Annotated in this window: 37 protein-coding genes and 1 riboswitch (1 of these 38 only partly in view); of the genes, 14 read left to right on the forward strand and 23 right to left on the reverse strand. The window is 45.8% G+C overall.

Annotated features, from left to right (window positions below; genetic code table 11):
• The 3 genes from IV64_RS04720 to IV64_RS04730 all read left to right on the forward strand — a co-directional run.
• Positions 1-1,257: the 3' portion of an ABC transporter ATP-binding protein gene (locus tag IV64_RS04720; protein ID WP_057705993.1), read on the forward strand. It extends 531 nt beyond the left edge of the window; only the last 1,257 of its 1,788 coding nucleotides appear in the window; the start codon falls outside the window, past its left edge; it ends in the stop codon at positions 1,255-1,257.
• Positions 1,258-1,514: 257 nt separating this feature from the next.
• Entirely contained in the window at positions 1,515-2,570 is a 1,056-nt protein-coding gene (locus IV64_RS04725; RefSeq protein ID WP_057705994.1) for a GntR family transcriptional regulator, read from the forward strand.
• Positions 2,571-2,599: 29 nt separating this feature from the next.
• Positions 2,600-3,457 (forward strand): helix-turn-helix domain-containing protein, encoded by an 858-nt coding sequence (locus IV64_RS04730; protein WP_057705995.1) that lies wholly within the window; start codon positions 2,600-2,602, stop codon positions 3,455-3,457.
• A gap of 111 nt (positions 3,458-3,568) precedes the next feature.
• Here the strand turns inward: IV64_RS04730 and IV64_RS14855 are convergent, their stop codons facing one another.
• The 5 genes from IV64_RS14855 to IV64_RS04750 form a co-directional block, all read right to left on the reverse strand.
• Positions 3,569-3,748, reverse strand: a complete 180-nt coding sequence (locus IV64_RS14855) for an LPXTG cell wall anchor domain-containing protein (RefSeq protein ID WP_083491575.1) — start codon at positions 3,746-3,748, stop codon at positions 3,569-3,571.
• Positions 3,749-3,765: 17 nt separating this feature from the next.
• The gene (locus IV64_RS04735) at positions 3,766-6,129 is read right to left on the reverse strand and encodes a hypothetical protein (protein WP_057705996.1); all 2,364 of its coding nucleotides are present in this window, start codon (positions 6,127-6,129) and stop codon (positions 3,766-3,768) included.
• 510 nt (positions 6,130-6,639) lie between these two features.
• A complete protein-coding gene (locus IV64_RS04740; RefSeq protein WP_057705997.1) occupies positions 6,640-9,180 on the reverse strand; it encodes an AAA family ATPase in 2,541 nt (846 codons plus the stop codon).
• Positions 9,181-9,287: 107 nt separating this feature from the next.
• Positions 9,288-10,061, reverse strand: a complete 774-nt coding sequence (locus IV64_RS04745) for an ABC transporter permease (RefSeq protein WP_057705998.1) — start codon at positions 10,059-10,061, stop codon at positions 9,288-9,290.
• A gap of 16 nt (positions 10,062-10,077) precedes the next feature.
• Positions 10,078-11,013, reverse strand: a complete 936-nt coding sequence (locus IV64_RS04750) for an ATP-binding cassette domain-containing protein (protein WP_057705999.1) — start codon at positions 11,011-11,013, stop codon at positions 10,078-10,080.
• 151 nt (positions 11,014-11,164) lie between these two features.
• Between IV64_RS04750 and IV64_RS04755 the strand changes: the two genes are divergently transcribed.
• A complete protein-coding gene (locus IV64_RS04755; protein ID WP_057706000.1) occupies positions 11,165-11,683 on the forward strand; it encodes a MarR family winged helix-turn-helix transcriptional regulator in 519 nt (172 codons plus the stop codon).
• 402 nt (positions 11,684-12,085) lie between these two features.
• Here IV64_RS04755 and IV64_RS04760 read toward each other — a convergent pair whose 3' ends face one another.
• The 3 genes from IV64_RS04760 to IV64_RS04770 form a co-directional block, all read right to left on the reverse strand.
• On the reverse strand, positions 12,086-13,207 hold the full coding sequence (locus IV64_RS04760; RefSeq protein ID WP_237757314.1) for a cation diffusion facilitator family transporter: 1,122 nt from the start codon (positions 13,205-13,207) through the stop codon (positions 12,086-12,088).
• Between the two features lie 156 nt (positions 13,208-13,363).
• Positions 13,364-13,750, reverse strand: a complete 387-nt coding sequence (locus tag IV64_RS04765) for a DUF2255 family protein (protein WP_057706001.1) — start codon at positions 13,748-13,750, stop codon at positions 13,364-13,366.
• Positions 13,751-13,764: 14 nt separating this feature from the next.
• Positions 13,765-14,508, reverse strand: a complete 744-nt coding sequence (locus tag IV64_RS04770; protein WP_057706002.1) for an SDR family oxidoreductase — start codon at positions 14,506-14,508, stop codon at positions 13,765-13,767.
• A gap of 142 nt (positions 14,509-14,650) precedes the next feature.
• Between IV64_RS04770 and IV64_RS04775 the strand changes: the two genes are divergently transcribed.
• A complete protein-coding gene (locus IV64_RS04775) occupies positions 14,651-15,538 on the forward strand; it encodes a LysR family transcriptional regulator (protein WP_057706003.1) in 888 nt (295 codons plus the stop codon).
• A 52-nt stretch (positions 15,539-15,590) separates the two neighbouring features.
• Here IV64_RS04775 and IV64_RS04780 read toward each other — a convergent pair whose 3' ends face one another.
• Positions 15,591-16,451 carry an aldo/keto reductase gene (locus tag IV64_RS04780; RefSeq protein WP_057706004.1) on the reverse strand — a complete coding sequence of 287 codons (861 nt, stop codon included), beginning with the start codon at positions 16,449-16,451 and terminating at the stop codon, positions 15,591-15,593.
• A 4-nt stretch (positions 16,452-16,455) separates the two neighbouring features.
• Positions 16,456-17,325: an aldo/keto reductase gene (locus IV64_RS04785; protein WP_057706005.1), complete on the reverse strand. Its 870-nt coding sequence runs from the start codon at positions 17,323-17,325 to the stop codon at positions 16,456-16,458.
• A gap of 116 nt (positions 17,326-17,441) precedes the next feature.
• On the opposite strand from IV64_RS04785, the gene IV64_RS04790 reads away from it, so the two are divergent.
• The 3 genes from IV64_RS04790 (at position 17,442) to IV64_RS04800 (ending at position 19,121) form a co-directional block, all read left to right on the forward strand.
• Positions 17,442-18,179 (forward strand): LysR family transcriptional regulator, encoded by a 738-nt coding sequence (locus IV64_RS04790; RefSeq protein ID WP_338033739.1) that lies wholly within the window; start codon positions 17,442-17,444, stop codon positions 18,177-18,179.
• A gap of 262 nt (positions 18,180-18,441) precedes the next feature.
• The gene (locus IV64_RS04795; protein ID WP_057706006.1) at positions 18,442-18,912 is read left to right on the forward strand and encodes a DUF2975 domain-containing protein; all 471 of its coding nucleotides are present in this window, start codon (positions 18,442-18,444) and stop codon (positions 18,910-18,912) included.
• Entirely contained in the window at positions 18,909-19,121 is a 213-nt protein-coding gene (locus IV64_RS04800) for a helix-turn-helix domain-containing protein (protein ID WP_057706007.1), read from the forward strand. The genes IV64_RS04795 and IV64_RS04800 overlap by 4 nt, the downstream gene beginning before the upstream one ends.
• Before the next feature lie 130 nt (positions 19,122-19,251).
• Here the strand turns inward: IV64_RS04800 and ribH are convergent, their stop codons facing one another.
• From ribH to IV64_RS04850, 10 genes are all read right to left on the reverse strand, one after another.
• Positions 19,252-19,719, reverse strand: coding sequence for a 6,7-dimethyl-8-ribityllumazine synthase (gene ribH, locus IV64_RS04805; protein ID WP_057706008.1), 468 nt, complete (start codon positions 19,717-19,719; stop codon positions 19,252-19,254).
• A 15-nt stretch (positions 19,720-19,734) separates the two neighbouring features.
• The gene (gene ribA, locus IV64_RS04810) at positions 19,735-20,943 is read right to left on the reverse strand and encodes a GTP cyclohydrolase II (RefSeq protein ID WP_057706009.1); all 1,209 of its coding nucleotides are present in this window, start codon (positions 20,941-20,943) and stop codon (positions 19,735-19,737) included.
• Between the two features lie 5 nt (positions 20,944-20,948).
• Positions 20,949-21,548 (reverse strand): riboflavin synthase, encoded by a 600-nt coding sequence (locus IV64_RS04815; RefSeq protein ID WP_057706010.1) that lies wholly within the window; start codon positions 21,546-21,548, stop codon positions 20,949-20,951.
• Positions 21,548-22,618 (reverse strand): bifunctional diaminohydroxyphosphoribosylaminopyrimidine deaminase/5-amino-6-(5-phosphoribosylamino)uracil reductase RibD, encoded by a 1,071-nt coding sequence (gene ribD / locus IV64_RS04820; RefSeq protein WP_057706011.1) that lies wholly within the window; start codon positions 22,616-22,618, stop codon positions 21,548-21,550. Before ribD ends, IV64_RS04815 begins: the two co-directional genes overlap by 1 nt.
• Positions 22,619-22,769: 151 nt before the next feature.
• Positions 22,770-22,907, reverse strand: a riboswitch (FMN riboswitch).
• Positions 22,908-23,169: 262 nt separating this feature from the next.
• Complete coding sequence (locus IV64_RS04825) at positions 23,170-24,603, reverse strand: vinyl phenol reductase (protein WP_057706012.1); 1,434 nt, start codon at positions 24,601-24,603, stop codon at positions 23,170-23,172.
• A gap of 16 nt (positions 24,604-24,619) precedes the next feature.
• A complete protein-coding gene (locus tag IV64_RS04830) occupies positions 24,620-25,354 on the reverse strand; it encodes an SDR family NAD(P)-dependent oxidoreductase (RefSeq protein ID WP_057706013.1) in 735 nt (244 codons plus the stop codon).
• Between the two features lie 3 nt (positions 25,355-25,357).
• Complete coding sequence (locus IV64_RS04835) at positions 25,358-26,851, reverse strand: FAD-dependent oxidoreductase (RefSeq protein ID WP_057706014.1); 1,494 nt, start codon at positions 26,849-26,851, stop codon at positions 25,358-25,360.
• 99 nt (positions 26,852-26,950) lie between these two features.
• Positions 26,951-27,823, reverse strand: coding sequence for a LysR family transcriptional regulator (locus tag IV64_RS04840; RefSeq protein ID WP_057706015.1), 873 nt, complete (start codon positions 27,821-27,823; stop codon positions 26,951-26,953).
• A 135-nt stretch (positions 27,824-27,958) separates the two neighbouring features.
• Entirely contained in the window at positions 27,959-29,149 is a 1,191-nt protein-coding gene (locus IV64_RS04845; RefSeq protein WP_057706016.1) for an MFS transporter, read from the reverse strand.
• An 18-nt stretch (positions 29,150-29,167) separates the two neighbouring features.
• The gene (locus tag IV64_RS04850; RefSeq protein ID WP_057706017.1) at positions 29,168-30,679 is read right to left on the reverse strand and encodes an FAD-dependent oxidoreductase; all 1,512 of its coding nucleotides are present in this window, start codon (positions 30,677-30,679) and stop codon (positions 29,168-29,170) included.
• Positions 30,680-30,801: 122 nt separating this feature from the next.
• Between IV64_RS04850 and IV64_RS04855 the strand changes: the two genes are divergently transcribed.
• The 3 genes from IV64_RS04855 to IV64_RS04865 all read left to right on the forward strand — a co-directional run bounded on the left by IV64_RS04855 (position 30,802) and on the right by IV64_RS04865 (position 34,447).
• Positions 30,802-31,701, forward strand: coding sequence for a helix-turn-helix domain-containing protein (locus tag IV64_RS04855; RefSeq protein WP_057706018.1), 900 nt, complete (start codon positions 30,802-30,804; stop codon positions 31,699-31,701).
• Positions 31,702-31,970: 269 nt separating this feature from the next.
• On the forward strand, positions 31,971-32,525 hold the full coding sequence (locus IV64_RS04860) for a TetR-like C-terminal domain-containing protein (RefSeq protein WP_057706019.1): 555 nt from the start codon (positions 31,971-31,973) through the stop codon (positions 32,523-32,525).
• A 122-nt stretch (positions 32,526-32,647) separates the two neighbouring features.
• Complete coding sequence (locus tag IV64_RS04865) at positions 32,648-34,447, forward strand: oleate hydratase (protein WP_057706020.1); 1,800 nt, start codon at positions 32,648-32,650, stop codon at positions 34,445-34,447.
• Between the two features lie 767 nt (positions 34,448-35,214).
• Here IV64_RS04865 and IV64_RS04870 read toward each other — a convergent pair.
• The gene (locus IV64_RS04870; protein WP_057706021.1) at positions 35,215-35,793 is read right to left on the reverse strand and encodes a TetR/AcrR family transcriptional regulator; all 579 of its coding nucleotides are present in this window, start codon (positions 35,791-35,793) and stop codon (positions 35,215-35,217) included.
• A gap of 125 nt (positions 35,794-35,918) precedes the next feature.
• On the opposite strand from IV64_RS04870, the gene IV64_RS04875 reads away from it, so the two are divergent.
• Together IV64_RS04875 and IV64_RS04880 are read left to right on the forward strand one after the other, a co-directional pair.
• On the forward strand, positions 35,919-37,751 hold the full coding sequence (locus tag IV64_RS04875) for an FAD-dependent oxidoreductase (RefSeq protein ID WP_057706022.1): 1,833 nt from the start codon (positions 35,919-35,921) through the stop codon (positions 37,749-37,751).
• Positions 37,752-38,026: 275 nt separating this feature from the next.
• Positions 38,027-38,311, forward strand: coding sequence for a hypothetical protein (locus IV64_RS04880; RefSeq protein ID WP_057706023.1), 285 nt, complete (start codon positions 38,027-38,029; stop codon positions 38,309-38,311).
• Between the two features lie 310 nt (positions 38,312-38,621).
• On the opposite strand, the gene IV64_RS04885 is transcribed toward IV64_RS04880, so the two are convergent.
• Complete coding sequence (locus IV64_RS04885) at positions 38,622-38,807, reverse strand: hypothetical protein (RefSeq protein WP_057706024.1); 186 nt, start codon at positions 38,805-38,807, stop codon at positions 38,622-38,624.
• A 188-nt stretch (positions 38,808-38,995) separates the two neighbouring features.
• A complete protein-coding gene (locus tag IV64_RS04890) occupies positions 38,996-39,619 on the reverse strand; it encodes a restriction endonuclease (protein WP_057706025.1) in 624 nt (207 codons plus the stop codon).
• Between the two features lie 461 nt (positions 39,620-40,080).
• Here IV64_RS04890 and IV64_RS04895 point away from each other — a divergent pair.
• Positions 40,081-40,418 (forward strand): hypothetical protein (locus tag IV64_RS04895; RefSeq protein WP_191982887.1); only part of this gene is annotated, 338 nt, incomplete at its 3' end.

The raw sequence follows: 40,418 nt of genomic DNA on the forward strand, positions 1-40,418 counted from the left end.
TTAGATAGCCTGGTGCTCATCCCATTTTTACTGTTGTGGGCCTACTACGTTCAAAAAAGACAGCGGACCGCTTTTCGAGCCCTCAGTAACAAGCAGTCTAACCTGAATGCCTACATTCACGAAAGCATTGCTGGCATCAAGGTTACCCAAGGATTTGCACAGGAAGAACACGCCGTCAACACCTTCGATTCCGTGGTCAACGATAATCGGGACGCCTACATGCGCGCGGTCAAAATCCAATACGCGTTGAGCCCCGGAGTGCAAAACATCTCAACCATGACAACGGCGCTAATTTACTTCATCGGTATCCAACAACTAGGCGTAGTTGTCAGCACCGGGACCCTAATTGCCTTTCTTGGCTACATTAATAACTTCTGGAATCCGGTCATTAACATCGGTAACTTCTACAACTCACTAGTTACCGCCACGACTTACTTGGAACGCATTTTTGAAACGATGGACGAACAACCGACCGTTACCGATGCACCCGACGCCTTTGCGTTACCGCCAATTAAGGGAGACGTCCGTTTTAATCAAGTCAGCTTCCGCTATGATGAGGATGGCCCGTTAAACCTCGACAACGTTTCGTTTCACGCCAAGGTCGGCCAAACTATCGCCCTCGTTGGACCAACGGGCGCCGGCAAGTCGACAATTATCAACCTTTTATCGCGATTCTACAACGTTAATAGCGGTCAAATTACGATTGATAACGTTGATCTCAGCCAGGTCACTTTAGAATCGTTGCGGACCCAAATGGGCGTCATGCAACAGGATACCTTTATCTTTTCCGGAACCATCATGGACAATATTCGCTACGGCCGCCTCGACGCCACCGACGCAGAAGTCGTCGCCGCGGCAAAGCTCGCCCGGGCCGACACCTTCATTCGGACTTTGAAAGCTGGCTACCAAACGGAGGTCCAAGAACGTGGTGACAGCATATCGGCTGGACAACGCCAACTATTAGCGTTTGCCCGCGTCCTCTTAGCAGATCCCCGAATTCTGATCCTAGACGAAGCCACCGCAGCCATCGATACGAAAACTGAAGCCCAGTTACAGGCCGGTTTAAACGAACTGCTTAAAGGCCGAACGAGTTTCATCGTCGCCCACCGGTTATCCACCATTCAACAGGCCGACCAAATTTTAGTCATTAATAACGGCCACATCGTTGAAGCCGGGCGCCACGCTGATTTAATCGCGAAACGCGGCGAATACTACGAGCTCTACGATTCCCAGTACCGGATGTTACAGGCTGAATAATAATGATAAGCGTGGAATCAACGGCAACGTAAGCTGCCATTGATTCCACGTTTTGACTATCATCAATTATCAAAATGACCAATAGCTATCAGTGCTTGTCCGTGACCTTCATTTTTTGACATAAAAACCTTTAATTTATAGACATCCTGGTATGTTTTTGCACTTGAAATATACCATGTAAGCGGTTAGAATCAAACCATTAAAGCGTAATGACCACAAAAAGTTATTGGGCCGACTATACCAACTGGAGGATTCTTATGGCTAAATACGAAATACTTTATCAGCGATTGCGAATGGCAATTTTACGTGGCGAGTACGCACCTAACGACCGCTTGCCAAGTGAAAACGCCGTGGCCATTAAATACGGTGTCAGCCGCATTACCTCCAAACGGGCCCTAAATGACTTGGCCGCCGCTGACCTCGTTTATCGTGTCCGGGGTGGTGGGACGTACGTTAAGCCCCATAAAAGTACCACGCAGCGACAAATTCTGTTGGTACTTCCCTTTCCGAAAACGACCGCTTTTGGTGACTATCAAAGCGGAATTCGCGCAACCCTTAAAGACACCACTTGGGAATTGAAATTAATGGCCAATGAGGATTTTCTAAAGCTCGACATGAGTACGTTGGCCCAAAGTTACGCCGGGATTATTTATTATCCTCAAAACTTAGCAACCGAAATGCCCGTTCTAATGGGACTCCACGCACAACGGCTGCCCTTAGTAGTGCTCGACAAGCGGCCGTCCGCACTAGCCGTTCCCAGTGTCGTCAGCGATAACGTCGCCGGCGGGAGTCGTGCCTGTGACCACTTACAAGCACTAGGCCATCAGCGAATCGCCTTTCTACCCGCAACGCCCTTTTGGCAAACCTTTACGGGCACGGTCAGCGACCGCTTCATGGGCTACTTCAACGAACTGACCCTTAACAAAGTGGACCCAACCTTGCCACTCCGCTGGGCGCAAGCGCTCCAAGCCTGTAGTGATGCCGGGCAACTCCAAGCCTACATCCACGCACAGGGCATCACCGCGCTTATTGCTGAAAATGACGTCATTGCTTTACGCGCCATGCACCAACTCCAAGAACTCAATCCAAAAATCATGCAGCACTTAGCGTTAATTGGATTTGACAATCTGCCGGCCGCTGAAAAAAACAAGCCGGCCCTCACCACGGTCGTGCAAGACTTTGCCAACCTCGGTGCAAAAGCCGTTGAAGCTTTACTGGACCAAATTAACAATCCTGACCATACGTTTAACGAGCAAACCGTTGTGAATATCAAGTTAGTGGTCCGCGCATCGACGACGGACGTGCTGCTTTAGACCAGTCAACTTTTCGGAGGTCTTTTTTCATGGATGGACAACAACTACAACAGCTTTATCCACAAGCCACCGTGCAATCAGCACCTAGTGACCAGACCAACGTGATTAGCGTCGCGCTGACCGCCAATAAATTTTTATGGATCGACACGACCAACCTTAACCAACGCGAGCTGGTTCTCTTAGCGCTATTAACGACCAAACAAACGGCACCCACAACGGACGCCTGGTCAGCGTTTTTAACTTGCGAGTCGGCCACGGCCCCGCAAGCAACGGCTAAGTGCTTTCAATTATTGCATTTCCAGGTCCGGTTTACCGATGACAGTCAGCACCATTCGCAGTGGTTAACGGCCCTTGCCGGACTGTTTGACGGTGTGATCCATTCAGCCTTCACTTCGAAAAATGCCGGTTACCTCCTATTAAGCAATCCGATTGGTGCTTCGTCACAACCAGACTTATCAAGCTTATTGGACTTATTAGATAACGACTTTTACACGAATACCCACCTGTTCATCGGCAGTCGCCAACCCGCCGTCACGAACTTACCGGCCGCCTACGCGTTTGAGCAGCAACTCTTTCACCAGACCCATAAACAAGCGGTCGGTAAGTTAAGCAGTAGCTTACTGCCCTACCTAGCCACGACTCACCGCCAGGCACTGAACGGTTTGACCCCCGATTTGTTAGCCGATGCGGATAACCGGCAACTGATTGCCGCCCTCTACCAAACGCAGGGTAACGTTCGGCAAGCCGCGGCCCACTTGTTTTTACACCGCAACACGCTACTCTACCGTATCGATAAATTGGAACGTTGCAGTGGCTTCAACTTGAAAGACATGGACGACCTCGTTTACTGTTACTTACTGACGTTGGCGCAACCGAATCAGACATAGTGTACTAGTGTTAAGATTTTAGACGTCACAAGTATTCCGGCCACGGGGCTTCTTTTTAACCATTTAGCGCACTCAATTGTAAATTCGTCACACAAAAAAACGTGTCCACAATTATGCAGGCACGTTTCTATTTTGCGCTGATTTATTTAGTTGCGGCGCATTCGCCAAGCAATGGCAACTCCCTGCTAGTAACAAGGCGCCTAGTCCTGCTACCCACGACATATTCGTTTCATTAGTCTGTGGTAGTTTCGCATACTTTTTAAAGCACATTATCAATATTGATTGGATCATTAATACTAAATACTACGCTATCGTTGCCGCTTAAATCCAAATAGCGAAATAGTGGTCAATAATAACGCTAGCACACCTGCAAATATACCCTGATTGCCGGTGTTTTTTTCATTAGTTTGTGGCAACGTCGCACCTTGAATCGAACTATTCGACTGATGGATTGACATGACCACCGTGCCGCCAATATTAGGCCGGTATGACCCAATATTCACCCGCTCGTACTTGTATTGAAGCTTCGCTGGCGTCAAGACCCGTAACGTTCTAGTCGGCTTGCCACTTGGTAGCACCATGCTCTTCTCAGGCCGAGTTACTTGCCCGTTAGTCTCTGGTTGGCGCTTACTATTAACACTGACTGGTCGCGTTGAAGTGATGGTCACCGAATGACTACCGTTGCTGGAAACACTAGTTGGCTGTGTTGGAAACGTTATTGGCTTATCAGCAACACCAATTGGCTTGGTTGCGACCGTAACCACCGGGTGCTTTCCGTTGGCGTCCCCAACGCTTGGTTGCGTTGGGGACGTCACTACCTTGTCAGGAACATCAACCGGCTTGGTGGGAGTCGTGACCACCAATTGACTACCGTTATCGGGAACAGTGCTCGGTTTTTCTACTTCGTCAGGAACATCGACTGGTTTGGCTGGCGTTGTGACTACTGGTTGACTAGGGTGATCATTCACGTCGTTTGCTTGAGCCGCAGTTAATTGCATTTGCGCACGTTGTAAGGCCACTTTAGCAGCAACTAACGCTGAATTGGCATCATTGAGTGCTTTTCCCGTGGTAACCACCATTTCCTGAGCCTGGGCCACCACGTCAGTCTGCTTAGCAATGGCGACTTTCAGATCTGCAATCGCTTGGTTTAGACTTGCTAGCCAAGCTAGGTCCTTAGCTAATTGTATCTGTGCGGCCGTTAACTGTGCCGTTAAAGTTTGCACGTCAGCCACCTTGGCCGCCAATTCCTGCTGTGCAGCTTGCAATGCTGCTTGGGCCTGCTCATTGTGGGCCGTCGCGTCAGCTACCGCTGCGTTGGCTTGGTCAAATGCAATAGCTTCTGTTTTAGCATCCGCTGTCTTGGTTGCTAAATCGGCTTTGGCCGTCGCTAGTTGAGCAGCAAAATCCACGGGTGTAATCAACGTGGTATTCGCTGAATTAGGTGTATTGAACGGCGTATGAATGATCTCATGAATTCCGCCATGGTCATCAATACCAATCGCAAGATAACTATCGGATAAGATGTCTGAATCAGACAGGTCAGGAACTTCTGTCCAATTCATGGTAGTTCGATAGATTGCTTCTTTCATGTTTCCAATCGTCAGCGTTCCAGCACTTATTTCATCTGCCAAAGTAGGATCACTACCAAGATTAATATTTTCATCATCAGCAGAATCGAAATCATATTGTTGGCTAACATTTTTGAGTAAATCCTCTAATAAGGTATTTCTTCCATATTCACTCACATATTGTTGACCCAACGTTATATCTTCAAGTGTACTTGTAAAATTATGACTATTGTCACCATTCCACTGTGCCAACAGTTGATTAATCATAACCAAGGCAAACCTGGTCAAATCCGCCCACTGTTCCTGAGTTACTGCATTCAAATTAGCAACAGCAGTCTCGCTGTCAACCTTAGAAGCCGTATAGTTATTGTCGGCTTCAACTTGGTCCATAAATACTATTGCTTTCGACTCATAAGCCGCTTCCGCGGCAAACTGTTGCAACAGTGGCAATTGATGAACATGCTGTTCTTCAGCATTTAGACTCTTCCACGTTTGACCGTCAACCTTAACTTTCGGTTGCGCATCCATCTGTTCTTGCAACTGATTAACATTATCTTCGGCCGTATTAACCGCCACGTTCGCCTGACTCGTTGCTACCTGGGCACTGCCAGCCGTATCCTTAGCTTGTTGTAAATCGCTGGTCGCCACGGTAGCCGTTGACGTCGCACTCGACACATTAGAAGTCGCACTAGCTGCTTGGCTCTTAGCCGCAGTTAAATCGGTGGTCGTTGTTTGTACCTTAACCGTATCGTCAGCCACTGCTTTAGTCGCAGCAGCTTTTTCTTGATTCAGCCCATCCGGGGAAAGTTGACTTAACTTAGTGGTTTCATCCGAAGCTGCCTGAGCCGCACTGCTGGCTGCAACTTGAGCAGTCGACTGAGCTTCAGTAGCCGTTGAAACGTTTTGTTGCGCCTGACTCACGGCCGCGTGCGTTTGGGACGCCGCGCTAGTAGCGGTCTTAGCGCTACTAGTTTGTGTAACAGTGCTAGCGGATGAAGCTTTACCCGCACTACTTTGATTAACCGTATCAGCCTTAGCCTCAAAAGTGCCAGCTCCTAACGCCGCCGCAGTAATAATTAACGTTACTGTGATCTTTTTATTCATAATTACGATCCCCTTACTCAGTTTTCACGCACTATTTATATGGCAACCCCTAAGCACAACCCGCATCTGGCTACTTCACGCCGTACCGCTACCGTTACATCGTTCAAACTAGCTAGTGTTTAAAGACTAATGCCATCATCATTGTCCTATGTACTACTCAGATCGAAACAGTGACCTCAATTAACCAGACCTTATATATAAATTTCATAGTATAACGACAAATGCAAAAAATAATCACACTACTTATCAAACAATAATATTTTTATGTTCCTACATAACTATTTTAACAGGTAATTCGTACATCCGCCGAATTTTATACTGGTTTAACCTTATTTTTTATTATTATTTTTATATTAACAGCAAAAAAAGACACTACAGCCTGTTCCATAATTAGAATCACAAAACACACTAAGCCTAGCTCCACCAGTTTGACAGGGCTAGGCTTAGTGTGTTTTTGTAATATTGACTATCTTAAATTAGTCACTTTAGCGGGTAAAATCCACTTCACTGCTAATACGCTAAATCAAACTTCTCAAAGTGCGCCTTCAAATAGTCCAGCGTCAAGCTCTTACTCGTCTTGATTAGCTGTTCAGGTTTACCGCTAGCCATTAACTGACCACCTGCCTGACCACCCTTTGGTCCCAAATCGATCAGATAATCAGCGTTCGTCATCAGATCAAGGTCGTGGGTGATGATAATAATCGTCGCGCCCTTCGCCTTCAAGCTATTGATAACACCCAACAACGTTTGCACGTCTTGCGGGTGTAACCCAACGGACGGTTCGTCAAAAATAAACAAGGTCTTACTTTGGCGTTTGTTTAGATGGCTCATGAGTTTTAACCGCTGCGCTTCACCACCGGATAAACTAGGCGTACTTTCGCCTAAGTGCAAGTAACCTAATCCCATCTCATCAAGCAACTGAAGCTGCTTTTCGATCTTAGGGACCGTTTCAAAGACACTCAACGCCTCCCGAACCGACAAGTTCAACAGGTCGACAATGCTATAGTCGTGCCACTTGATTGCTTGAATTTCATCCTTGTAACGCGCGCCATGACAGTAAGGACAGACTTCTTCCATGTCTGGCAAGTATTGGATATCCAGGGTAATCGTTCCTAGTCCCCCACACTGTTCGCAAGCCCCCTGCTTATTATTATATGAAAAATAAGCCAGGCCATATTTTTTCGCTTTCGCCGCTGGCAAACTTGCAAATAGCCGGCGCAAATTATCCATAATCGTCGTGTAAGTTGCAATCGTTGAACGGGTGTTTTTCCCAATGGGTTTTGCATCCACGGACACCACGTTCGTTAAATGGGTCTTCAGCGTCGTCACTTGTTTCGGCAAAGCGGCCTTTTCGTTAACCGCCTTGATGGCTGGCACCAGACTATCTAAAATCAGACTAGTTTTTCCAGCGCCGGAAAAGCCAGTCACCGCCGTGATCTCGTTTCCAGGAATTGAGACCGCCACATCGTGTAAGTTGAAGTAATCCTTAACTTCAAAATCGGTGTTAAGGTCACTGGTCTTTTTAGCCACGGGCACTTTTTCATGCATAATGTCTGCTTTACCGGAAATATAAGGGCCAATTAGCGATTGCGGATTCCCCACTAAATCATGAGGCGTACCTTCAGCGATAATATTCCCACCAGCATCCCCAGAACCGGGGCCAATCTCAATCACCCAATCCGCCGCTTCAATGATATCGACTTCATGATCGACGACCACTAACGAGTTGCCTTGCGCAATCAGCTCCCTGAAGATTCGAATGAGGCCCTTGACGTTATCGGGATGCAGCCCAATTGACGGCTCATCCAAAACGTATAACACCCCGGTCGTCTCCGTGCGAATCGTCTTAGCTAACTGTAGCCGCTGAAGTTCACCGGTGGATAAGGTGTTCCCATTACGGGATAGCGTTAAGTAGTCTAATCCTAATTCGAGGAGTGGCCGTAACGTATCCGTTAAATTCTTGAATAGGATGGTCGCCATGCCCTTCATTTCTTGGGGTAAACCTTCTTTAGACTTAGAGACCCAATCAGATAACGTTCCCAGCGTAAGGTCCGCCACTTCAGCAATGTTTTTGCCACCGACTAATTGGGTTAGTAATTCTGGATTTAACCGGGTGCCATGGCAGGTCGGACATACTGAGAAGTGGAAAAATTGATTCACTTGATTGATTGCCCGGTCACTTTTAACCGTTTTAAGGGAATCGTAAACGGCTGCGTGGGCGTTTTCGTATAACGTTTTATCGGTGTGGAAGACCCGGCCCGTTGAAGTTCGAAAATCAACCGGGTACTGTTTCTTCGCACCGTTAAGCACGATGTCTTTTTCGTGGTCCGTTAAATCTTTATACGGCACGTTGATGCGGACACCTAGCGTTTCCGCCACCGTCGGCATAAAGTTCCGACCTGGCAAGTGCCATGAAGCCACGACCCCTTCGGCCAGACTTAAACTGTCATCGCCAATCAGTTTGTCTTCATCTAATTCACGGACTTTCCCAGTCCCGTGACATTCAGGACAGGCTCCGCCAGAGTTGAAGGCAAAGTCTTCCGCGGATTTAGCCATAAATTCGACGCCGCACTCTGGACAAGTTACGTAGCCCATTTTACTGTCCGCACCGCCCGGCAAGTCCATCGCTTGGGCCACCTTTAAACTAGGTGCAATCCGATGCCCGTTGGGACAGACCATGGAACCTAAACGCGAGAAAATCAACCGGACAACGTTGAACAACTCACTCATCGACCCCACCGTTGACCGCTCAGAAGGAACACTTGGCCGTTGACGGAGCGCAATTGCAGATGGAATGTGTTTGACTTCCTGTACCTGCGACCGCTTGCTTTGGCCAATTCGTCGTCTGGTATAGGTCGATAACGCTTCTAAGTAGCGCCGTGACCCTTCCGCGTACAAAATGCCCATGGCTAAAGAACTCTTCCCCGATCCCGACGGACCAGAAATCGCCACAAACTGATTCAATGGAATATCGACATTAATATTTTTTAAGTTATGGACGTTGCCACCCCGTACACTAATATGCTCAATTTGTTTTTCACTCGTTACCATAATTAGCCACCTTTAATTTAATCCTATACTACTAAGACTAGTTTTAAAAGCGTTCCGATTTAAGGCAGCAAGTGCTCGATTTAGATCACACTAAACATTACATGACATTAGTTGCGGTCATAAGCCCACACGGTTAACGGGGCAAAAATGGCCACAATCAAGATATCAAAACCCAAAACTAATAACGCTTCGTGCGTCCAGCTCCCGGTTGCCAAAATTTGCCGAATAGCTGTAATCACGTAGGTTACCGGGTTAAAGTTCGCAATCACGCGCAATGGCTTAGTTAACGATTTCAACGGGACAAAGGCGTTCGACATAAAGGACAGCGCCAGCATCGTAATCAGCGAGAAACTTTGAACGGTCCCCGCACTCTTGGCGAGTAGTCCGACCAACGCAAACAACCACGACAATGCCCAGCCCGTCAGAATAGCTAACAGACCAATCACGATAATCCAGCCAAAGCTAACGTCTGGACGCCAACCGATTAAGTAACCCGTTGTCAGTGACGTGATCGTCGCAATCACCAAACGTAAGATATCGCCAAAGAGTTGCCCCGCAAGCGGCGCAATGTGCGCCATTGGTAACGACTTAAACCGGTCAAAGACACCCGAATCAAGGTCTTCTCGAATTTGTGCGCCGGAACCAGAAGACGCGGATAACATGGTCTGAATCAAAATTCCAGGAACAATCGTGGGCAGGTAAGCCTGCACCCCACCGGCAATCGCCCCGCCAAATAAGTAGGTAAACATTAACATAAACATCACCGGTTGCACGATCACATCCATAAACTGGTCTGGATTGTGAACCGTTTTTAGTAAGTTCCGGTAAGCCATCGTTGCGGTATTCATCAAGACGTTACCACTGTGTGTTTGTACTTCCATTTTGCATTCTTCTTTCTTAGTTCTTGCCGACGGTCAAATTCATAAAGACATCGTCGAGTGACGGTTCTTGAACGGATAATTGGCTGATGGTGATCTTAGCTTGGGTTAAAGCCGATAAAATCGGGGTGAGTTGGGTTATTTGTTTTAAACTGACACTCAGTTGCTGACCCGTTTGTTGAACGGCACTCGTCACTTGTGCCCCCAGTAACTTGAACGCCTGGGCAACTTGCGTCTGGTCATTCACGGTGAAGGCTAGCTTCGTCCCGCCAATTTGTTGCTTGAGTTCAGCCGGTGTCCCCATCTTCACAACTTTACCGTGGTCAATGACGGCCAAGTGATCGGCTAATTGATCCGCTTCGTCTAAATACTGCGTCGTTAAGACAATCGTGGAACCTTCTTGTACGAGCTTGCGGATGGTCGTCCACATTTGGGTGCGGGTCCGCGGATCGAGTCCCGTGGTGGGTTCGTCTAAAAAAATGAGGGCCGGTCGGGTAATCAAGCTAACGGCTAAGTCTAGCCGGCGCCGCATCCCACCGGAAAAGTTCTTCAACGCCTTATCCGCGGAGTTTTCCAACGAGAATTCTGTGAGTAATTCAGCCGTCCGCGCCTTAGCATCCTGACGTGAAAGTCCGTTTAACCGGGAAAAAATCATTAAGTTTTCCCGTGCAGAAATATCTTCGTCAACGGAGGCGTATTGGCCTGTCAAACCAAACATTGAACGCGCTAACCGCCCCTCTTTGACCGTATCGTGACCAAAAATTTTGACCTGGCCCGCATCGGCCTTAAGTAACGTCGTCATCATCCGTAAAGTCGTGGTCTTACCCGCGCCGTTTGGGCCAAGCAGACCAAAGACTTCTCCGGGTTTTACGCTAAATGAAATATCATCAACGACCGTTTTTTGTGCAAATCGCTTCGTTAAATGGCTAACTTCAATCGCATTAATCGTTGTCATATTAATTCCCTCTTATGTTTTATTTTTAATCAGGTCCCCCTGAACAAAAAATATCATAAGGCCCCCTGATTAATTTGTCAACCCATTCGTTAACATCTCGGATGCCATTTCAAAACATTGTCGGGTATAATGGCAGTATGGAGGCGATTCGATGCCTAATTTAATCAAACAAAAAAACGCAGCCGGCAAATTGATCGAATTCAACATGGTCAAGCACACAGCTGATGAAATTTATCACCGCACCCACGCGGATAAGGGTGAACACCAATCGTTATTCCAAGGACAAGGGAAAATCCTACTCGCCCTCTCCCAAACCGATGGGCTCTCCCAAAAAGATCTCGCCACTCAGTTAAGCCTAACGGCGCAGTCCACCGCAGAGTTCGTGAACAAACTGGTCAAGAAACACTTAGTGACCAAGGAAAAGTCAACGACTGACCGGCGCAAAACGGTCATTCGCCTGACGAGTGCCGGACGAAAAAGCGCCACTAAAGAATCTGCAAAGGTGCCAGAGTATTTGAAAAACTTGACTGACACTGAGTTAGACCAACTGTCCGCAATTTTGACAAAAATGAACGACAGCCTGTACAACGAAATCAGTACCGCCAATCCGTCCTGGTACGATAAATTTCACGATAGTATTACCGACCGTTTACGTGACTGGTTTCTTTGATTGCCACGCAAAAATGAGCGTAATAGGAAAAGCCAACCAGAAGCATTCGAAACTGCTGAAAAAGTCGGAAATCTGAGATTTTTAGAAACAGATTCCCAAAATATGTAGTCAAATAGCCAGCAAAGTGGGAGAACTTATCCGCTTTGCTGGCTATTTTAAAGCTTGAGTGGGGCATTTTAAAATGACTGTTTTATTTTTCAGCAGTCCCCCAAATTTCTGCTTGGCTGTTCATATTACCATTTAGTTATCTTCTAAAAACAGCTGGCTAAGACATTAATCATCGCGTTCCACCGTTGACCATTGCGTCAATCATCATTAGCCTAAGCTTAACAAATCAAGGCCATATCAACACCTAGAACCACTACCCTTATTAGCCACGCCGTGATGTTAACCGCATCAATTCTAATCATTTACTACCGGATTTAAGTCAGCCGGAACAGTCATGACGTTCGTCGCCATAACACTGAATTGCGCCCACATCATCGTGTTAATTACTTGGCTTAATTCATAAATCTGAACCGCCGTAGAGTCACCATCAACAGCGATCGTGACATCCAACAGAATTAAATTACCATCGTAATGCGCCCGTAAAAAGGTCACCCGCTTTACCGCCTTGAGGCTTTCAATCTGTGTTTGATACCGTTTCTCCAGATACGGGTCGAAATAATCGACTAAATTTAAACTACTCTCTTGGAAAATATGCAGTCCAGCGTGGAAAATATAAATCCCTAGCAACATACTGGCCACACTATCTAACCACGGAATTTTTAACCAAGTCGTTCCAAATACCGTTGCCACGGTCACCAGACTCGTCAGTGCATCACTAAAGGTGTCCCGACTAGCCGCCGTTAAAGCGGCATTTTTTAGTTTCTGACTCCAATGGTGGTTGACTATCCACAAGATCAAGAGGGTGAGCCCTGAAAACGCCGCACCAAAACCAGCAATCGGTAACGGCGTCTTCGGCGGTACCTTGGCTAGTAACGTCTGCCCGCTTTGAAACATAATTTCCAGTGCAAGTCCCATCATGATAATCCCGGTAATCAAAGTATAAATCGTCTCAAAACGGAAGCGGGACTGTTGTATGCGGGGACCCATTGATTTCTGTTCAGCCGGAGAGATCGGGGCCCCGAATAAATCATCATCATGAGTTTCAGTCGCAATGTATAATCCTGTTAACAAAAGTCCCGTTGAGACAATTCCAGATAGATTATTAAACGCATCCGCCCGTAACGTTTGCGAATGTCCAAGCCGCGCGTAGTAGTACTCTACTAAGAACAGTGCAAAGTAAACGACGACATTCGCCCATAGGCGGCGACGCGCCGTCTTTAAACTACTAACAACCTGGTGCTGAATCTGCTGCCAGTCGGTTGGCTCAGGTGTCTTCAAAATAATCAGTCCTTTGTATTTTCTTAACAGCGTTAACATACGACTAGCGACTAAATTTTCAAAACAAAGCCACCGGAAAATCACCATTTTAACCGATTGCTTAACGGAAGTTGGTAAAGCGACTGACTTAAAATTCAATCGTTACCACCAAAAGGCAAACCAGTTGTGCACATTTCGGCTAAAAAAATAGCGAACCAAAAATCCTAAATGATTTCTGATTCACTATGCTGAGTGACGTTCCAGTCTCGATGATGCGTGGCCTTACGAGACTAAACGCCCATAAGTGGTTGCCCACTAATTAGTACCACGGGGCAACACCCGTAACGTTGATTGGCGTGGGCCAGCTTGAATCATCGGCCCTAAATACGGACTATCCGCATATTTGCGCTGATAAGCCTGGTCAATTTGATCATTCAGATTAGCATTCCTAATGGGCTCAAACGAAATTTCATGGTTGGCCTTAGCCAGAAACATCCGCCCCGCACATTGGGTCGTCGCCGAACGATACCAGCGTGACTGAACGCCGTTCCAAGCCCGAATATATAAATCTTGATCAACAACGACCGACCAAATCCACGTCGGTGTCCCATAGGTTTTGCCATCACTATAAAAAGGTGACACTCGAAAATCATCGGCGATTGCAAAACACTTTAACTGGGCTGCTGTCCATTTTTTTGTCATCGTTTAATCCCTCATTACCATGGCTGGTCGGTTGGTCCAACCGTAAATTCGTTAACGTTGGTATCTTCTGGTTGGTCAATGGCAAACGCAACGACATTGGCAACCCGATCTGGTCCAATCTGATACTGATCGTAAATGGCAGCCATCCCCTTAGCTGATTCGGTATCGGTAATCGTTTCAAGCAGCTCAGTACGAATGGCAGCTGGGTAAATGGTTGCCGTCCGAATATGACTGTTTTCTTGTGCCGATTCCATCCGCAAAACTTCCATTAAGTCACGAACCGCCCACTTCGTTGCACCGTAGACCGCACCGCCCGGATAAGCTTTAAGACCAGCAACTGAAGAAGTCGTGATCACGTGACCTGATTTTTGCGCTTTGAAGGTTGGCAAAACAGCGGCAATCCCATTCAAAACACCCTTGATGTTAACGTCGACCATTTGGTTCCATTCATTGGTCTTTAATTCTGAGAGCGGTGAGTTTGGCATCAGGCCAGCATTCAGAAAAACAACGTCAAGGCGGCCGAAAGTATCCTTGGCAAATTGGACGATCCGCTTATTCGCTTCAGCATCCGTGACATCCAGCGTTTGGTAAACAGCGGTTCCACCGGCAGATTCAATTTCTTTAACCAAGTGTTGGAGTTTTTCTTCACGCCGGGCGCCTAAAACTAACTTGGCACCTTTCTTTGCAAGTAACATTGCGGTTGCGGCACCAATCCCACTTGAAGCGCCGGTAATAAGAACAACTTTATCTTTAATCATTTCTACGACCCCTTATATTTTTCATTAGATTATTATTTGCTTCAACAAGCTATGCACTTAGAATACGGCTTGACATAGTCCATGTCTAATGCTTAGATTAAATCAATAATCATGCTTTTTAGTTATAGCAAGGAGTCTTCTTATGGAATTAAGAGTGTTACGTTATTTTCAAACGGTCGTCACTGAACTGAACATCAGCCGCGCCGCTAAACAGCTTCACGTTTCGCAACCGACGATTTCGCGGCAGTTGCGTGAGCTAGAAGCTGAACTCGGGGTGACGTTATTTGACCGTGGTAACCGGACCATCAAATTGACGACGGCCGGCGAATACTTCTCTCACCGGGTCAACCAGATTCTTGATTTAACGGATAAAACCGTCGAAAACATTAATGAAACTTTGACGATCAGTGGCTCAGTGACGATTGGCACCGCTGAAGCCCGCAGCTTTTTAAACGTCGCTCAGGCCATCAACATCCTTCAAGAAAAGTACCCAAACATTACTTTTAATATTAATAGTGCCTACGCTAACGATATTCATACCAACCTAAAATCCGGTAACTTTGATTTCGGGATTGTCATGGATCCGGTTGATAAAAGTGATTATAGTTTTCTGCGGCTCCCCGGAGAAAGTCGCTGGGGACTGCTGGTTCCAAATTCATCACCGCTAGCTAAGCTAGACCACCTATCACTCACTGATTTGGAACACCAAAATCTGATTATTTCGAGTCAGCGCGGCGTCAATAATTTATTGCAAGACTGGTTTGGTAACAGCACCCCCAAGTTTAAAACGGTGGCCACTTATAACTTGCTATATAACGCGTCATTGCTAGTCTCAGCGGGTGTCGGCTACGCCCTTTGTGTCGACGGGATTATCAACACGAACCAATCGGACTTAACTTTTGTCCCCCTTGAGCCACGGCTCACCGTCGGAACTAGTTTGGTCTGGGTCAAAAACCAACGTTTATCACCAGCTGCGAATGCGTTTTTAAAACAGCTCGCCGCCAATCTGAACTTACCCTTACCTAAATAACAAAATGCAGGTGACACCCAATTTGAGCGTCACCTGCATTTATTTTTCTAATTTAGTCGTTCGCATGAACATCAAAGGCACCCAATAGCATTTCCTGAACCCCGTCAGCATCCGGATCATGCCGACCTTTACCAGTATCCAACTGTTCGATTGTCGTCATTTCAGTTGGTGTGAGTTCAAAGTCAAAAATATCGAGATTACTCTTGATCCGCGCTACGTGCACGGATTTTGGAAATACAATGACGCCGCTTTGATTTTCAAAGCGCAAAATAATTTGGCCCGCGTCTTTCCCATACTTTTCAGCTAATTTCGTTATCACTGGGTCATTTAACAAGGCCCGATTGCCTTGGCCCAATGGCGCCCACGCTTCCAACTTAACGTCATCCACTGCTAATAGCGCTCGCAATGATTTTTGTTGAAAATAAGGATTGAATTCCACTTGGTTTACGGCTGGTTTCGTCGCAAACTGGGGCACAAACTTTTCCCAAATTTTAGGCGTCATATTGGAGACCCCGATCGACTTGATCTTACCGGCTTGTTTGGCAGCTTCCATTGCGCGCCAAGCCCCGGGAACGTCGCCGTAAGGTTGGTGAATCAAGTAAAGATCCATGTAATCCAGTCCCAGCTTGGTTAAAGAGGTATCAATGGCCTTCGTGGCGGCGTCAAAACCAAAGTCTTGTAGCCATAATTTGCTGGTCACCCAAATTTGGTCACGCGGAATACCGCTATCCTTGATAGCTTGGCCGACTTCAGCCTCGTTAAAGTAAGCCACCGCGGTATCAATATGCCGATACCCCAATTTCAACGCTTCGCTTACGGCCTGATACGTTGAACCGTCGCTTGGAATTTGGAAGGTACCAAACCCAATTGACGGGATCTCACTACCATCGTTTAATTTAATTGTTGGTGTCATTAGCTTACTCCTTTAGTTTTTTGAGACTTGAACCGAAGATTTGCTCAATCGTTACGGGGTCCCGATGATCAAAGAATTGGCTTTCGTGGCGATCAAGACCAGCCATTGTTTGCATTTCCACATCACTCAATTCAAAATCAAAGACGGCCATATTTTCGACCATCCGGGCTGGATGCACGGACTTTGGAATTACCGTAATTCCGCGTTGTAATAACCACCGTAAAATCACTTGGCCAACGGTCTTGCCGTGGGCCTGCGCAATTTTAGCAATCGTTGGGTCCGTGAAGATACTGTGCTTGCCTTCCGCAAACGGTGCCCAAGCTTCCACCCGAACATCCTCGCCTTGGTTAAAAGCGACTTCGGTTGATTGTTGGTACCACGGATTTACTTCAATTTGATTAATGACTGGTTTGACGGTCATGGTAAGTTCCAAATTTTTTAATTGATCCGCGTAGAAGTTAGAAACACCGATTGCCCGGATTTTACCTGCGTGGTACGCCTCTTCCAATGCCCGCCAAGCGCCCATGGTATCGCCGTAAGGTTGGTGTAACAAGTATAGGTCCAGGTAGTCTAAACCGAGGCGTTCAAGTGAAGCATCGATACCCTTCTTAGCCCGGTCATAAGTAAAGTCTGAAACCCATAATTTAGAAGTAATGAATAGGTCTTCACGTTTGATTCCACTCTTTTTGATGGCGCGGCCAACCGCAGCTTCATTTTGATAGGCCGTTGCCGTATCGATTAACCGGTAACCAGCGTTTAGCGCTTCAGTTACAGCTGCTTCACATTCTGATAAATCCGGCACTTGAAAGACTCCGAAACCCAGTTGGGGCATTTCAACACCGTTGTTTAATTTTACCGTTGGAATAGTTGTCATTTGATTTTCCTACTTTCTTTCGTTTATCTGTGACTACCTTAACCCCAGCCCGATCGTTTGAAAATTACTACTTTAGCATGCTAGTATACAAGTAACGTATACTGAGGTGAATTGAGATGTTAGATAACTACTTACTGCAAGAACTCGTGACCTTTGCCGCCACCGGCACCCTTGCCAAAACCGCCGAACAACTTAACGTCACCCAACCAACGGTGACACGCGGATTGCAAAAGTTAGAAACCGACCTTGGCGTTCAACTCTTTGACCGCCAGCCGAATCGCATTAGCCTAACCGCAACGGGGCAGTTAGCCGCTAAAAAAGCCGCCACCTTACTGCAAGCAAATCACGATTTAGTAACGACCATTCGTGACTTTGATAAGACGCAGCGCGTGCTGAAACTGGCCACAACCATTCCGGGGCCGCTACTCTTATTAGCACCATACGCTAATTCTGCTCACGTTAACGTCGCCTCACAACTTTTGTCAACGAACGAAATTGGCCCCGCGTTAAAAAGACATCACTATTCCGTCATTTTTTCTAACCAATCCATTAACACCGACCACATCAGTTCCAAACTGATTGGTGTGGAAAAACTATCGGTTCACCTCAACAAGTTTATGTACCAAGCGAATCAGGAAAAGATTACTTTTGCGGAACTTAAGGACCTCAGCTTTATTGTGATGAACAATAAAGCTGAGGTCCTTGGCGCCAGATTATTCAAAAAGCAATTCCGGACGCCCACTTCTTCTATCAAGGACAACGTGACGCATTTTCTGAAATCACCCGTTTTTCGGACTTTCCCTTTTTCAGTACAAACCTCGCCCCACTGGACCCCGCTTATCAAGCGCCTTTAGCCAATGATGACGGCCGCGCCACCCTGCCCATCATCGATAACAGCGCCAAGATGGCCATTTACGCGACCTATTTGACCCGGGACAAAAAACAGGTGGGACCACTACTTAATCAATTGATTAAGACGTTTCCAGCGGACTAATAAACATATTCGGGCTAATCCAATTTAATGGGATTGGTTTTATTTTATCGATAATCATTATTTTTTTATTGATTATCGATAACTAGTGCGTATAATTAAACTAAAAAGTTGAGGTGTTCGTCATGAAAAAACAGACGCTATTACTCAAACTAGCATTGATCGTCATTAGTTTGTTAATGATTTTAGCCGCAGTGATCGTCGTGCCAACGATTCTCAAAAATACCCACACCGATTTAGGTGGCCTCGTTTGGCCATTTGGCATTGGCTTCTACGCCATGATTGCCTTGGTGCTACTAGCTGTTTATCAATCCTGGCAGTTGCTCACCCTAATCGATCAGCGCAACGTTTTCACCGCTCCTTCCGTTGCTGCCCTGACTTGGATCAAGCGAGCGGCTTATAGTGTCACCATCATCTTCGCCGCCCTGCTTCCGATTTTTTACGTGTGGGTCCAGGCCGAAGACGCTCCCGGCCTACTACTATTGGCACTCATTTTAACGGGTATCGCCTTCGTGATTGGCTTATTCGCTAATATTTTAGCTCAGTTATTAGCCAGTGCCATTCAGATCAAGACAGAAAACGAGTTGACGATATGATTACAATTAACTTAGATCTCATGCTCGCTAAACGTAAAATGAGTCTGACCGAACTCTCCCAAGCCGTTGGTATCACAATGGCAAACCTTTCGATCCTAAAAAACGGTAAAGCCAAGGCGGTCCGTTTTTCCACTTTATCCGCTATCTGTCGTGTCTTGGATTGTCAGCCCGGTGACTTATTATCCTATCAAAAGGATGACTCGATTTAATGTAAAAAATACCGCTAATCAAAGAACGTCCTCGGAAATTCTCAATTGGAATTTCCGAGGACGTTCTTTGATTAAGACTACCAACTAACTCAGTTAAGTCAAAATTGCAGATGCTTTTACCACGCACTAATTAATTCAAAACTTGGCGTTTTAAATTAATCATCTCTAAAACACTCAGCGCACAATCGGCCCCTTTATTGCCACCTTTAACACCAGCACGATTAACGGCTTGCTCCACCGTATCGGTCGTTAACACACCAAACATTGTTGGTAAGCCCGTCTGCAGCCCAACTTGGGCCACCCCTTTAGAAACTTCGTTACAGACGTAATCATAGTGCGAGGTTTCGCCACGAATGACGGCCCCCAGCGTAATTAAGCCGTCATATTTTTGCGTTGTCGCAAGTTGTTGGGCCACTAATGGCACTTCAAATGCGCCGGGGACCCACGCTACATCAATATCGGTTGCCGTAACCCCGTGACGGACTAGACTATCCTGTGCACCCGCTAATAATCGTTCGGTTACAAAGTTATTGAACCGTGCAACGACAATGCCAATCTTTAACCCGTTGCCTTGATAATCACCACTAAAAGTTGTCATTTTAACTGACCTCCACTATAAATTTACCGACAATTGATGATGAAACTTATCGCGTTTCGTCCTTAAATAGCTAATATCCGCCGCCGTGGCCGGCACTTCTATGGGGACCCGCTCAACAACTTCAATGCCATAAGCGGCTAATTGCTCAACTTTGTCCGGGTTGTTCGTCATTAGGCGAACTTTGGTAATCCCCAGTGCATGTAACATCGCGGAAGCGTGATCATAATGACGCTCATCAGGTTGGAATCCTAACTGAACATTAGCATCATAAGTATCCACGCCTTGTTCTTGTAAATGGTAAGACCGCAACTTATTCGCCAAGCCAATCCCACGGCCTTCCTGACGTAAATACAGCAACAGCCCGCGCCCGGTTTGACCAATCGTCGTTAACGCTGCCTGTAATTGTTGACCACAGTCACAGCGCTTAGATCCAAAGACGTCGCCGGTTAAGCATTCCGAATGCAATCGGAGTAATACCGGTTCGTCAGTCGTTAAGTCGCCTAATTGTAAAGCTAACTGCGGCTCAGCATCCCCGGAAAATTGCATCCCGGTCAATCGAAATTGGCCGTGTTCATTGGGTAATTTAACCGTTGGTAATTTGGTCATGGCTGGCTGGGTGTGGCGTACCCGGTAAGCTACAATGTCAGCTACCGTAATCATAGGGATCCTTAACCCTTCCGCTAACGCTTTTAGCGACTTGCGCCGCGCCATTAAGCCGTTCTTTTTTACAATTTCACAAATGTAGGCCGCTGGTTCAACTCCAGCCAACTTAGCTAAATCAACGGCTGCTTCTGTATGTCCGCGGCGTTCTAAGACACCACCGACTCGAGCAATCAATGGGAAAATGTGCCCAGGATGGTAGAAGTCTCCCGGTTGACTATTAGGATTAGCCACTTGTCGAATTGTCGTGGACCGATCAGCCGCAGAGATTCCCGTAGTGGTCGTCTGATGATCCAGGGAAACGGTAAAAGCCGTACCAAAAGCATCATGGCTTTTTGTCGTCATCAACTCCAGGTTCAAACGGGCCGCGATACTGGGTGCCACGGGGAGGCATAGTAACCCCCGCGCTGACGTAATCATGCGATTAACGGTTGCTGTCGTGGCTTTGGCCGCTAAACCAACCATATCGCCCTCGGCTTCCCGCGATACATCATCGGCGACAATGATCAAGCCACCTTGCTTTAAGGCTGCCAACGCCGTTTCAATTTTAGTTTCAACTGTCATATTCCTTAACCCCTCTCTGATCGTACTTGCTTAGTGATATATTTGCCTAAAATATCTGTTTCAACATTGACATGATCTCCGATTTTCAAGCATCCGAGCGTGGTACTGTGCTGTGAATGCGGAATCAAATCAATCTCAAAAGTGGTACTGGTCACTGCAACAACGGTCAAACTGACCCCATCAACGGCTACGGAACCTTTTTCAACGACTAACGCTTGATAAGCCGCCGGTAATTGGAAAAATAGCCGCAATGACGTTTGGTCAACTTGCCGACGCACTAATTGACCTTGGTAATCGACATGACCTAAGACAAAGTGACCATCCAACCGAGCACTTGCTGCCAAAGCCCGCTCTAAATTCACTAATTGGCCAGGCCGCAGTTCGCCTAGATTCGTCCGTCGAACACTTTCGGGCATCACATTGACGACAACATCGGGTGCTGCAATCGTAACCGCCGTTAAACAGGCCCCGTTGACGGCCAGACTGTCGCCAAGCTTGAAATCGGGTGTGGTGATGGTTCCCGCTGTAATCGTTAAGTCCAAGCTTTGGCCCTGGCGACGAACTTTCTTAACGCGGCCCTGCGTTTGCACAATGCCCGTAAACATCAGACCACTCCCTTCCTGAACGCAACAATCTTCAAATCGGTTCCTAAAGCGGTGACACTGGGCTGCTCAAATAGCACTGGCTGGCGAGTTAAATCGCCACTCACCATCGGTAACCCTTGACCGCCGTACATTGTCGGTGCGATATATAACAAGACTTCTTCGACTAAACCAGCCGCCACAAAATCGGCTTGTACCCGACTACCACCTTCGACTAATACGGATTGGATTCCTTTAGTTGCACACCAAGTGCTTAACTTTGCCGGCGTCCAATCACCAATTTGTACATGGACGTGGGGAATGGTCCGTAACACCGCATCACTACTAGCTGAGTGCCGACACAGTAACCACGTGGGGGCTGCTACTGACTGCACTAGCTGTGACTTTATGGCCACTGAGCTGTCATGCAATAACACAATTCGAACCGGTGGGTGAGCTAGTGCCCGTAACCGAACCGTTAAAGCAGGGTCATCAATCGTCAACGTTCGTTCACCAATAACGATTGCCTGATACTGACTACGCACTTGCTGGCTATCCAAGTAACTGGCATGGTTAGTCACCAAACTCCGCTGGCCGCGAGTTGCCGTTAACTTGCCATCCAGTGATACCGCTGCTTTGACCGTAATCCACGGCCGATTGTGCTGATAAAACCAGTTGTAGTGGGGATTCAATGCTTTGACTGCCGCTGCCAAACACCCCACCGTTACTTTTACGCCGTGAGCCTTTAAATAATCACGCCCACGACCGGCTACAATTGGGTGCGGATCAAGCTGACCGATAATAACTTGCTTGATACCAGCTGCCACTACTTGCCGACAACAGGGCGGCGTTTTGCCAAAATGACTACATGGTTCTAACGTCACGTACAACGTGGCGTTCCGCGACGTGGCTGCCGAGACTTGTGCCAGCGTTGCCACTTCTGCATGGGCCCCGCCAAAATGATGATGATACCCCATTGCAACCACCTGATTATCCTTAACCAAGACTGCTCCGACTTGTGGGTTCATATACGTGGCGGGACCACCGAGCCGGGCTTGTTCAATTGCCAATGCCATGTAATCTGTTGATAACATCTAACACACCTCCAAAAAAACACCCAATTATCAAATAGATCGATAATCGGGTGTTGGTTGAGTTGCTAAATAGATTTCGTCAGTGCGTACGTCAAAGAGAACCACTATTGGTTGCGCTTTCAGTACGACTGTCACGAAAAAAGCAGCACATTTGTTTCTTCTCCCATCCTGACTTTACAGTCGGTTCCAGACTCACACTGGATCAGCCGCGCGCACGCGGGTCACGGACTTCAACTACTTAACAGTTGTCACCGTCGGTCGGGAATTTCACCCTGCCCCGAAGAAATCGTATTTAGTTTTCATGAATAAGTGTAGCGATAGGTTAATGAATTTGTCAACTAATTTTCTATAATTCAACTTTATAACCGGCAGTTACAGCCCCGCGTATCAGCGACTTTCTTCATGCAAATTCAGAAAACTAACCGCATAGTGTCGACGTTCTAAGCGTAGCTCTACATCTAAAAGTTGCACAGATAGACAGACTAAGATTAACGCCATAAGACCAATTGATCTGACGACACTAACCTTAGTCTGTTTATCTTAAAACTAACTTATTTAATTTGTTGGACCGCGTTACGTCCGGAAAAGGCGGCGTATCCCGCCGTACTGCCGGGTAGTGTGACCGCGTACGTGTCCCCAACTAACATCCCAGCTGCGTCGTTTCCGGCAGCGTATAATCCGGGAACTGGGTAACCGTGACTGTTTAAGACCGCATTGGCTTCGTCTACTCGTAAGCCACCCAGCGCACACGCCATCCCAACACCTAACTCAACGGCGTAGAACGGCCCCTGACTCAAGCCGGTCAAGTACGGTGCCGCCTTACCGAAGTCCGCATCGGCACCGGATGCAACTAGCTGATTATAGTGCGCAATTGTTTCAGGTAACTGAACAAGGTTCAACTTTTCTGCGAGTTCTTCAACCGTCGCACCTTTGGTTAAGTACTTCGCGCCACTAGCCGTATCGTGCTCAAGTTCCGTTTGTAATTGGTCAAACTTGTCCGGCGAAACCGGTGAGTTGCCCACTTCTTTATATAACCCAACATGAGTCAGGTGGTCAATGGCGGCTTGGTCCAAAATGGAGAAGGTCCGGGCCTGCGTCAAAATGGCGCCACCGGCATGGCACATATTGTCATTAACATCCTCATTGACGAAGCGCTCACCACGTTCGTTGACCCAGAGAATGGCTTCCTGCGTTGCAGCGGCCGCTAACTGTGATGCCATGTGGACAAATGGTGGCTGTTGGCGGTCGTAAATCGCACCGCCACCGTACTGAATTGCGCCCATTTGATAATGGGCCGCACCAGCTTGCCAGGCCAACTGCATACCATCGCCCGTTGATTTACCGTCACTGACTGAGAGCAACCGCTTAAAGAACGGCGTACGTTTTTGAATTAATTCGGGATTATCCACGTACCCACCGGTGGCTAAAATGACGTTGTTCGTCTTCAAGTCACGCGTCTGACCGGTCGCCTCATTCATGACAACTAGCCCAGCAACTTGCCCGTTTTCCATTAGGACCCGTTCAGCACCCGTACTCATCGCAAATTCAATTCCGAGTGCTTGTGCCTTTTCAAATAAGACCGTGACCGCCGCATGACCGCCACCGGCAAAGCTATGAATCGTTGGCCAACTTTTACCCTGACCGCCGACCTTGCTGAACTTAACTCCTAGGTCGTGTAGCCAATCAATCGTGGCCCCACTCTGATCAATCAATTTCTTCAGATGGGGCGCACTCGCTTCATAATGCGAGTAGTCCAGTTCTGATTGGAGTAACTTCGTGCGGTCAATGTGAATGCCAGTTTGCTTTTGCAAATAGCTGTCAACACCCATCGCACCTTCAACGTAATTCCCATCGCCGCCAATCGTTCGGCCTTTTTCTAACACTAAGGTGGTCAAGTGCTTTTCACCAGCACTCACAGCGGCCGCCAACCCGGCTAAGCCACCACCGACGATGACTAAATCATACTGACTTTGTTTTGGAATCATGTTCAGTCCCCCTCGTCTATTTCAAACCAACCGAGACACCGCCATCACTCAAGATCGTTTGCCCCGTCATGAAGGTGGCCTCACTAGCAACGAAGACGAACACTTTAGCAACTTCAGCCGCCGTTTCGTAACGTTTCATTGGAACCGTTGGTAAAATTTTTTCAAGAAAACCGCCGTCGTTTAACGGGGTCTTCGTTAACCCTGGTGCCACACAGTTGACCCGAATATTATCCGCAGCGTAGTCCACCGCGGCGGCCTGCGTCATCCCCATAATGCCGTTTTTAGCAGCGTTATAGGCACCCATGCCACCAGGATTGTAAATACTGCCGAGCGCACCGGTATTCACAATTGAGCCAAAGCCCTGTTTCAAGAATAATTTAATTTCTGCACGCATGCAGCGGAAGGTGCCCCGTAAGTCAAGGTCGATCGTGCTATCAAAATCCTTATCCGTTAATTCCGCAAAGGGTTTAAGCGTCCCGCCACCGGCATTGTTCATCACGTAGTCTAAGTGACCAAAGTCAGCCATGATTTGGTCCAACCCGGCTTGAATACTGTCGTTATCCATCACGTTCATGACCAGACCGACGATTTTTCCGTCGTACTTGCCGGCCAAAGTCTTGGCAACGTCCGTGACTTTTGGATTATAGTCTGCCAACACGACATCGGCGCCCTGTTTGGCAAATTCTTCACTTATAGCAAAACCAATTCCTTGTGCAGCACCCGTTACCATTGCAACTTTATCTTTTAACATGAGCTATGCCTCCACTTTTGCTTGTTTCAAACTCTTAACGGCTTCCTGTGCGGCGATCCAACCAGAGACAAAGGCAAAACCGTTCGCAATGCCTTCATAACTTGGATAACCGTCAGAGTACAAGCCATTCACATTATTACCAACAACGTATAAATCCTTAATTGGCGCTCCCGCCGTCGTGACGGGTTCGCAATTGCGGTTCACGTTGACCCCATCCAAAGTCCCTAAGATGGCACAATGTTCCACGATTGCGTACACCGGACCGTCCGTCACACCAAATAGCAATTCGTCACTCGGCTTCAAGAAAACGTCGTCTTCATGCTGGTCAACAGCTTGGTTGTAAGATTGAACGCTGCGCTGTAAAGCTGCTAGTGAGAGGTTCAATTTAGTTGCCAAGTCCGCGAGTGAATCGGCTTTAACCACTTCTCCCGTTTGAATGGCCGCGTCAAAGTCCGTTTGAATATTTGGTAGTGGCCCAACGGTCGTCCGGGGTGTCTGCCCAACTTCACAAAATTGACGTTCGAACGTATCTTCTAGTGGAACTTCGTGCGTCTTAAAGTGGTCAAGCGTCTTTTGATCTAAGAGTACGTAGTATTTGCCTTGGACGTTATGCGCAGCGTTCGCCCACATTGCAAAGTCGTAAACGGCGTCCTCGTTGACAAACCGGTTAGCCGTTTTGTCCAACCATAACAACGGAAGATTGGTCAACGTTTCAACGCTACTGTCCCGCCGCATTGGGTTAATTTGAAGACTTGGGGCGCAACCATGCGCGAAGAGGACCGGGGTATGGGTCGTATCGGCACCGAGCTTTTTGGCTAATTTGATCCCCGTACCTTCTGCCTTACGTTCACCTAAATTTAAAAATTCATCGGCATCGGCGTACTTAGCTTTCATCATGTCAGGGTCACCGCAGTAACCACCGTCCGCAAAAATCACTTTGCTAGTTTCAATGCGCGTCTTCGTTCCCGACTGGTCAGCGACGATGACGGCCTTTAATCCGTCACTGTAATCCAGATCAACCGCGGCCGTCTCCGTCAAGACCTGATTGCCCTCCGCAATAAATTTAGCTGGTAATTGATCCCAGTTCGCCATTTTTTCCTTGAAATTATTGAACTTATGATAGACTAGCGGATCATTTAAATGCGCTTTTTGTTCACTTTGTTCCACCGTAACGGGCAGCCCCATGGCCGTCATCCGGTCAATGTTGGCGCCAGAAAGTTTCAAGAAGCGGGCTAATAATTCCCCGTTTACAAAGTAGTGGTTATAATCGGTCAATCCTTTGAAGGCCTCTGCGTAACCGTATTTAACGCATTGGGCTTGTTGCTGCTTTGAATTAACGGCGAAGACCCCATGAGCACCAAACTTGCCGGCACCACCAACTTTGTCACCACGTTCCAATAAAATAAATGGGATTTTTTGTTGGTATAATTCAAAAGCCGCCGAAATTCCTGCTGAGCCAGAACCGACTACGACAACCGCTGTTGATAACGTTTTCATTTTAAAATTCACCCTTTCATGCGAATTCATCTTTCAATAACTATATTGTATATTGATTCACAATTTAGGGCCAACACATAAAAGTTGTCACAGATAACCTCAGCTTATCGCTTGCGTTAAAAGTTTAAACACATCACTATTAGCCGTACTATTCATCGCAACGACCACTTTAAAAGCTTGTTTTAAATGCGCGGGTGTATATCTGTAGATATTTTCACAATTATCCGGAATTTTAAAGTTTTCGGGGACAAACGTTACCCCACCACTAAAGTTCACATTCATGCAGGCGGCCGCAAAACTATTAACGCCGGAAACCTGCTGATAGTCCCACGGTCCTTGGCGATAGGCCTTTAACATTGCTTCTTGAATATCGGAGATTCCGGTCGACTGCCAATATTGTAAGTAAAACGTTGATTTCCGGGCTAATGCCGGTAAGTCTTGCGGGTCGGGGGCCGTCGCAACTTCCGTAGCATTAAATAGCAAATCGAAATTGATCGCCTTAAACGGCACGGTCCGCAGTTTGGCATTATTTAAGAACGCCAACTCAAACCCAACCAGCATGTCGTAATCGCCCTTGATCAGGCGGCTAATACTGTGATTAAAGGCTTCTTCATCAAAATTAACCTGCATGCGCGCCGGAAATCGGTTTGCTAATTCAGCCGCATCGTCTGCTAGGCCTTGCAAAAAGTGAATGCGGACTAACTGATCAGGGTGCGTATCCGGGTGCCGCCAAATTTCATTATAGGAATTCAAAATATCCACAGCACGGTGATAGAATCGTTCCCCGACCGGCGTCAGCGCAAACTGCCCCGCGGAACGGTGTAACAAGCGTTGACCTAGTGAATTTTCCAATTTGCTGATGGCGGAACTGACCGCCGTCTCCGAAACATAATTCCGTTTGGCGGCCGAACTGAATCCGTGGGTCTGAACCACATCGACAAAATACTTCATTGGCATCAAGTTATAATTCATGACTAATCCCTACTTTCATGTCCGGTTTTGTTTGCGTAACTTCCAAGTTCGTAATCGTTGATTTCATTTTACCAGAAGCAAAAAATACTCGTAACGCCATACAAGAATTTGCAGGCATCACGAGTACTAAAATATTTAATTTAACGCATCTTGAACGAGCTTTTTCTGGAAGTTTAATAGAATGCAAGCTACACCTAAAATCAAAGCAATAATGCCACTAACGGAAAAGACGTTCAAGCCCATGTTCTCTACGACACTGGTCAACGGATTAATAATAAACGGACTGACGACCCCACCAACAGAATAGATGGCGACGTAAACACCCAAGGCCATTGACACACTACTCTTACCAACTGAAATCGAAATCAAGTACGGGAATTGGCCCATCGCAATACTCATCGCCGCACCGACGAAGAAGCTACCAATGAATGCTAACAATAAGGAATGGCCAAACCCAACAAGCAAGTACGATAAGCCGTAGATGATAAATGACATTGAGATCGAGGTGTATTTGAACTTCTTCCCAATCACACCAACAATCAAGCCACATAGCATCCCGCCAATTAATGAAATGGTCGACGTTAACGCGGCCTGCGACGTTGCACCCAGTTTTTCTTGAACAACGAACAAGGAAATGTTGTTATTCAAGACGTTGTTCAGTAACATGACGAAGAATCCCCAGAAAGCACAGTAGAACACGTACTTATTTAGTTGAATTTTTTCATTACTACTACCATCATCTTGGTTAACTGCTTCTGGGTGGAAAGGTACTAAGGCTAGCGTAACGATCAAAACTAACAGCGAGAAAATGTAGATCCAATAGTTATTGACCCACGTATTCGTCGCGGCTAATTGGCCACCACCCATGATGAAGATGATCCCACCAATATTCGTGAAAGTGGTCGTTAACCCCATCGTTGATTGCCGTTCCTTTTCAGGCAACATTTGAGAAATCAAAACTTGTGATAAGTTCGTGCAAGCACCTTGCCCCAACCCGACTAAGCATGAACAAAGGAGTAGGAATGCGAAGCTGGTATGAAAAGCAAGTGGTAAGAATCCCCCGATAACAACTAGTATAATCGCACTGATTGTCAACGTTTTAAGATTGATTTTGCTAGCAGTCAGCTTCCCAATAATTAATCCTGCCAACATCATAAATAGGTTCGGTAATGAGGTCAGCATTTGGACGCTAGTATTACTCAGTGCAAAGTTTTTCGCAATCGCTGCGTAGGATGGCGTAATCGCTAACGCTGCCATCCCCATCGTACTAACCGCCAAAACACCAATTCTAGTTTTCGAAACATATGCTTTACTTGGTGTGTCCATAATCAAAAGCCCCCTTAACTAATGTGACGACACCGTTGCAGGTGCTGCTTTGACATAGTCAGCCGCACTCGTCCCGGCAATTCGGCCAGAAGTCCACGTAAATCCAGAAGCTAACCCTTCAAAGGCAGGATAGCTATGGCCTTCGTAGTAGCCACCAGCATTGGCACCACCCGTATAAAGACCTGGGATTGGTTTGAAATTATCGTCTAATACGGCAAGGTTCTCATCGACCCGGACACCACCGACAGTCCCAAGGTAGGCCGCCTGACTGATAAGGGCGTAGAACGGCCCCTTTTCAACTGAGTAAGCCAGTGATTTAGTAGACTTACCAAATTCTTGATCATCCTGGTTATGAACGGCTTGATTATAAGTATCAACCGTCTTAACAAAGTCATCAGCGTTGAATCCCGCCTTGGTAGCTAATTCAGTCAACGTTGCGCCGCGGTAAGCCGTTTCACCTTGAATGGCTTCTTCAGCCAACTTGGTAAAGTCACCACGACCTGTTGCCGCACCGGGGCCAGCTTGGGAAACTTCTTCCGCGTTCTTATCAGCTGTAAAAGTATCCAGAGTGGCTTGATCAACAACGAATAAATACTTCCCACCTTGTGACCAAGCGGCGTTGGCCCATTCAACGGTGTCGTAAACAACGTCTTCGTTAGTAAAGCGCTTTCCTTTTTTGTTAACCCAAAGTTGTGGCGTTAACAATAGTTGCGTCAACGCGTTTGATGAGAAACCGGCCAAATGTTTTGCGGAAGTCTTTTGGGTCACTTTTGATTTTGCTAACTGGGCTGCATGAATCAAAGCGTGACTGTCAATATCCGTTGCACCGGCTTTGACCATTGCGCTCATGCCTTCACCATCGTTTGGAACCCCTAAGGTCCGCAAATCAGAAGTGTGCATGGTCTTAGCAACCTTTTTCGCATCGCCACCGTAGCCACCAGTTGCAACAATCACTGCTTGGGCATTGATCGTTAATTGATCACCATCATCAGTTGTCGCAGTAACGCCGGCGACTTTGCCATCGGCCATAATCAAGTCGGTCATGGTTGTCTTAAATTGAAACTTAACGCCGGCGTCTTCCAAGGTTTGTTGGATCCGTTGATAGCTTTCATCTTTATGTTGGTACATGTGGTATGAACCGCCACGATAATCATTATTACGATGTGCAAATTGCGTCGTTTTGGCCGTTGGGTTCAGTTTAATTTCCATACCTAATTTTTCCAACCAAGCTAACGTGTCCGCTGAACGATTGACAATCCGTGCTAATAAAACACCGTTGGACAAGTAGTGGTTATAATTTGCTAATTCCGAGATCGCCGTTTTAGTCGACATTTTCATGCCAGCTGCCCGTTGTTCCTTGGAATCAATTGCGAAAAAGCCACTTGAGATTTTCGTATTCCCACCAATTTGGGGTTGTTTTTCAATCACTAAAACTTTTAACCCTTTTTCAGCAGCGGCGTACGCAGCCGCTAAGCCAGTACCACCCGTACCAGCAACTAAAACATCAGTATTCATCGTTGTATTTGTCATTCTTGTTCACTCCTTAACTTAATTTCCAAAGTCAGTATAAAGCTAAAAAGTGAACAAGTAGATAGTGTATAATAACTTTATTACTATGAAAATGTCACTTTTCTGTAAATGGAGGAGTACTTTTGGCTAGAAATTATCTGATTACATCCGCATTAACGTTGAAAGAAACTGATTTCAATGACACAAATTTCAAAATTCGCCCACAAAATGAAAACATTAGCGAACCTTTTCACATTCGTTTTATTGAAAGCTTGTCTCCCTGTGAATTGGACTTGAACGGCAAATACGTTTCCTTAGCGCCATTTGACGTGATTATGATGTCATCCAACAATCCCGTTACCCTCAAAAGTTTAGCCGCACCGGCCAACCTACGTGTCTTTTCAGAATGTCTCCATGCGCCTACGCCCTTGAATATGGTGATTGTGGGGGACAATCCCATGGTCCACGACCTCATGAATGCCGGCGAACACGAATTACACTACATCGTTTACCGGCACCAAGCCGATCAGATTAAACACAGCTATTTTGACCTACTAGCCGAACTTGAACGGCAAGATTTAAACGACGTTTTCTTAAACTACCAACGCGAGATGAGCGCGGGACTTTTGCTAACTGAATTGTTACGTAATCATGAACAAACCATCTCAATTTCAGACTCCGATTTTCCCGGCACCGACATTCACCACGCCAGCGCTGATACCCAATCCGGACTAATTTTTAATTACTTAGTCCTGCATAATCAGGACGCAACGCTACACGGCACCGCTGAACATTTTGGTTATAATAAGAATTACTTTTCAAGATTATGTCAGAATTTATTCAATAAAAGTTTCAGCGAACAGTTAGCCTTCATTCGCATTGAGTTAGCAAAACGCATGCTTGCCCTATCAAATAAGACGATTGAAGAAATTTCAGTCGAGTTGGGCTACAAAAATATTAGTAGTTTCTTTGCCCTCTTCAAACGCGCTGTTGACATGACCCCCAACGATTACCGGGCCAATCACGGATACCGCCGGACATGACCAACCGACTGTGGACAACTCAGTTGCGAAAGTTATCACCCTGTGGATAACTAAAAAGGCCGTTTTCATAGCACTTATCCCCAAAATTCACAGGTCATTCGGGATAACTCGCTAAACGTGTGCTGCTAGCAGTCCAAAATTCACGCCTCCACTGCTTTATGAGTCACATTCAAAATGCCTTAACCAGTGGCTTTAAAAAGTGTTCACCAATCGGTCCAATCATTGTATAATAAGTTGCAGCTAACCTTGTAGGGGGGTACTACTGATTCATGCATATCAACACAAAAGAACACCTATCGAACGCTTTAATTCGCGAATTGCAACAAACACCCGTCGATAAGATCACGATTCAAACCATCGCCGATGATTGCGGCCTAACTCGGCAAACATTTTATAATCATTTTGCTGATATCTACGAACTCGTCGAGTGGACGGCCAAACGCGCAACCGCTAGATTACTAGCTAATGTTGCTGATTACGATAACTGGCAACAGGGCTTTCTTAACGTCATGTTGACCATTCAAAAGAATCAATACTTGGTTATCAACACCTACCAGTCCGCCTACCGCGATGTATTGGAAAAATACATCTACCAAGTCCTTGATCAGTACATCATCGCCGTCGTTGAACGCCAAGCACAGGGACTGAACGTGGCACAAGAACATAAGGATTTTATTGCTCATTTCTATAGTTTAGCCTTCATCGCGTTAATCTTTGATTGGCTCAAAAGCGGCCTCAAAGCTGATCCCAAAGACATCGTGGAACAAACCGGTGTCTTGATTCAAGGCGATTTTCAAAAAGCACTTCAACGTTATACTAAATAAGATTTACAATTTTTGTGAACTGTCAAAATTTTGACAGTTTATTTTTTTTGTCAATTGTTCTCAAAGCAGGCACGACCTATTGTAAAGACAAGCAAGAAATCCAATTGAAGAAGGCTTTTACAATGAACATTTATCAAACTATGTATCGACCACTCAAACCAGCCGGCATTGACGATCGGCGTGCAAACATCGTTGGTGGCGGGATTGCTGGCTTAGCCACCGCAGTTTTTCTAATTGATGACGCCCAAATGCCCGCTCGCAACGTCACAATCTATGAAAAGAAACCAGTTGTCGGTGGCTCGATGGACGGCACGAAGCAAAATGCCGGCTACCTCTGCCGTGCTGAACGCGAACTTGAACCTTATATGGAGTGTTTATGGTATTTGTGCAGTAAGATTCCATCATTAGAAAATCCGGGTCGAACGGTACTCGATGACGTGGTTGACTTTAACCGTGATGAACCAATTCACAGTGAAGCGCGGGTCATCATTAACCAAGGTGAAATCGACAGTCACTATCACGACTACAAATTGGAACCACGCTACGCTGAAGCGATGCGTCAAATCGTCAGCTCATCTGAGGAAGAACTCGCTAACAAGCGTCTCGATGACTTCTTCGACGAGGGCTTCTTCAAGACAAACTTCTGGACTTGTTTCCACAGTCAATTAGCATTCAAACATTACCACAGCGCCATTGAATGCCGGCGTTACTGGCAACGATTTACTTTCATCACGCGTCACGAATATTTGGAAGGCTTCATTCATACTAAGTACAACGAATACGATGCCATTATTTTGCCGATTGAACGCTGGTTAACCGACAAAGGAGTTACGTTCGTTAACAACTTCACGGTCACCGACTTACAACTAGATGATACCAACAACACCGTCAATACGATTATTGCCTCTCAGAACGGCATCAAGGCGAACGTTTCCGTTGCACCTCAAGACCTCGTCTTCGTCACGACAGGTTCAATCAGCGAAAACAGTACTTTTGGTGATAACCACACCGTCGCTGAAACCAACCGTGACACTACTGATATGGGGACGTTCACTATTTGGAAGAACCTTGCTAACAAGGATGCCAAGTTCGGCCATCCCGAAAAGTTCCTTGGTCAAATTGACAAAACCAAGTGGATCTCATTCTTCCCAACCGTTAAGGATTATCCTGAATTCTTCAAACGGATCGAAACAATGTCTGGTAGCCCAGCCGGTACCGGTGGTTTGATGACATTTAAGGACTCAAATTGGGATCTTTCATTTGAAATTCACCATAAACCATTCTTCCCTTACCAAGCCAACGACGAGGAAGTTGGTTGGGGGTACGGCCTTTATGGTGAAAATACCGGGAACTACATTAAGAAACGGATGTGGGACTGTACCGGTAATGAAATTATGACCGAACTGCTCTATCATTTAGGGATGTTAGACATCAAAGATGAAGTCTTAGCTCACACTTACATGTCAACGGCCATGATGCCATACTGTACCGCGCAATTTATGCCGCGTGAACTTGGCGATCGGCCAAACGTTATCCCTGATGGGTGCACCAACCTCGCCCTATTAGGTCAATTTGTTGAAATCGATGACGACGTGGTCTTCACCGTTGAAACCTCGGTACGGACCGGTTTAGAAGCCGTCTACGGATTGCTGCACTTCGACAAAGCCGTTATCGAAGTCAACCCATCACGCTACGATGTACGCTACTTGTTAGAACGCGTTAAACGCTTTGCAGGTATTCATGGTGACGTGACGGCTGCGGATCTTCCAGCCCTCGATCCCGCTAAGCTCCCAGAACTACAAGCAGCGCTGTTGAAGATGATCAACGACGTTCCGCCGTTCTACCAGATGTACCTTGGTCGCGACCAAACGATTCCACAAAAAGCGGCCGTGTTGCATCCCCAAGCACCACGCAGTAAGTAATTGAATTAGTAACGCTTACAATCGTTTCCCCAAAATTATTAAAGCGTTAATCAAAAAAGTCGGCCCCCATTGCGACCATTGATGACAGATTTACGTGTCATCAATGGTGCTGGCGGGTCGGCTTTTTGATTTTTAAAGGTTCAGCTGATTAGATTTAGAGACTAACTAAAGATTGAAAGTGCTAAAACTAGTTCAATCGTTGCCATAACACTGCTTATCATTAGAAGATTAACATTCTTCAGCGCTTCGCCGGCAGAATCAGTGGGCCATGGGGTCGGCTACAGACAGAGAACGGTGCCGACACCGCCCACTGGTTCTGCCAGCTATGCTAAGATTGTCTTAAAATAAATTGGTCAAGTTTGATAGCAATCTCAACATAACTGGAAGTTGCCTATGATAAATGTGACGCTAATCGGATAATCGGAGGTTACCACTGATTATCCGACAGTAAAAGCAATAGGAAGATATTTTTTAGCGCAGTCGGGTACCCTCGAGTGCTGTGTCAGCAAGATTAGCCGGTGGTTTATCCAACTAATCTTGCCGGGCATTTCAAAGACGTGGGCTGGCGACTTTGAAGTGAGGTTCCAGACCGTCCTTTGGCTGGGACCGTCCTCCATAGCACTCAAGGCTACCCGATGGAGCGGCTAATTTTAGGAATAATAATTATTGCTGTTGCAACGTTGACAGCAATTTTGGGACTTTCAATCTTTAGGAGACTAATCAATAAAGACGTCACATCGGCTTAACACGGAACGTTTTAACTAACTTTAGTCAGTTGTATCCTTCACATCATTAGTCACAAACAAAACCGCTAAACCTTGTTTAGTCGCTGAAAAAGCATCAAATTCCCCTTTTTGAAAACACCAGTTAATTTCATAGCCTTCAAATAAGAAAACTGAATTACGATAAAGGGTCACGGCTGAAGCCGGATTGTTTATCAGCCCACTAGCCTGTGCCTGACTGATCAGCTCAGTGACATACTTGTTGATTGCTTCACTAAAATCAAAGGTATGTTGATTACTTTTTAAATTAGAAATATAGAGCTGACTGTACAGATCGGGGCCCAGCGTTTGAATCACTTGAATCGTCTGCTGAAAGAAATCATAGATGCGCTCAAGTGGATTTTGTGCGCCATTTTGACATCGTAATTGTGCTGGTAATTGTTCGACCAAGCCACGAAAATATCGACTAATCAACTGGTCCTTATTGCTGAAGTGATAATAAAAAGTCGGTTTAGTAATTCCACAAGCCTGGCAGATATCATTAACCGTCACCTGCTCAAATTGTTGGGCTTTAAATAAATCGATTGCCGTTATCATAATGCTGTTATCCGTTGCTTTTGTCATCTGCTGATTTCCTCCGTCATTATATTGATTATAACATTGGCCAAAAAGTCTTACCCGAGTAATAAAAAATGTGCTATTATATTGTTAATTACTGAACATTCTTTTTTTGAAAGGAAGTTACTCTTATGACTAAAAAATTCATTGGCGCTGTTCAAGGATTTCACGGCGTTATCACCGCTACCGTTACGGTTGATGATCATAACAAGTTAATCGACGTTACGACCGACACACCAGCGGGTACCGTGGGCGCGTTAGGTATCCAACAAATGCAACAAAAAATGAAAGCGGTTAACAATGCGGATGTTGACGCCGTTTCTGGTGCATCCGTTAGTTCAAACAGCTTTAAAAATGCCGTTAAAAAGGCTTTAGCTGTTAGCTCAGGGCGTTTAACCGCGGAAGAAGCTACTGACCTCACAGTTGACGCCCCTGACCAGCTGGAAACGACCGATGCAACAACTGGCGCTTCCGCTAATCCAGAAGAAACGCCAAGCAATCCGTCTCCAGTCATCCCAGCTGTCGCTTATCAACCCGATTTAACCTTCGATGCCAGCTACGATGTCGTCGTTGTTGGTGCTGGTGGTGCCGGTTTGGCTGCCGCAGCCGAAGCTGCCCGGTCAGGACTTTCGGTCTATATTAGTGAAAAAAGCGGCATTCCTGGTGGGACAACTAACTATTCCGGTGGGGTGATTCAAGCGGCTGGAACAGCCTTGCAAAAAAAGAGTACGGACTATCCTGACGACACCCCTGCTAAGCACGCTAAATTATGGCTTCAAGCTGGGGAAAATACCGTTGATCCCGAACTCGTTAAGGATTTAGCAAATGGTGCTCCCAAGAATATTGACTGGTTGGCCGACCTTGGTATTCATTGGATTAGTGTCTACGGGCACTGTCAGATTCCATACGTTGATTCTGAAAACTTTGCCGATCGAATTCACGTCTATGATAACGGCACGGGGACTGGCGGCGGTATGGGTGATGGTTTAGTTTTAACCCAAACCCTTCTAAAAGCCGCACTTAAAGCCGGCGCAACCATTCACTATGAGACGCCCGCCATCGCCTTAGTTCAAGACGCAACGGATCATACGGTGTACGGTGTGAAAGTTACCCATGATGGTCAGTCACAACTCATTCGGGCAACTCGTGGTGTCATTTTAGCTACCGCAAGTATTGATCATAACCCAGCACTGGCTAAAGCCTACAGTCCACAACATTATAATGACTTGATGTTTAATACCTGTCTATCCGCTAAAACTGATACTGGTGATGGCCTATTAATGGGATTATCGGCTGGTGCCGCTGTTAGTGGTATGGGCGGTACGATTGACTTCTGTGGTAAGACCGGGAACGGAACGAGTAATCAAATTCCAACCATCCCGTTAGTGTTCGTCAACGGTGCTGGTCGCCGCTTCGTCTGTGAGGACGCGACCTACGCTTATGAATATCGCGCCATTTTCCAACAAGAAAAACAATTAGGCAAACCGACCTACATGATTTTTGGTCAAAATTCCATTCACGAACCCGGTAGCGTTTGGACGGACGAGAGTTTAGCAAGCGATGTAAAGGACGGCGTTGTTAAACGCGCCGATAGTATTGAAGCACTCGCTAAGTTAATTGACGTTCCCGCTGCTAATTTAGAAGCAACCATCTCAACTTGGAATGAAAACGTTAGCCACGGAACGGACTTGGAATTTGGTCGGAAAACTGGCTTAAAGCCACTCCTGGCACCATTTTATGCCTATCATAACCAAGCAACTAACTTGGGGGCACTGGGCGGCTTAACCATTAACGTTGATGGTCAAGTGCTGAATAACTTCAAACAACCAATTACGGGACTCTATGCGGCCGGACTCAACGCCGGCGGTTGGATTGGCCCTTACTACCCTGGTTCAGGGACAGCTATCTCTGGCATCGTGCACCAAGGACGCAAGGCGGCTCAAGCATTAGTTAACTTGAAATAGTTGTAAATAATTAAACGCTGAAGAATGGCAACCAATCTGGTTCTGTTCTTCAGCGTTTAATTATTTACAAATTTGACCACTTATTCAGTTTCTTATGTGGATAACCGACTAGCCACAACAGTTGTCCACTTGTGGAAAACTAAAATAGACTATTCTCCTTCACTTATCCCCAAATACGCTACATGATTGTGAACAAACTGATAATGTTGTTTTATTCATGCTGGCTAGTATAATGCAGGTATGCAGTAAATCTTTATCTAAGAGGGAGACCGATCATGACTGAGTATTTTCTTGTTAATCATCAAGATTATTTTGCAGCTGGATTTATTGTGAATAACGGCGGCGCGTACGTGGATACAACTACTGGGCTCAGCACAGCGGTGGCGGTTAAAATCGACGATAAAGCGAGTGCGAAAAGTGCGTTATACCAGCAAGTACTGACCCACCCCACCGCTGGTAGCGAGCGGACCCAATTGACTGACCAAGAACAAGCTCAGTTGACCAAGAAACTCGATGAGAAGTTTAAGGTCATCAGTACTGAAAACTTAGAGAGTTGCTAATCAATTTAATTCGAGGCGATTACAATGACTGAAAACGTTAAAAAGAACGAAACTAAAAAAGACGACAATCCGTTTTGTCACGCAGGGATGACTTGTGCCCCTGGCTGTGGCTGCGCGAGTTCGGATGGTATCTGCCTTTGCCCGATGATTTCAGAACGTAAATGTGCGTGTGACGGATTCTGTGGTGTCCCTAAGCACTAGCGTAATTCAAGTTAACAGACCACAGCAGGTCCAGTAAAGTCCCGGTCAATTGGGATTTCACTGGACCTGTTTTTTTAGCACTCACACCGTTCCTAACCTGATTAAAATATCATAGATCTTCCAGCCGTTTCATTAGGTCCTCATGTTGACCAAAGATTTCAATTGCAGTCTTTAAAACATCTGGTCGAACGGGTTCACCTTTTCGAAAAGTCGGCTCTTTATCGTCTGGTGATACAGCCATTTCACATTTTGCTTCGCACAAGCTTCTATTCTTGATAGACTTATCGTTTTTCATGGTTGCATTCTCCTTAACCTTTACTAGTATCAAATTTTTTACCAATCATACCAAACCTTCGCCAGTATAAACAGTAATCAACTGTTATCTAACCGCCTTGTTATAATCTTTCAAAAGCTATTTGAAATTTCAACATGCAGATGTTAAAAAGTTTAACTAACCTTCAAATCCAGATTAATATTTTTACTTTAATCGAGTTGATTTTCATATGAAATCTCATGACAATTTAGACACTGATAATAATATTTATCCTTTTTACTACTGTATAGTTTAGCTAAATACCCAGCATGGCATTTAGGACAACGACTTAGGTTCAATTCATCTAATGATTTGCGATACAGTACTTCAGCTGCCAAATTAGGATTTGCTGCCACAACTAGTTGGTAGATTGCCGTTCGATCATATAATTTAATGCTCTGTCTTTTAGCATCTTCCATCGCTGGAGACGTGAAAACACCCGTTGTAACTATGATTCCTTGTTGACCATCTTTCAGGTTACTATGTAATCCATTAACAACACTTTTATCTACTGCATGTGCCTTATCAAAATTCAAGCTATATGCTTTCGTTTGAATTGCCAGGTTTTTCTGTCCTTTAGTTGCGATTATATCAATATAATTATCGTTAAATCCATCCCGTATTGTAGTCGTATAACCTAACCAATCATACAGCTTAGCAATAGCTTTAGGAAAATCACCTGCTGATATCTCATCTAGATGTAAAAACTTCTGCACATCTCCCTCCTCAATGTTTCCCCTCGTTGGATTTGAATTCTGATCAGTTTTAGTTTTAAAAATATTAAGCAATCCCATGTTTTTCTCCTCCTTAGTCAAGGCCTTATGGTAAAACTATTGTCATGATATAATATTACTTATAGTTTATAACTCAATTCTACCTTTTAAGTATTATACTTTGAAGGGATATTATAAATAATAATTGAAGATTGATTACGTTGAAAAAAATCATAGCTAGTGTCCATGACTGAATGTCTAAGACTATTAATCGCATCTGCGTTAAGAACAAACACAACCGTTGTGTTATGGTTTAACAATGATTTATCGAAAAAGGGAACACGCATGGATTTCTAAAAAATTATCAAAATAAGCGTTTAGACAAAAAATATTCGTCTCCAAATAACAAAATTCTCACATCAAATAGTGTAGTTCAAACTTGTGACTTCATTAATCAAAATAAAGCTGTAAAAATCAATTAACTGAAATAATATGCAATGAGAAATTAAAGGAAATTATTATTTATTGGAGGAGCGTTATACATGAAGAAGCATGGATTACTTGTATTACTGATTGCATTAGTCACCTTAGCAGTTAGTGGAACTGAATTTAAAGCTCAAGCGTCAGCACCTACAACCCCAAAAGCTTTAAATTTTGGCGGTAAATATGGTCATTATCGCCGTTACACTAAAAAGTTGCCTAAAAAGATTAAGGGTAACTGGTATTCTTCAATTAGCACCAAACATCATTACTACGAAAGATTAACATTTAAGACCTATAAGAAAATTACTTACTCTAGACAAAACAAGTCACATAAATATCATATGGTAGATTGTAAAATTAATCCGAACGCTGTTCGGACAAAAAAGATCAGCTTCCT

The sequence above is a fragment of the Lactiplantibacillus xiangfangensis genome (assembly GCF_001438845.1).
Taxonomy (GTDB): domain Bacteria; phylum Bacillota; class Bacilli; order Lactobacillales; family Lactobacillaceae; genus Lactiplantibacillus; species Lactiplantibacillus xiangfangensis.

What these genes read in the sequence shown, in the direction of transcription:
- IV64_RS04795 (WP_057706006.1), top strand. Translation starts at nt 18,442, where the DNA reads ATGAAAAAACAGACGCTATTACTCAAACTAGCATTGATCGTCATTAGT.
- IV64_RS04850 (WP_057706017.1), bottom strand. Translation starts at nt 30,679, where the DNA reads ATGACAAATACAACGATGAATACTGATGTTTTAGTTGCTGGTACGGGT.
- IV64_RS04835 (WP_057706014.1), bottom strand. Translation starts at nt 26,851, where the DNA reads ATGAAAACGTTATCAACAGCGGTTGTCGTAGTCGGTTCTGGCTCAGCA.
- ribA (WP_057706009.1), bottom strand. Translation starts at nt 20,943, where the DNA reads ATGACAGTTGAAACTAAAATTGAAACGGCGTTGGCAGCCTTAAAGCAA.
- IV64_RS04750 (WP_057705999.1), bottom strand. Translation starts at nt 11,013, where the DNA reads ATGACAACGATTAATGCGATTGAAGTTAGCCATTTAACGAAGCGATTT.
- IV64_RS04860 (WP_057706019.1), top strand. Translation starts at nt 31,971, where the DNA reads ATGCATATCAACACAAAAGAACACCTATCGAACGCTTTAATTCGCGAA.
- IV64_RS04765 (WP_057706001.1), bottom strand. Translation starts at nt 13,750, where the DNA reads ATGACAAAAAAATGGACAGCAGCCCAGTTAAAGTGTTTTGCAATCGCC.
- IV64_RS04865 (WP_057706020.1), top strand. Translation starts at nt 32,648, where the DNA reads ATGAACATTTATCAAACTATGTATCGACCACTCAAACCAGCCGGCATT.
- IV64_RS14855 (WP_083491575.1), bottom strand. Translation starts at nt 3,748, where the DNA reads ATGATCCAATCAATATTGATAATGTGCTTTAAAAAGTATGCGAAACTA.
- IV64_RS04845 (WP_057706016.1), bottom strand. Translation starts at nt 29,149, where the DNA reads ATGGACACACCAAGTAAAGCATATGTTTCGAAAACTAGAATTGGTGTT.
- IV64_RS04775 (WP_057706003.1), top strand. Translation starts at nt 14,651, where the DNA reads ATGGAATTAAGAGTGTTACGTTATTTTCAAACGGTCGTCACTGAACTG.
- IV64_RS04830 (WP_057706013.1), bottom strand. Translation starts at nt 25,354, where the DNA reads ATGTTAAAAGATAAAGTTGCAATGGTAACGGGTGCTGCACAAGGAATT.
- IV64_RS04745 (WP_057705998.1), bottom strand. Translation starts at nt 10,061, where the DNA reads ATGGAAGTACAAACACACAGTGGTAACGTCTTGATGAATACCGCAACG.
- IV64_RS04735 (WP_057705996.1), bottom strand. Translation starts at nt 6,129, where the DNA reads ATGAATAAAAAGATCACAGTAACGTTAATTATTACTGCGGCGGCGTTA.
- IV64_RS04780 (WP_057706004.1), bottom strand. Translation starts at nt 16,451, where the DNA reads ATGACACCAACAATTAAATTAAACGATGGTAGTGAGATCCCGTCAATT.
- ribD (WP_057706011.1), bottom strand. Translation starts at nt 22,618, where the DNA reads ATGTTATCAACAGATTACATGGCATTGGCAATTGAACAAGCCCGGCTC.
- IV64_RS04815 (WP_057706010.1), bottom strand. Translation starts at nt 21,548, where the DNA reads ATGTTTACGGGCATTGTGCAAACGCAGGGCCGCGTTAAGAAAGTTCGT.
- IV64_RS04880 (WP_057706023.1), top strand. Translation starts at nt 38,027, where the DNA reads ATGACTGAGTATTTTCTTGTTAATCATCAAGATTATTTTGCAGCTGGA.
- IV64_RS04800 (WP_057706007.1), top strand. Translation starts at nt 18,909, where the DNA reads ATGATTACAATTAACTTAGATCTCATGCTCGCTAAACGTAAAATGAGT.
- IV64_RS04790 (WP_338033739.1), top strand. Translation starts at nt 17,442, where the DNA reads ATGTTAGATAACTACTTACTGCAAGAACTCGTGACCTTTGCCGCCACC.
- IV64_RS04740 (WP_057705997.1), bottom strand. Translation starts at nt 9,180, where the DNA reads ATGGTAACGAGTGAAAAACAAATTGAGCATATTAGTGTACGGGGTGGC.
- IV64_RS04785 (WP_057706005.1), bottom strand. Translation starts at nt 17,325, where the DNA reads ATGACAACTATTCCAACGGTAAAATTAAACAACGGTGTTGAAATGCCC.
- IV64_RS04885 (WP_057706024.1), bottom strand. Translation starts at nt 38,807, where the DNA reads ATGAAAAACGATAAGTCTATCAAGAATAGAAGCTTGTGCGAAGCAAAA.
- IV64_RS04875 (WP_057706022.1), top strand. Translation starts at nt 35,919, where the DNA reads ATGACTAAAAAATTCATTGGCGCTGTTCAAGGATTTCACGGCGTTATC.
- IV64_RS04890 (WP_057706025.1), bottom strand. Translation starts at nt 39,619, where the DNA reads ATGGGATTGCTTAATATTTTTAAAACTAAAACTGATCAGAATTCAAAT.
- IV64_RS04725 (WP_057705994.1), top strand. Translation starts at nt 1,515, where the DNA reads ATGGCTAAATACGAAATACTTTATCAGCGATTGCGAATGGCAATTTTA.
- IV64_RS04730 (WP_057705995.1), top strand. Translation starts at nt 2,600, where the DNA reads ATGGATGGACAACAACTACAACAGCTTTATCCACAAGCCACCGTGCAA.
- ribH (WP_057706008.1), bottom strand. Translation starts at nt 19,719, where the DNA reads ATGACAACTTTTAGTGGTGATTATCAAGGCAACGGGTTAAAGATTGGC.
- IV64_RS04840 (WP_057706015.1), bottom strand. Translation starts at nt 27,823, where the DNA reads ATGAATTATAACTTGATGCCAATGAAGTATTTTGTCGATGTGGTTCAG.
- IV64_RS04825 (WP_057706012.1), bottom strand. Translation starts at nt 24,603, where the DNA reads ATGATTCCAAAACAAAGTCAGTATGATTTAGTCATCGTCGGTGGTGGC.
- IV64_RS04870 (WP_057706021.1), bottom strand. Translation starts at nt 35,793, where the DNA reads ATGACAAAAGCAACGGATAACAGCATTATGATAACGGCAATCGATTTA.
- IV64_RS04770 (WP_057706002.1), bottom strand. Translation starts at nt 14,508, where the DNA reads ATGATTAAAGATAAAGTTGTTCTTATTACCGGCGCTTCAAGTGGGATT.
- IV64_RS04755 (WP_057706000.1), top strand. Translation starts at nt 11,165, where the DNA reads ATGCCTAATTTAATCAAACAAAAAAACGCAGCCGGCAAATTGATCGAA.